Origin of the sequence: Acinetobacter sp. YH12070 (assembly GCF_013419625.1) — a bacterium.
Lineage (GTDB): Bacteria > Pseudomonadota > Gammaproteobacteria > Pseudomonadales > Moraxellaceae > Acinetobacter > Acinetobacter amyesii.
Window position 1 is genome coordinate 57,672 of record NZ_VOZT01000004.1, and the last position, 47,326, is coordinate 104,997.

Here is a 47,326-nt window from a genome sequence, read left to right on the forward strand (position 1 = left end):
GCATGTTTCCTTCAACGCTTTACGCGTGAATACCGTTGGGCGCATTTAGACATTGCTGGGACTGCATGGAACTCTGGTGCAAATAAAGGTGCAACAGGTCGTCCTGTACCATTATTAATGCAATTCTTAGCGAATCGTGCTCAAGCGAATGGCTAAAGTTAGCTTTTATTTATTTGAAAAAAGTCCTGAACGACAAGTCGAAAGCACTTGTCGTTTATGCCGTAAGATCCTGCGTCAGCCTGTACGTATTTGGCTACATTGTGCTGACCCAGACTTACAGCAACAACTTGATGAACGCCTGTGGAGTTTCGATCACACAGGTTTCATTCCCCATGGTATCGATCAACCCGAGGCAACGGTCTGTATTTCTGCCCAATTGCCTGAGCAAGCCGACTGGATTGTGTTTAATTTTAACGATCAAGCACTTGAACAGTTCGCAAGTTTTAGTCACATTATCGAAATTATTGAAAATAACGAACCCGCTAAAATTATCGGGCGTGAAAAATATAAACAATATCGACGTTTGGGCGTTCAACCGCAGACCCATAAACTTTAACGTGATATTGGTTTTACCCTATTTGCAAGGAGGTGCACCATGGCATTGAATGTCGGTCCAGACTTTAAACAGCGCTGGTTAAAAGTACCTGAAGCTATTCGTCAGACCTTTATTGATGACCTTGGTCGCGTTTGCGATGTCCTCAATCCCAGTACAGACATTCAACAATGGCTAGTCAATGACCAACAGCAACAGCAAATGTCTTTTGACAAAATTGAGTCTGCCTATGCAGATTTAAAAGCACAGTTGATAGAAGATGCTCGTATACGTAAACAACTGGCTTTAGAAAAAGCCTTAGAAGAAAAACGTGAAGCTGAACAAGCCTATGCAGAACAACTGAAACGTGACGAAGAGTTACGCTTTGCTGCACAAACGCAAGCGCTCACCATGATGCAGCATAACCTTAATCGTGAAGTACAACACTATGCCGCTCGCTATCATAAAAACCCTGAAACGGGTTTAGCGGGATTAAGTCAAAGCTTATCGGTGAGCGAAGGACAGATGTTGTCAGAACTCGAAAGTGTACGCGTGCGTTTGGAACTTGAAGCAGAAACGCAAATCGAAATGGCCGTCAGTGATTTCCGTGCAAAATTGAAAGCAGCCGCACAAGAAGAAATTGACTATATCTTAGAAAACTCCAATTTTTCGACAGAATCTACATCGTCCCAAGCATCTTAAGCTGTCGATCGAAATCTGGTCATTGTCATTAAACTGACATGTATTTGCAACATGATGTTCATATGGCTGAAGCATTGTCCCTCAGAACACAATGCTTCCGGCATCCTAAAAATATAATCATGCATCCAGATGGGAATTCAATATGGACATCATTCACCAGATTACCCAGAAAATATCCTCTCTATCTGCTGGAGAACAATGGGACATTCGTGCCAAAGATCTTTGGCTGAGTCATTCAGACTTTCACAGTATTTCGGTGTATCTCAGCCGTGAATCAGAAAAAGGTGGTTTTAGCATTCAGCAACCGCCCCACAGCTCGATTTTTCAAACCCTTGATGTAGTGACCGTTACAAAACACTAAGTGGTCATCGACTCCATAAAAAAAGCCCACAACTGTGGGCTTTTTTTATGTCTAAGTTTGGCTTAGACCAAATCTACAACTGCAGAAACGGTATGTCCTAGGAAATAACCAATACCAAGTAATAATCCAATCCAGATGAAACCACCCAGCACGTTATAGAACATAAATGTACCGAGGCTCATGCGCGCAGACCCAGCGGCAAAAGGCGCAAAAGAACGTACAAAAGGTACAAAGCGTGCGACTAAAATCGTTTTACCGCCATGCTTCATAAAATATTTATTGGTTTTGACCATATATTCGGGCTTAAAGTAACGTGTGTGCTTATTAAAGTACTTAATGCCTAACACGCTGCCCGTATAGTAATTGACGCAGTAGCCCAAGACCGATGCGACAAATAACATCAGCCCCATGGTGTGTAAATGCACCACTTCCGTCGTTGAGCATAATGCGCCAATGGCAAGCAACAGGCTGTCTCCCGGCAGGAAGAACATAAATACTGAACCCGTTTCTGAAAATATCACCAGAAATAAAATGGCATAAATCCACACACCATAATTTTCCAATAACATGGGTAACCACTGTTCCAGATTCAGTAAGAAATCAATCATTATCACCTGTCTGATTATTCATCATATATGTCATTCCGCGACGCATTATCACCAAAAATAAAAAAACAGTCTAATTTTTCAATCAGACTGTTTGGTTTTCTTCGGTATCAACTTATTTCAAGAAGCCATTTTCAGCGAGAAAATCTAAGCTAATTTTAGATTGCGCTGTGGTCTCAGCGGCTTTATCACCAAGCAATAAACGCTCAATATAACGTGCTAAAACATCCACTTCTAAGTTCACTTTAGCCCCAGCCTTCCACGTACCGATATTGGTTCGTTCAGCCGTGTGCGGAATTAAATTTAAGCTCAGCACATTGCCACGTAAATGGTTAATTGTCAGGCTAATACCATCCACGGTCACAGAGCCTTTTTCCGCTAAATAGCGTGCAATTTCTTTCGGTGCGGTCACTTCAAAATAAATAGAACGCGCATCTGAACGAACTTGAGTGATTTCACCCACGGCATCGACATGACCACTGACAATATGTCCACCAAAACGCGTAGTCGGCAACATGGCTTTTTCCACATTCACCGCCTGCCCTGCTTTCCAGTGCTCCAAGGTGGTCCGATTTAAACTTTCACGTGAAACATCGGCTGCATACCAATTACTGCCAAAGTCAATCACGGTTAAGCAAATGCCATTGGTGGCAATAGAATCCCCCAAATGCACATCCGACATGTCTAAATCTGTCTGGATACGTAAGCGGACATCGCCACCCACGTTTTGAATGCTTTCAACTTTACCTAGACTTTCAATAATGCCTGTAAACATGTTCAATCCCTGAAAAATATGGGGCGATGATTTTTACCACAAATCAAGTTGCGTACTCACACCAGAGGTATCGACACCACCTAATTCTGCAAAATGGTGCAATTGACTCAACAACTGACGGATTGGTGGACCTGATTTGGCATGCGTATCCGTGATGACAATAAACTCTAGTACGCGTGCACGTTCAGACTGACGCTGCTTACTCACGCGGTAACGTGGTACATCTTGCGTCAATAAGCTTACTCGGCCACGTTTTAAATTGGCTTGTAACAAATCTGTGGCGCTGATATTACCATCGGTTGAATAGCTCGTCAGGATGTAACGTGCATTGATGGTTTCTAATAATTTTTCATAAGCTTCTTTCGCATGCTTCGAAGAATTATACGGACTTGGACGTTCTTTACGCCATGCACGATCGATTCCGCTCTTAAAACCCTTGGTGTCTGGTGTTGGTAAATCCACCTGATCCCATAACGTTAACGCATTCAACACATGGTAGTTACTGCTGTAAGCGTGCTGGTTATACGGTGGATCGAGATAAGCCACATCCACTTCAAAGCCACTCATTTGATTAGCCAAATGCTGTGCGTCGACACACCACATTTCAGCGGCGGGTTTTTTCGGATCACCAATTTCACAAAAACGACTTGGAGTCAGCCATAACAAAGAACCGATACGATCTAATGCCGCTTGGGTTTTACCGCCCCAACCATGATGGAAGCTTTTAAATACACCGCTGGTATTACTGACAAAACTTGCTGAATACAATAACGGCGCTAATAAAGCACTCATTTCCACATCATCAATCGCGCCTTGAGCTTGCCAAGTTGCAATTTGCTGACGAATCGCATCGATACGCATACCGTTACGGCGTTTAAAGAATAAGCGGTCACGTGCCGGATCGTAGATTTCATCATTACGTGGACACAAGTTATGGGTCACCCAACCTTTAACTTCTGGCAAACGGTTCAGATAATCGATGGCTTTCTGATAGCCACCCAACTCTTTAAACGCTGGTGCTTCAACGCAAGAGAGAATCGCGCTGTTCAAGGCATGACTGTAGGGTTCCCAGTCATTGGCAATAACACGATAGCCGTTTTGACGTGCCAACCGTGACACCACACCCGAACCTGCAAAAAAGTCAGCAAATATCGGCGCACGACCATCTTCGCGTTTTAAGGTTCCCGTTTGCTCAAGTGCTTCTAAAATCAGATGTAATAGACGGCGTTTGTTTCCCAAATAAGGAACCAACTGATGGAAAAGATATTCGTCTGTGGTACGAGCCGCATGACGACGTTTGTGATAAACCGTAGACTCTGAATTCATAGCGTCTCTTGAGAAGGGATTAACCTTAAGCGAATGTCATCACCCAATTGAGTGACATCTTTCAGCTTAAATCGAAGCTGCTCTGCCATGCGGTCAAATTCCGCATTAAACATCGCACGTGCTGACTGACCCAACAAGGTCGGTGCAACATAACTGATCATTTCATCGATCAAATGTTCTTGTAAGAAAGCGGTCGAAAGTGTCGCACCGGCTTCCACAAGGACATCATAAATTTGGAACTGTTGAACGCATGCTGCTAACAGATCGGCCAAAGGCTGAATTTCAAATTGTACCACGCCCAAGTCAGCAAGTTCCTGACGATATGGCCCCATGACCATCACGGTTTCAGGTTGCTGCAATATTTTTGCGCTTAATGGCAAGCGGCCTTGGCGATCTAGCACGATACGTTTCGGCTGAACCACGCTTCGCATATCAACAGCATCATCGAGTTGACGTACGTTGAGTAAGCAATCATCTGCTAATACTGTTTCAATCCCAGTAATCACAGCACCTGATATCGCACGCCAATGCTGTACATCTTGTCGCGCCATTGCACCGGTAATCCATTTAGACTCACCCGAGGCCATGGCAGTACGCCCATCCAGGCTCGATGCGACTTTGAGCCGGACATAAGGCATGCCCGTCGCCATGGCTTTTAAAAAGCCCAAGTTCAATTGATGCGCTTCTGCTTCACAAATACCTGTGATCACTTCAATGCCAGCATCACGTAGGATTTGTACACCTTTACCCGCAACCAATGGATTCGGATCGGGACATGCTACAACGACTTGAGCAACACCTGCTTCTACCAAACCTTTGGCACAAGGTGGCGTACGTCCATAGTGTGCGCAAGGCTCTAAAGTCACATAAGCGGTTGCGCCACGTGCGGCCTCACCTGCATCACGCATTGCAAAGACTTCGGCATGCGGCTGACCCGCTTTGGGATGAAAGCCTTCACCAACCAATTGACCGTCTTTGACAATTACACAGCCCACATTGGGATTGGGACGAGTGCTGTATTGCCCCTGCTGTGCCAATGCAATTGCACGCCGCATCCACTGTTGATGCTGCTGCAAAGGCACTTGATCTAACTCAGACATGTAATCACTCATGATAAAAATGGAAGCAGATGTGCATTAGTGCTCACGCTGCTGCATTTGTTCAATTTGACGACGAAAAGCTTCTACATCTTGGAAGTCTTGATACACAGAAGCAAAACGTACATAAGCCACATGATCTAAAGCAAACAAAGACTGCATGACAATTTCACCAATGGTGCGTGATTTCACGTCACGTTCACCCAAACGGCGAATTTGCAATTGAATATCACTGAGTACCGTTTCAATTTGCTCTTGCGTTACTGGACGCTTTTGCAAGGCATGCATGAGCGAGCGGCGGAGCTTGGCTTCATCAAAAGGTTCACTCTTTGAATCAGACTTGATGACACGCGGCATCACCACTTCATAGCTTTCAAAAGTTGTAAAACGTTCACCGCAACTAATACATTCACGGCGGCGGCGTATCTGACAGCCTTCAGCAGCAAGACGTGAGTCAATCACTTTACTGTCTTCAGCGTTGCAAAATGGACAATGCATAGCGGTTAAATTGAACAAATCCGAATGGATTTAGAGTGTAGCAAAAATTTTGAAATTTGTAGAGCTTTACGCTAGATATGGAAAAAAAACAGCCCTTTCGGGCTGTTTTACACAATATATTGATTTACTGTGATCTTATTATTCTACACGTTCACCATGTTGACTTAAGTCTAGACCCATACGTTCGTCATCAGCTTCAACACGGATGCCAATCACTAGATCAATCACTTTCAAGATAATGAATGTCATCACTGCTGAGTAAGCAATAGTCGCTAGTACGCCTTCGACTTGAACCCATAATTGATGCATTAAGTCGCTCGGTGCTTTATCACCCATGATGAATTCGCTGGCAAAGAATGCTGTAAGGATCGCACCCACGATACCACCGACACCATGTAGACCAAACGCATCCAAAGAGTCATCCGCTTTCAACGCACGTTTCAGCGCAGTAATCCCCCAGAAGCAAACCACACCACCGATCAGACCCATCGCTAAAGCACCACCAACTGTTACGAAACCTGCCGCAGGTGTAATCACCACAAGACCTGCTACTGCACCAGAAGCACCACCCAAAACAGACGCTTTACCACGAACCACTTTTTCAGTAATTAACCATGCCACTGCTGCTGCCGCTGCTGCAACTTGTGTTACCACCAATGCATAACCAGCCGAACCATTTGCACCCAGTGCAGAACCACCGTTGAAACCAAACCAACCTACCCATACAAGGCTTGCACCGATGACGGTTAAAGTTAGGTTATGTGGCGCCATAGATTCACGGCCAAGCCCCATACGTTTACCAAGCATGTACGCTGCAACGAGACCCGCAACACCCGAGTTGATGTGAACTACTGTACCACCCGCAAAATCAAGCGCACCGTCGTTACCTAACCAACCACCGCCCCATACCCAGTGAGTAATTGGTGCATAAACCACGACACTCCAAATTGCGATGAACGCAACAAAAGCACCGAATTTCATACGTTCTGCAATCGAACCACTAATAATGGCAACGGTAATAATGGCAAATGTCATTTGGAAAATAACAAAAAGAATCTCTGGAATCGTACCCGTCAACGCTTCTGTAGTGATACCCGACAACATAAATTTGTCTAAGCTACCGATAAAGGCATTGCCTTCACCAAATGCTAAGGTATAACCCACAATCACCCACGTTAAACTCACGACACCCGCAGCAACAAAACTGTGTGCCATGGTGCTGAGTACATTTTTCTTACGGACCATACCGCCGTAAAACAATGCTAAACCGGGAATTGTCATAAGTAGAACAAGTGCAGTGGATACTAAAATCCATGCTGTATCACCTGTATCGAGCTTAGGTTCTTCTTCTGTAGGTGCTGGTTCTGCAGGTGCTGGCGCTGCTTCAACTGGAACTGCAGCTTCTGTTGTATTTAGCGTTGTTGTATTTGCAGTATCAACTACTGTGACTTCTTCTGTAGGTGCTGTTGCGCTTTCTTCAGCCCACGCAACAGAACCACCTAAAAGTGCACTGGACAAGCCGAGTGCAATTAGCATTTTTTTCATTCGTATCCCCCGACCTGATTTTCTGAGTTATTAGCTACTCAGCAAACTTCATGCCAATTTTTTAAACGGCATCTGCACCTGTTTCACCAGTACGGATACGGATGACTTGTTCCAGATTGCTTACAAAAATTTTACCGTCGCCAATTTTTCCTGTGCTTGCAACACGAGTAATTGATTCAATTACGGTATCGACCATTTCATCACTGATTGCGATTTCGATTTTTACTTTTGGTAAGAAATCAACCACGTATTCAGCACCACGATAAAGTTCAGTGTGACCTTTCTGGCGACCGAAGCCTTTAACTTCAGTGACAGTGATCCCTTGAACACCATTTTCAGAGAGTGCTTCACGCACGTCATCTAATTTAAAAGGTTTTACAATTGCAGTTACGAGCTTCATGTTTTGTTTTCCTTCGGCTTATTTCACCTGTAAGGTTTTATGTTCAATTTTCATGCCAATATGACTACAGTCGGGGGAAAATAGTCAGCCCAGCATGAGATTTCTTTATAACCTATTTTATACGGATAATCTTGCGTATGCTTATAAAAATAGACGTTTTTACTAGAAGAATTACGATTTTACTGATCGATTAAACGCATATTTAAATAAAAGCACTATGGTCATGAATGTGGCGATGTTAAACTGCTGCCACCAATTCACTGAGGATGGTCAAAACAATGATTGAAACCTTATTACAAGCGATATTAGAACAAATCGATCAGCCGAAAAAAGACGTCGAACATAATCTTCGCAGCTTACTCAATGAAGCTGTGAGCAAAATGGATCTCGTATCTAAAGAAGAAATCGAACGCCAACGTACTGCACTGAATAATGCCAATTTACGTTTAAATGAATTGTTGAAACACGTCGAAGAACTCGAACAAAAAATTCAGAACAAAAAATAAGCACCTTTTTAGTGCAACAAAAGACGCATAACGATTAAAAATAATGCACCATAACGGAACAATAATATGTCTTTTGCCAAAATCTATACTCGGGGTTTGCTCGGCTTAAATGCACCCCAAATTGAAGTTGAAGTTCATGTCAGCCAAGGCCTACCGTCATTGACCATTGTGGGCCTACCTGAGGCCGCCGTCCGTGAAAGTAAAGACCGTGTCCGCTCTGCGATTATTAATAGCGGCTTTCAGTTTCCGACCAAACGTCTGACCATTAATCTAGCACCCGCAGATTTACCCAAAGATGGTTCACGTTTAGATCTCGCCATTGCTTTAGGGATTCTGATCGCGTCGGGACAACTTCCTGAAAATGCAGCAGATGGTTTTGAATTTATTGGAGAATTGGCACTTGATGGTTATTTACGACCTGTCAGTGGCATCTTAAGTATAGCCATTGCCTGTCAGCATATCGGGCATCATCTGATTCTACCGGCACTCAATGCCGATGAAGCGGCGCAACTGCCGGAGTTCCAAGTCTTTCCTGCTCAGCATCTTAAGGATGTATGTGAACATTTGAGTCGTTCAGCCTTAATCAGCAGCCACCCCTCGACATCGTCAGCCAATCAACACAGTTACCCTTTTGATTTATCTGATGTGAAAGGTCAACTGAGACCACGTCGTGCTTTAGAAATTGCGGCGGCTGGCGGTCATTCCCTGCTATTTCGTGGCCCTCCAGGCACAGGTAAAACTCTACTCGCCTCGCGTTTAGCCAGCATTCTTCCGCCCTTAGATATGCAAGAAAATTTGCAAGTCGCGAGTATTTATTCCATTGCAGGTGCAAATCATCATTTTGGGCAGCGTCCATTTCGTGCGCCACACCATACGGCATCTGCGATTGCCCTCGTCGGTGGAGGATGTCACTTACAAAAATAAAAGCTAGTTTACAAAAATAGAAGCTAGTCAAATATATAAAAATAGACTATTAATAACTCATAATTTCTTTTTTATAATAACCTTTATTAGAGTATATTCTGATATGACCTCTATTGACTCATTTCCTGATGATGAAATCGAACGAGTTGTCTACCTATATAGTTGTTTAAAGTTAAATTCGAGTTCTGAATCTGACAATATATTAATTGAAGTTCTACTTGTTGAGCTTGATGCGGCAAACCCTAATCGTTTAAATGTATCTGAAAATTCTTACAACAAATATGATGTCACTTTTCGAGATTTGGATACAGTACAAATTGGCACAATATGGAAAGGCCAAACACGAATAGAGGGAAGAAAATTCTCTTTTAATAACTGTCTGAGAACAGTTAATTTTGAGTTTGATTTTTCCATTAACGAACCAAAGATCATTAGATTTGATGCTAAGATTCCTGATTCAGACGAATACTACTTATATAATGAAAAAATATTCATTCCTAAAAATGAATACAGTGCAAATGTGCCTTTTAGATATTACCCATTTTTAATGAGTAAATATTGTATTTTAAAATCAAATGATAATATCGAAGTACTTACAAGTTGTATTCATTCACTCCATGCTTTTTATATCCCTGCAAGAAAGGACATTAGAGGCCATATCATCAATGAAAATTACAGTATTTCACATATAGTTGATTTATTTTTAGAAAAATATGAAATTCAAAATGTTGAAAATGTTGAAAATGTTGAAAATGTTGAAAAAATATCTGTTGTACTGAAAAAAAATATGGTTAAAACCATAGGAAAAGAAGCGATCACATTTTTGGCAAATCTAGCACTAAACAAAAACACCCAAGAAAAAGTGCTAAATATACGAAATTCGTTAAATGACATAAAACTCGATAAAACTGGAAAGCCATATCCATCTAGATTTCCTAGTGTAATTCCTCCGCATTCAACAACAATGAGCTTAACTGCCGAAGGTATTTGGCTTGAAAATGGAAAACGATTTTTAATTACACACGTATCTAAAGTTTCTCCTATTGCTGATTTTCCTATAGTAGCTTATGCACCTGTAACAGAATCAGAGGAACAGATAGAAACCATTGATAAAGATAAAGTTCATAGACAAGGTCGAAACAAAAAAAAACGCAATAACACTCGTATCAACACCCAAGAAGACCCATCTCACAACAGAGGTGAAAATAAAAAACAGACTGATATTTCAGTAGATTTTACTGACTTCGATATTGAGATTATTGAAGAAGTAATTGAAACTGAATCAAATATACAATATATTGAAAGTAAAGAAAAAAATGAAAATAAAGATGAAGAATCATCAGGCAACCGTTATGGCAATAGAAAGAATAAACCTACAAAATCTGAAAATTCAGAAAAAAAACCGAATAAACTAGATGTAGATGATCTTGCTCTTATATTTAGTAGTTTAAAAAACATTGAAGCTAAAAAAGATTCTACTAAATTAACTAAAGTATCTTGCATTGATCAAAGTGGAAATCTTTCAGACACCTTTTCACTTTTACAGATAAAGCCCATCGTTAAATTCCCTATTCATAATACTTGGATTAACGATGACGTTGGAAGATTACTTTTGTTTTTAAAGTTAGAGTTAGCCGAATTTCATGATCATCTTTACCTTATTGATATTAAGAAAAATAACAAAAATAATGAAGCATTTTGTTTTTTTCTATTTATTACCAAAGAGATGCTTAATGAAAAAAATATAACCATGATTTGTGAAGCAATTGAGGGGAAAAAAGGAACAAAAAAATGGTTCGATATTTGCAAGACTAACTTCAATCAAAAAAGAGCCATGAAGCACATGCATACTGACCAAGCTGATTGGGTTGCAAGTTTTAATAAAATTTTCAAAATATTAATAAAAAAGAAAAAATTATAAATAGAGAATTAAATTTACTAAAATATGCTTCGTATTTATTGAAGAATTACGAAGCAGCTTGTTTTAAAACTTCTACTTCAAAATGATCCATTAGCTTCTTTATTACTTCTTTTTAAATAGATAACTCATATAAAGAATAGTATGAAATATATCTAAAACTTCCAACAGGTTTCTCAATCAACCAATATTAATAAAGTTATTATAAAACAATAATTTAGCTTAACAAAATCAAGTGTTTATTATTAATAATAGTTTCAGCCAAATTAAAATTACTTCCCATTTAACAGTTTTCTCCACACAATCTCCACATAACATTAGCAATTCATAAACACTGCTATTTCAAAATAGTAGCATCTAAAACTCTCTCTGAAAAACATGCAAACATGTCATCATTTAATAAGTTCAATACTTATTACAACTGTACTTTTGATCGGCTGTACACAATCCAAAGATGCTGAACAGTCCGCAGCAGAAATGCCGCCGGTGGTGGTCAGTACCATCACTGTATTACCGCAATCTATGAATGTAATTGAAAATCTTCCCGGCCGTGTTACAGCTTACCGGATTGCTGAAATTCGTCCGCAAGTAGGTGGAATTGTTGATAAAGTGCTTTTTAAACAAGGCTCTTATGTGCAAGCAGGTCAACCACTTTTTAAATTAAATTCTGAAATCTTTCAGGCAGATGTAAAAAGCAATCAAGCTACTTTAAACCGTGCACAAGCTGAGGTGACACGTTTGCAGGTGCTGTTAAAACGCTACACTGAATTGGTAAAAGTAAATGCGGTTAGTCAGCAGGAATACAACAATACGGAAGCAGATTATAAAAAAGCAAAAGCCGATGTGGCGCAAATGCAAGCTATGTTAAGTAGACAGCAGCTCAATCTTAAATATGCCACTGTCACAGCACCCATCTCAGGAACGATTGGTGAAATCTTAGTGACTGAAGGTGCATTGGTTGGTCAAGGCGATAGCAATGCGATGGCCGTAATACAACAGATTAATAAAGTCTACGTCGATGTAAAGCAATCAATTAGTGATTATGAAAAGCTACAGGAAGCTTTGCAGCAAGGTGACGTGTCAAACATCAAACATACGGTTGAAATCCTGAATAGTCAGGGTAAACCTTATAATGTCACAGGTGAAATCCTATTTTCAGATACTAAAGTTGATCCTGACACGGGTGATGTCACGATTCGTATTCTAGTCAATAATCAAAATCAAAAACTTTTGCCAGGCATGTATGTTCGAGTCAATATGAGCCGAGCTCAAGTTGAAAATGCGCTGTTAGTACCTGAACAAGCGATTCAACATGATATTAATGGTAAAGCCAATGTTACGATTGTTAATCAAAAAGGTTTAGCGCAAAGCAAGCCTATTCAGCTTGGTCAACGTTATCAAAATAGCTATGTAGTAACACAAGGATTACAAGCAGGCGAAAAAGTTATTGTTGAAGGCGCTGATCGTATACAGCCTGAGCAAAAACTAAAAATTAAGCAGTGGCAACCTACAAATACTCAGGAAAGTGGAGGCAAGAAATAATGTCTCAATTTTTCATTAAGCGTCCTGTTTTTGCATGGGTGATCGCTTTATTTATTATTTTGTTAGGTGTACTCAGTATTCCCAAGTTACCTATTGCAAGATTTCCGAGTGTTGCGCCACCACAGATCAGTATTACTGCAATCTATCCAGGTGCTACCCCAAAGACACTGAATGATAGTGTTGTGACATTGATTGAGCGGGAAATGTCAGGTGTCAAGAACTTACTGTATTACAGTTCAAGTTCGGATAGTTCTGGAACAGCAACAATCACCGCAACCTTTAAACCAGGCACAGATGTAGAACTGGCACAAGTTGATGTACAAAACAAAATTAAAGCCATTGAGTCGCGCCTACCCCAAACAGTTCGACAACAGGGGCTGATGGTTGATGCTGCATCATCTGGTTTTTTAATGATGGTGGGGTTGAGTTCACCAAATGGCAAATATAGTGAAATTGATGTCAGTGACTATATGACTCGCTATGTAATTGAAGAATTAAAACGGGTCGAAGGTGTTGGTAAAGTCCAAAACTTTGGTGCTGAGAAAGCCATGCGAATTTGGGTCGATCCAGACCGCTTGGTCTCTTATGGATTGAGTATTCAAGATGTGAATACAGCCATCCAAAACCAAAACTTGCCGATATCACCGGGTCGTATTGGTGATGTTCCTGCGTTGAAGGGGCAACAAATCACCATTCCTTTGACTGCTCAAGGTCAATTAGAAACTGTAGAGCAATTCAAGAACATTAGTTTACGTGCTCAACAAAATGGTGCCATTGTTCGATTATCGGATGTTGCTCGTGTCGAAATTGGTGCGCAAATGTATAACTTTGCGATTTTAGAAAATGGTAAAGCCTCTACAGCTGTGGCGATACAAATGAGTCCTGGTGCCAATGCTGTTAAGACTGCAGAGGGTGTAAAAGCAAAAATTGAACAATTAAGTCTAGCATTGCCTGATGGTATGAAATTCTCTATACCTTACGACACTGCACCTTTTGTAAAAGTTTCGATTGAAAAAGTAATCATGACATTGCTTGAAGCTATGGCTTTAGTTTTTATTGTCATGTTTATTTTCTTACATAATGTTCGATACACCTTAATTCCAGCGATCGTTGCACCGATTGCATTGCTTGGCACATTTTCAGTCATGCTACTTGCAGGTTTTTCGATTAATGTGCTGACCATGTTCGGCATGGTGCTTGCGATTGGGATTATTGTCGATGATGCGATTGTGGTCATTGAGAATGTTGAACGAATTATGGCGACAGAAAGTTTATCTCCAGTTGAAGCCACATCTAAAGCCATGAAGGAAATTACCAATCCGATTATTGGTATTACCTTAGTGTTAGCCGCTGTATTCTTGCCGATGGCATTGGCGTCAGGCTCGGTGGGGATTATCTATCGCCAATTCACCATTACCATGTCAGTTTCCATTTTATTCTCAGCTTTCCTTGCATTGACATTAACCCCTGCGTTATGTGCAACAATGTTAAAACCGATTGATCAAGACCATCAGAAAAAAGGTGTTTTTGCATGGTTTGATCGCAGTTTTGAGAAGCTGAACAATCGCTACGAACGTAGTTTATTTAAAGTAATTAAACATAAAACCCTCGCAATGTTATGTTTCTTAGGCATTGTCATTGTGCTGATTTTTAGTTTTAAACACGTTCCGACTGCGTTTATGCCAGAAGAAGATCAGGGGTGGTTTATGACTTCAATTCAGCTTCCTGCGGATGCAACTCAAGAACGTACCCGTAAAGTCGTTGCTGAGTTTCAAAATCATTTAGACCAAGAAACGGGTATTAAAGACAATATGGCAGTCTTAGGTTTTGGTTTTAGTGGTTCTGGTCAGAATACAGCGATGTATTTTACTAATCTATTGCCATTCGAAGAGCGTACTATTACGGCACAAGAAGTTGTGAATAATGCCAATATGGCGATGGCTGAAAGTTCAGAAGGCCAGACCATGTCTGTGTTACCACCAGCCATTGATGAACTGGGGAATTCATCTGGTTTTTCATTGCGATTATTAGATCATGGCAACATTGGTATGCCTGCTTTAAGAGAGGCGCAAGATCAGCTTTTAGCATTAGCATCACAAAGTAAAATCGTGGCGGAGGTCTATCCTGAAGGTTTGCCTGACGGCAGTTCTGTAGAGCTTAAAATTGATCGCGATAAATTGCAGGCTTTGGGTGTTAATTTCAGTGATGTGACCGATATTATTTCGACCTCGATGGGTTCGATGTATGTCAATGATTTCCCAAATCAAGATCGTATGCAACAAGTCATTGTGCAACTTGATGCCAAATCACGCATGAGTATTGAAGATATTCTTCAGATTAAAGTGAACAGTCAAAGCGGTAAATTGGTTTCAATGTCTGAAATAATTACACCCATTTGGCAACATTCACCACAACAATACAATCGTTACAACGGTCGTCCATCATTGAGTATTTCTGGCAGTCCAGCAGCAGGTGTATCTTCAGGACAAGCCATGACTGAGATGGAAAATTTGATTAAACAGCTTCCGAAAGGTGTGGGTTATGAGTGGACTGGGATTTCTCTAGAAGAAAAACAGTCGGAATCACAAACCTTGTTTTTATTACTGTTGTCGATGTTAGTCGTTTTCCTTGTCTTGGCAGCACTTTATGAAAGCTGGTCAATTCCATTCTCTGTGATGCTAGTTGTCCCTCTAGGGTTGATTGGCGCCTTTTTAGCAGTAATGTTACGTGGTATGCCAAATGATATTTTCTTTAAGGTCGGCATGATCACGATTATTGGTCTATCTGCAAAGAATGCCATTTTGATTGTTGAGTTTGCAAAAGCATTAAGAGAAGAAGGAATGGGTTTAGTGGAGGCAACCGTTGCAGCCGCTAAATTGCGCTTACGTCCAATCCTAATGACATCTTTGGCATTTACCTGTGGCGTTATTCCTTTAGTCATTGCCAGTGGCGCTAGTTCTGAAACTCAAAAAGCGATTGGTACAGGCGTCTTTGGCGGCATGATCAGCGCAACAATTCTAGCTGTTATTTTTGTACCGATTTTCTTTATTGTCGTCATGAGCATGGTTGAGAAATTCTCGAAACGTAAAGCGGCACATTAAGCATCAAAACTGAGAATAAAAGCTAAATATAAAAGCTGTGGGTTAACGAGTTTAGCCCACAACAAATCTTTCATTTACATCTTTATTTCAGAATTGATTTAATAAACCATCAATATAGGTTTGATCATGAAAGCTACGAATCTTGATCCGAAACGCTGGTGGATATTGCTCGCTGTCGTGCTTGCATTTCTGCCGATTGTGATTGATATGACTGTACTGCATGTTGCGGTTCCATCATTAACCCAATCATTGAGTGCCTCAAGCAACCAAGTCTTATGGATTATTGATATTTATCCATTACTTATGGCTGGACTTTTAGTTCCGATGGGAACTTTGGCTGATCGTGTCGGCAATCGTAAGATTCTGCTGATTGGCTTGGTTATATTTGGAATTGCCTCAGTCCTTGCGGCATTTTCCCAAACGGCTTCTATGCTGATTGCCGCACGTGCTTTATTAGCATTAGGCGGTGCCATGATTATGCCCTGTGTATTGGGTATTATTCGCAGAACCTTCGAAGACAGTCGCGAACGTGCCATTGCGCTGGGTATTTGGGGCACAATCGGATCAGCCGGTGCCGCCATTGGACCGCTCATTGGTGGTGGATTGTTAGAATATTTCTGGTGGGGTTCAGTTTTCCTCATTAATGTCCCAATCATGTTAGTTGTCGCCCCAATGTGCTATTTCTTATTATCCAAAAATGAAGCTGTAACCTCTGGACATTGGGCATTTGGTCAGGCGCTATTGCTAATTTTCGGTTTGGTTTCATTTGTATATGCGCTCAAAGCAGGCTTAGGCGGTAAACAGTCGTTGTTAATTGTCCTTCCTTTAGTCATTTTTTCTATTGGATTATTAACCATATTTGTACGCAAACAGCTGAATTCTCCTCAACCGATGCTAGATCTTTCACTATTTTCACGCCCTGCTATTTTAGCAGGCATTATTATGGCAATGGTTGCTGCAGGCGCTTTGGCAGGTGTGGAATTAACCTTAGCGATGGAGCTGCAATATGTCATTCGTTTAACACCACTACAAGCTGGTCTTTTTATGGTTCCGATTATGGTTGCTGCTGCTATTGGTGGGCCTATTGCTGGATTTTTATCTAATAAATTCGGACTGCGTCTAGTTGCAACATTTTCATTAATATTGGCAGCAATTGCGTTGATCAGTTTGAGTTATTCAGATTTTCATCATCCGGGAATTATTGTTCCCTTTATTTTAGCTTCAATTGGACTCACTCTAAGTATCGGTTTAACAGCTTCATCCATTGCGATCATGGGCTCAGTACCTGCAGAAAAGGGCGGTGCGGCAGGTTCACTTGAAAGTACAGGTTATGAACTGGGTACAGGACTAGGTATTACTTTATTTGGTGTTTTCATGGCCTATATATTTGGCAGTCATCTTCAAGTGCCGTCAGATTTAACTGCTGTTTTAGCAGAAAAAGCCAGACTATCGATTGGTGATACCTATTTAGTGGCGAGCCAGTTACCCGTTGAACAAGGTACAGCATTGATTAACGCAGGTAAAATTGCCTTCAGTTCAGCTCATGTTAATTTATTATTAACAGCAGGGATTATCATCGGCATACTCTCCATTGTGGTATTTTTTATGCTAGCGAAATATCGAGATGAGAATTCATTGTAATGAAATTTATTTGAGGATCATCAAACAGAATGGTTAAGTTCAGACATCAATTTATCTTAAATTTATGGTTTAAATGAAGCCGTATTGATCTGAACTTAACACATTATAAATGAGTTGATGTCTTACGATTTATACGATTTAGTTGAATAGTAAAACAGCTGCCACCTAAGTTTTTGGATTTAGAATAATAAATATGACCTTGGTGTGCTTCAATAATTGCATCAATCACTGCCAAGCCTAATCCAGTACCGCCATCTAGACGTGATCTAGAGTCTTCCAGACGATAGAATGGCTTGAACAGATGTGCAAGATGCGATTCATCAATACCAGGACCTTCATCTTCAAACATTAATAGCCAATGTTCTGCTGTGGCCATCGTTGTAATATTGATTTGTCCAGCATTCGAATATCTTAGAAAATTAGAAAATAATGCAATAAAGACTTGTTCCATCCTTCTTATATCAACGCAAACCAATTTATCCGTCAAATTTAAAATAATAGTTAAACCTTTAACCTGAAACCGTTCATTAAACATCTGCAGACATTTTTCAATACTATCTTTTAAATTGGTCTTTTCTAGTTCTAAACGTAATTGTTTATTTTCAATAAGTGTCAGTGTCCGTAAATCTTCCACAAGGTAAGATAAGCCTTCGACTTGGTTCAATAAGCTTAGGTGTAAAGCTTGATCGGCAATAAATATACCATCGACAATACCTTGCAAGCGACCTTGTAATATTGTCACAGGTGTTCGTAATTCATGTGCAATTGCAGCATTCCAAACAGTTGAATTCTTAACTGATACTTCAAGTTGGTTTGCCATTTCATTGAAGTTCTCAATAAGGGACTTGATTTCATGTGGAATATCATGATGTGGCTGTTTAATTCTGAGTGCTAAATTACCTTGTTGAATTTGTTGAATAACATCTGCTAAATCACTAATTGGCTGTGTATAGCGTTTTCCATATTTAAAGGCGAGGATAGTAGAAAGAAAAAAGCCTGTTAATAGCACTAAAAACAGCCAGATAAAGTCAACATAGGTAACTGAAAATTCATTTGAATTAATAACTTGCGTATTTAGAAAACCTATTTTTATCGCCCAGCTATAAACAAAATAGCCAATCATGAAAGATAACAGCGTAATGCCTAAATTGAGTAGGCTCATCATGATAATAAACTGGAAGTTAATTCCAACTGAATTTTTAAAAAAGTTAAATTTCATGATTTTGATCTAAGCGATACCCCACGCCACGGACATTGATTAATAAACCATTTACATAATTTTCTTCAAGTTTTTTGCGTAATTTGCTGATATGGCTATCTACAGTGCGATCTAAAGCATCACTTTCAGGCATACAGTTTTGGATCAATTCATTGCGTGTAAAGACTTTATTTGGTGTTTTTGCCATCAAAACCAGTATCTTATACTCAGTTAACGTAAGGTTGAGCAGCTGATTTCTTTGACCATTTGAAATGTAAACTTGATGATGATCTGGATTAATTTCAATATTTTTATAACGAATAATATTAGTTATTTCCGTATTTTGGCTTGTACTTCGTCTAAGTACGGCTTGTATTCGCGCAATCACTTCATTTGGGTTAAATGGTTTAATAATAAAATCATCAGCACCCATTTTTAGCCCCATGATCTTATTCACTTGATCATCTAAGGCAGTCAGCATAATGACAGGTAAATGACTTGTTTGACGGATGATTTGTAGAATTTCCCAGCCATTTAGTTTGGGTAATTTAATATCAAGGAGAATCAGGTCTATAGAGTTGGCTTTTAAGCACTCTAAAGCTTGTTGTCCATCCAATGCACGGATGACCTTCATGTTTTCATTTTTTATGTATTTTTCAAGAATGTCACCAATATCATAATCATCTTCTACAACGAGAATTACGCTATTTTCAAAGCTATGTTGTAAGTTCTGATACATACAAGTTATTCGGATAAAATCTTGGTAAGTAAATAGTTTAACAGTTTGAATTGTAAATTTCAGAATAACTGAATTCTACTTCTGCTTACCCAATACATTGAGAAAAATGTACCTGAGCTTCAATTACTCACTAGGTTTCTCATCTTTTTTCTTCTGAATCAAATCCCATATAGAGAAATCAGGCTTAGCTTTATCAGAATGTTCCGCAGGGTTAACTTTAAATGCTTCAAGATTGATTTCTAAAAGTTTTAATTTAAGCTCCTCTGAACCAGTAACTCCTAACTTTTCAAGCTCTTGAATTTCTGTTTTGTACCGTTCATAAGATTTAGCCAATGCTTCTTTATGAGAATATTCTTGCTCTAATTTAGAAAAACGATTTAAATTTATATTCGCAATTGTTGCAATCCAAATCAAAGGTGCGTTGATCAATAATTTGAATAAGAATGTATCCCACTTCATATTCAAAAAATCTGATTTATCAAACAAATAAAAATTAAATCCAAAAATTGCTAATACAACTAATACAAATACAATAATACTGATGAATTGTCCTTTTTTGGCTTCTTGTCCTTTTACAACAAAACCACCTGCAAGCCCTGCTTCACTTGATAATCCAATAACTGATTTTGCTCGCTCCTCAACATTTTTTAAATTTTCTAACCTTTTATCCAAATCTTCACTTAATGCAGTAATGTTTTTTTCTTCATTACCATAAATTTTGTCATAAAAATTTTGGACTCTCGATAACTGAAAATTTATCTGCTCATTTTTACTTTTATTATCAGGATCATCAGAAATAAATAAATCGTCATAGTATGCAACTAACTCATTAATTTTTCTTTCGTATTCTTTAACTTTCGTTTCACCATTATCATTTAGTTCATCAAACAATTTGTCATATTGATCTAAAATTTTATCAATTACATAATTTACTCGATCAACTTTAGAAGTATCCTCACCATTTCGATCAAATAATTGACTATAAGCTGTGTGAATTTTTTCGGACTCAACTTCCAAAATATCTAGATTATCTTCATTGGTTACTTCTAATATACGAGAATAAATAGAACTACCATTTTCATCATTAGCTAAAACAGATTGAATTTTTTCAATAGCAATTAGAGACTCATCTAATTTGGCTTTTAGTTGAGATAACTCATTCGTTTTATTAATTAAACTTTGTTGGTGAGCTTTAATCTTATCTAATTCACCTTGTAAAAGTGAACTAACAGTATGCCGATTATCTGTTAAATCTCTTAAGTCAGACCTCAAAGAATACATGGATGATAAATGATCATTTAAAGCCCTAAGTTGTGCTAATCCTTCACGTAGTTTTTTTTCATCACTTTCTTTCAGACCAAGCAAATCCTTTAAGCCCATTTTTTTCTCTTAATTAATGAATTATCAAAATATTAAACTAAATTATATATCGAAGTATTGAAACTTTAGACTTACTTTTTAAAAGATGGATCAATGTTCTTAGGCAACCAATAATTTTGGTTATTGTACAAAACATTATAGCCATCTTTTATTTCAACGATCATTTCCAACTTGATCTTCAATGAATCCTGATAACTCATCTCATGGAATAGTTGTAAGCCATTTTTCACCCATACCATGACATTGAAATCAGTATTTGGGCTGAGCATCGAGATCAATTCTTTTTCCAATTTCCGCTTACTTGCTTCTTTTATGAAGTTAGAATGCTTTAAGGAAATATAATCAATATCCGTATCATATTGATCGTTTAAGAAATTAATAAACCCTGTTAATGCAGCAGCCTGACCTGAATACTCATTTAAATAAGCTTTTACTTTTGCCAAATCTGGCAGTAATTGCTTATCCTGAATAGATAACATCAATGCAACAGCAGGCTTCATTGCAAGCCTTACAGATCGAGCAGATGTTTTTCCTTGATGCATTTTTTCATCGAGCTTTTGCTTATAAGCAAATACAACATCAAAAGCCAATGAGGGCTGCGGTAACTGATCAATCAACTTATTGGCTTGATCTATCTCAGAACATTCATTTTTATTTATAGTTGAGATTTTTACCCCATGCATTTGATCGAGCCACTGTGTTACTAATTCAAACTTTCTAAGTCCACTCGTCCGTAAAGTCAACAATAATTGGTCTGCATCAGGAATATTACTCTCCCATAACATTTCTGTTTTAATAAAAAAATGAGTATGTTTATTCAAATACAAAGCTGCTTGATGTGCTCCAACTAAATCGACCAACCAAAGCACGTAGTTTTCATATTGTTTTTTTAAAAAAGATGACTCGAACAAATAAATATTTTGATGGAACTTTGACCATAGATTTTTAATCCAGTAGCAATCATCACATAGATCACCGCATCCTGCTGAGATCATCGTTTTACATTCAATACAAGGTTTATTCGGTTGAGTTATACATTTTTTACAAACTTTATTTCCTTTTTCATCTAACTCTAACAAGCGATATTTATGACATGAAGGACATGTTTCATAATCCCTTGTTGAACATTTCGGACAAACTCTGAGGTCATCATTAAAGCGTGATATTTTCGTTAATTTTTGCGATTGAACATTGCATCGCTCACATCGTTCAACCTCTCTAAAATAAACAGAACAACTATTACAAACGACCCCATACTCTGTAAGCGTTCCTATCGGTCTGTTAACTTGATTGCATCTTATACAAGGTTGTTTTTTAATACATTCATTACAGATCGCTTGATCATCATTTTTAGGTAATCGAGCAGATAACCCACATTTTGGGCAAAGACATTTTTTAAAAATTCGAGCATAACAAGTTGAGCAATATTTTTTCCCTTTATATCTTTTTTTTAGTTGGGTAACTGATTTTTCACACCCATTACATAACTGCTCAATATTAATCTCCGCCAAGCTTATGACTCCGTTTCTTTCTTGATTTTCTTAACAAATTAAGCCACTTACGTTGCACGGTTTTTTTTGCTTTTGGTTTTCCATTATGAGAACTCACACGTTGTAAAGCATATACTCTTATAGGCTTGATCATTGCTGATTTCATTTGTTGAAGTTGAATCGGTAGTTTTTTACGCTTATCCCAAAAATTTGCACTACTAATCCCGTACTCATAAGAGCGGTCAATAATCAACTCACATGGGATTTTCATAATTTCATTCAAGATGGAAAGCAAAATTATACGTTCGTTTGTATTTAAATATTCGAAAGCAATTGGTGTGAAAGGAGTTATGGTATTTAAATTTATACCAAAGCTCTTAAACATTTCAATAAGTTGAATATTATCTGTATCTACAAGTAATCTGATTTCACTTATCCATGCACGAGCAATCGCAAACCATTCGGTAGCTGAAATATTTTGATTATTATATAAACCTGAGCCTTGTTTTAAAACGTTATCTGCATTTTTTTGAAAATCTAAAATTTGAATATTGCTAGGTTGTGGCTGATATAAAGTCAAATTAAAATGGCATGAGAAACATACTGCTAATGATCCATGCTCTAAATCTATTTTAAATGGCTGAATGACTACACCGCAATTCGGACAATGATCAATTAAATTTATTTGATGTTTTTCACAACAACAATGCCACCCCATTCGCCACATTAACCGTAAATAAGCTGATCTACCATCACTTTCAAAACATTGAGTACACACCTGCCGACCTGAAAAATTTGATCTACTACGCTGACCTAAACTTAAAACCCATCCACTATTTGAACTCTTAACTAGATAGGGAGCCACATTAGTTAGCATTGTTTTCAAAATTTTTTGTTTATCATCAAAAGAATGTACAAATAATAATTCAAGCCGATCTTCCGTCATACCTCGATCAAGATCAATCGTTAATGCTCTCCATCTACCCCACAATGCTTCTATAAGTGTTAAAGGGGAACATCCCATGTCTAAGGCTGAACGAATGAGCCATGATGATAATACTTCACCTTGTTCAATGGGGGTATGTATAAACCAATTTTGAGCATAATTAGGCATATTACACCCTCAATAATACTAAATAGAATTAAGCTGAATAGTGCGAATATTACGAGCACCCTCTGTTGGTTTAAGCCACTTGAATTTTTTAACAATTTCGAGGGTAATTTCTTCTTTACCAGTCAATATTGCTTCTTTTGCACATTCCACCAATAAACGATTTAAATCACCAAAATTACCACCTGAAATTTCATAGAGTAAGGTCGCAATTTCTTGTGATGCCAAGTTTGATAATTTTTTTAGGGGAAGTAAGCGAACATAACTTAAAAGAAGTCTTAAAAAATCCGCATCCAATTTCCATAAAGGCAAATCTATAATTTCAAAGCGACTGGCATACTGAGTATCCGTATGAAGAATAAGAGATGCATCACGAGTACCAACACCAATGATATTCATACTAAGTTCATTGCTTAGCGTTTTAAGTGTATTCATCACTTCTTGCCGTTGCCTAGCACTCCCACTTAAACAATTATGCAACTCATCAATAATTAACATTTTGGTTTCATATTTACGCAGTAGATGGGTTGCTTGATACCTTAATTTGCTTTCAGGATCAGTGACACGAAAAGGGACAAAAAAATGATCTAAGATATTAATATATAAATCTTTTACATTTGCCCTAGCAGGGGCTTGAATAGGAATGACTGGTTTAGTCAATGACATAAGCTGCATGTCCATATCATCAACTCTCTTAGTATAGTATTCTTTTGCAAACTCATGAATAATCTTAGTTTTTCCCATATTTGAATCACCAACAATTAAAAGACATTCTGGTCTTAATTTTCTAGGTCGTTTCAAAATATCAGTCAGTGTATTCAAAACTGCAATTGCTTTCTGATAACCAATCCACCGATCCTCATAAAGAATATTAATTCTTTCAGCATCACTAAGAATCATAGTGTCAAGGACATGCTCAGCAAGGTAATCATATTGTTTCATGGTCTTACCTCAAATCGTCAAAAGCAGTTAAATTTTGATCCCATAAACTATTTTGTGACTTTGGAGCATCTACATTTGTATGGATAACTGAATTATTTTTATTTTCATGGTGTAGTGCAGCAACTATCTTACCATTCTCTTTTTTTCTTTGATTCATTCGGCGTTGCTTTTTAGTTAAAGTCACGGCTTGATCTACTTTTTCACGGAGATAAATAATTGCTCTGTAAATAGCATCTTGATCAACTGTATCTAATCGCTCACTCTTAAGATATGCTTGGACTTGTCTATATTCATGCAATCCGATTGATGGAATTTCACGTTTGGCTGTAGGTACTTTAAAATATGTATTTGTATTCGGTTCATAAAACCAAATCATTGAAATATCACGAGGATCTCTTTTAAAAATAAACTTTCTTTTACGCTTTTTCTCATCGTCAGTTGGATCAATCGCATTGATCCAAGGTCTTAAACAATCAGCAAAATAAAAAAGTTTATCTTTTTTTACGCCCGTTCTTTGAATGGTTGATTCAAATTCAGGGGCGAAATCCAAAAATAGTGTTGCTTCATCCGCAACCCTTTCTTTTAAACCAGTACCAACTTTAAATTTTGTTCCCCAAATACCCTCTTCCCACATTTGTTGTGGCGGAATTTCAAGTATTGAATGCTTGCTTTTATGATAAACATTTACAATCCAATAGACGATGTAATGTTCTAATTCACGAAGTGTTAAACAAGCATTCTTAGCGGAATCATAAGTTCCTTTTTCAAAAATATTAGATTTAGTCGTTCCATCTAAAACATGCATTTCAAGATTTACGATTCCAAGTAAACGCTCAATATGCCCACCATATTTTGCACCACCAATAGGTCGATACTCCCAATTAATATCGTACTTTAGACATGCTTTATGCAGATGGTTTGTTCTAAAATCAGAACCATTATCAGAATGGACTGAATCCATAATACCTTCGATATCCCACTCACCATCCACATCTAACTCAAGCAGTTTTCTTTTCTTTGAAATAATGGCTGATGAAATACACATTGCTACCGATGTTGCACTTGGAGCTTCTAAAGAAAGGTAATAACCAACAATCATTCTACTAAAAACATCAATTGCTAATGTCAAATATGCCTTGCCTATTGTTTCACGGTATTGTTCATCAACGATTTCTATATCTAAAGGAGTGTGATCAATCTGCACATACGCCAAAGGATAGTCTGCATTCGGAAAAGTCCCTGCTGATGCTTCATACTTATCTTTAGCAGCCTTTTTTCCGTATCTTGCCTTAGTCACTTCATAGCCATTAAGGGCTTCAATTCTATAGCGAATCGTATTGTCATGAGGTGGTTCAATTTTTCTTTTGAAGCACTCAAGCTTCACTTCCAAAATTGTTTTGGCAACACTTGGCTTTAAACTTGTTAAATACTTAGTATGGATCGCTTGTTGAATAATATGATTTAATTCAGGCGACAACCTTGTTTTTTCTGTTGTCCAACCACGTTTTTTTGGGACTAAAGCTAAGATAGACTTGTTTTCTCGGTAAGCTTTAAGCCATTTCCAAATAGTATTTACATGAAGATTATGTTCACTTGCAGTCTTCTTAACCGCCTCAACTGTGGAATAGTCAATGAGTTCCCTAATAATTTCATAATGATCTAAAGCGATTTGCCATGACTCAGCAGAAATATCCTCACCTTGGTTAAGCTTAGAATTATCTTCACTTAAAACAGATAATTCCCTTATGTTCACTTGTAAACTTCGAGCAGATTCCAAATTTGCAATCACGACATCTTTTGCATTTAAAATATTGATAATTTTATATTTATTACCTTTATAACCAACAATTGCATTTGGTTTAATAACTAGGCGTTTTCTATCAATCTTTACTGAATCATCCTGTATCATTTAAATAACTCCTTGTGCTTTAGAGCCATCATTTACCCAAATAACAGTTTCAGTAGTAAAAGGGTTATATAGATCGCAAGCAAGTATATTTTTTGAAATTAAAACCCATATTTGGCGAATAGCCTTTAATACATTTTTTTCATCTTTAAAAATATAAGCAGGCAATTGATTAACTGTTGAAAAGCCTAGTTTTAATAAAGTTTCAATTAATACTCTCTGATCTACCTCATCAACATGAGAACGTCTGAATCTTTTTAAAAAATTGATATTTTCCCAATATTGATCATACAAACGAGACTCATCAATAATTTTGAATTTCCATGCCTTTTCAGAAGCTAAAGCATAAGCTGCCCTAAATTTTGGTCTAAGGGTATTCCAATCTTCCTTTAATTTTTTTCTAGGCTTAATTTCAATCAATAATGGTGCAGGAAAGAAATCAATATCATTATAAATTGCACTTGAAAATTGCACCAAATAATCAGGGGTATATACCGATTCATTTCCTAATTCAGTTATATAAGGAATAGAAATAGGCTGTTCAACCACATCAATAACATTACTGTTATATTCTTGCTTAAAAAGAAAATCACGCTCCAAAGTGGATTCAAACCAAATCGTTTTTTCTCCCCTAAAAGAGTAATTCCCCGAAATACTTCCGTAAACGGTTTGGGCTTTTCTAACGGGACTATATTCATCACTTATTCTTTTCATATCAGACCTCAAGAGTAATCTACTAGCCCCTATTATTGTAGTTTTGTAATCTACTAGCCCTTATTATTGTAAAAACTAGCTTTTATTTCTGTACAAAACGACATGCAACTAGCTGAATTTATATAATGCCACTAGCTTCTATTATTGTAAATGACAGAGGATCAAATCCTAAACCGGGTGAAATCACCTTGGCACATTTAGGGGTTTTATTTTTAGATGAACTTCCTGAATTTGATCGAAAGGTATTGGAGGTATTACGGCAACCACTCGAATCCAAAGAAATTGTGATTTCACGGGCTTCTCGTCAAATCACCTTCCCTGCGAATTTTCAATTGATCGCAGCAATGAATCCTTGCCCATGTGGCTATGCCTTTAACCAAGACAGCCGTTGTCAATGTAGTGCTGAAAGTATTAAACGCTATCAAAACCGTATTTCAGGTCCATTATTAGATCGTATTGATTTACATATAGATGTCCCGCCACTGGCAGCGCATGAATTACAAAGTTCGCAAGAGGTTGAAAGTTCAAGTACAGTTAGGCATCGTGTCATTCAAGCTTATGAGTTACAAATAGAGCGTCAGCAAAAATCCAATATGGCGCTCACGCCGACGCAATTGGAGCAACAAGCGGTTTTGGATGCTACTGCGCAGAATATTTTACAGTTAGCACAGCAACGAATGAATTTATCTGCGCGTGCTTATCATCGCGTATTACGTGTTGCCAGAACCATTGCCGACTTAGCTCAAAGTGAACACATTCAAGCTCAGCACGTTTCTGAAGCACTGTCCTATCGAAGCCAGCTCAATACTTAAAAAAATGGCGACCCTAGGTCGCCATTTTTAATGCTTTTTAACATTAGAATTCGTATTTCAAACCAAATACGACTTTATTCTTTTGTTTTTCATCCGCACGGTCATAACCACCAACTGTGTAATTCATGCTTGCGGTAACACCTGTATCTGCTAAAGGCTTGCTTAGACCAATATCAAAGTGACGGAAACCAAAGCTTTCTGTTGTTCCTAAATTATCTTCAAAATCACCTGAATCTTGATATGCATATAAACCAAGCGCGGTATCTAGACTGAAGTCTTTAGGAAGTGCATAGCTATATGATGCTTTGATATAAGTATCACCTGCATTACCCCATGAAACATCTTCAAGCAAAGTTTGCGCTGTTAAGCCAAAATCTTTATAGCTTAGCCCAAGCATTGTTTCTAAACCGTTTGCATCACTTGTATCAATATCATAGTAATAGTAGTAAGTTAGGCCTGCTGTGTAACCAAGATCATCATTAATTGAACCGTTATAGCCCGCATAAAAATCATTTTCAAAACCATTCGGTAGGTCATCACCATAGTTTAATGTTGAACCCCACCAACCTGCATAGAAGCCTGATGCATGGCTATAATCCAAACCACCTTGGATTGTCGCATCTTTATTTTCAGGCACATTGGTAATACCACGTAAATTATAGCTAGACAGTACGCCGATATTTCCAGATACAGAATGCTCTGAAGCAGGTGCTTCAGCAAATGTAAACGTCGATGCTGCTCCAAGTACAGCGATTGATAAAGCTTTAAGTGCAAATTTCATGGTTTGTTCCCCCACATCGTGCGACGACGTATTTTTTGGTTATTTCGTTGAACTCAATGAGGTATTAGCAAGCGCTGTGCCATGTTTAAAAATATACACATATTTTTTTTATAAAGGTCACGATTTTGGCTTTCATAAAACATATAAGATACTGTTTTTATTTGTTATTTTTTAATTACTCTATTTAACTATTTTTCTCTAATTTTTTTTTAGAATGCAGATTGTCAACTATTCAGATTATTTAAATCCTTAGGTTGATAGTTGTAACAGGATTTTAAAAATGCGCTTTTTTGAGTATATTTTTTCAACACCGATCTCAAAAATGCATAAAAAAAGTGCACAATCACCATTGTGCACTTTCAAAAATATGACCGAATACGATCAACTCGTTAATGTTAGAAAGAATAGGTCAATCCAACCACAACGTTATCGTCTAATTCCTCGCCTTCACGATCTTTACCGCCCCATACATAGTCAGCAGCAATTTCAAATCCAGTATCTGCAATCGGTTTACTTAAGCCCAAACGTGCTTCAGTGAACACCACATCTTCTGTGGTTGTTAATAGGCTGTCATCGTGACTGTCATTAAAAACAGAAACACCGAGCGATGAATTTAATGAAACATCATACGGTAATGCATAGCTATAAGTAGCGTTCAGATATACATCGCCTGCGTTGCCATAATTAACATCAGACAACAATACAGCCATGCCTACTGTTAAATCTTTATAACTTATGTCCTGAATAAATTCGACGCCTGTCGTGCGACGCTTTTCAGATCGGTCGTCGTTATACACTGAACCGCCACCTTGATAGACATAGGCCATCACTTGTGACTTATAACTCCAATCTTCATTCAGTTCACGTCCATATCCGACATAGAAATCATGTTCAAAACCATGTGACTGACTGTCGTCCGTAGGGTCATAGTTGAGTGTAGAACCCCAATAGCCCGCGAACAGCCCACTGTTGTGTGCATATTCAAGTCCAGCTTGTAATGCCGCTTGATCATTTTCTTCACTCGCACGGTACACATATTTGTTTACCACGCCCAAACTTCCAGACCAATTCCCTTGTGCAGTTGTGGCTTGTTCAGTTTGTTCTGCAAAAGCAGGGACTGTAACTAGGGTCACTAAAATACTTAAAATTGCTTTTTTATAAAATTGAATCATGTTTAGTCCCCACATCGGATCGATCGTGGATTGGGTTGAGTAAAATTTAGCGCCGATTTTAATCGATTTTACCGCCCTGTATAGCCCCTTTTTTCTTATTTTGATCAATTAAATCATTTAAAAACAAAGGTAAGATTATATAAAACAGTAAAAACCAAGCTTTTGATTCATAAAATATCTTTTATCTTGTTCTAGTCTTTAACAATGATTTAATGCATTCATTTATATGTATTTATCACGAATATTATCATCTTTTATTGAACTGTTTTTTTAAGGAAAAATTTCTGACGACTTCGCTAAAAGTCATTCTCTATTTACTAAAAATACGCCAACAGTGCTTACTTAGCCTGAACATTGATGCCATGCACCTCAGCAGTTTTTATACTTTTTGATCAAAATACGAATTTAGATTCAGCACAAATTGTCGCGAAGAGTAATGATAAATCAGCAAGTTAAATGAAAGTTTTTACCGTTTTTTATATTTTTTTATGATAAGCAATGAAGAAACTTCTCTTTAGCTTAATATATATTCAATTTAAATAAACTATTTGTTAAACAACAATAACATACGAAACATTTGCTTATTACAGATTGACCGATGATCTGAATGTTTTCTAACTTTAGTGTAATAAGCGCATTAAAAATAGTGATTTTTTTAAGAAAAAATATACAATCGCACTACATATTAACCAAATTTGCATGAGGCTCTCTCCCAATGCTTAAAGCTCAACAACTAACACTTGCAGTATTAGTAAACGCTGCTCTTATTTCTACTGCTTTTGCTAGCGAACAAAGCGAATCTAAAGGCTTTGTGGAAGATGCCGAAGGCTCTGTATTATTCCGTACAGGTTACATTAAACGCGATAAACAAGATGTAAATCGCGGTGACGATACAAGTTCTTTTGCACAATCAGCAATCGTGAAATTAGAGTCAGGCTTCACTCAAGGTGTTGTTGGCTTTGGTGCCAATGTTGTAGGCGATGGTTCATTTAAAATCGGTGAAAACAAACATGCTGGTAATGGCATGATTCCACAACATAACGACGGCTCAGCGTATGATCACTGGGCACGTGGTGGCGCAAGTGTTAAAGCTCGAGTATCAAATACTACTGTTGAATACGGCACCCAAGTTCTTGATATTCCAGTGCTTGCGTCAAACACAGCACGTATGGTACCTGAATACTTCACAGGCGTTTTAGCGACAAGCCATGAAGTTGAAAATCTAGAAGTTATTGCTGGTAAATTCACTAAAAACCAATATTCAGACCAAATTAATTCTGACGGTAACGATCTAGATCGTGCTGTGGTTTGGGGTGCAAAATATAAGTTTAACGACCAACTTAATGCATCTTACTATGGCTTAGATAGCAAAAATGCGTTGGATCGTCATTACATTAATGCTAATTACACTATTCCGTTAGCTGAAAAACGCTCTTTAAATTTAGACTTTAGTGGTTATCACACAGAATGGGACAAAGCAGCTTCAACCTATTCTTCATCACTTGGTGATACAAATGTAGATGGCCGAAGCAACAATCTATGGTCATTGGCAGGTACATTAAATCAAGGCGCTCACTCAGTCATGCTGGCTTACCAACAAAACACTGGTAACACAGGTTATGACTATGGTAGCAATGCTGACGGTGCGCAATCTATTTATGTAGCCAACTCGTACCTTTCTGACTTTATTGGTAACCATGAGAAATCGGCACAAATTCAATACAACTTAAACTTTGCTGATTACGGCGTGCCAGGTTTAAATTGGACGACTGCTTATGTATACGGCTGGGATATCAAAACTATTAAAAATGGTGTAGAGACATCAGACGATGCTAAAGAAAGCGAATTCTTTAACCAAGTGAAATATACTGTTCAATCAGGTTTTGCTAAAGATGCTAGCCTTCGTTTACGTTATTCACACTACCGTGCAGACCAAGCATACAATGACGTATATATGGCTGACACCAATGAATTACGTGTATTCTTAGACATCCCTGTGAAATTATTTTAATTTCGCAGCTAGTCTAAGATAGCGAAAAAAAACCTGCACACTGTGCAGGTTTTTTTATGAGCATCGTTTTCATATAAAAGCGATGCTCAGCTTAAAACAATATTATTTGTTCGCAGCTTGGTAAGCTTCAATTGAGCTCAGTACTTCTTGTTTCGCAACATCAGCACCTTCCCAACCACTTAACTTAACCCATTTACCAGGCTCTAAGTCTTTGTAGTGTTGGAAGAAATGCTCAATTTGATTGATCAACAATGCAGGAAGATCGGTATATTCTTGAACATCTTTATAAAGCGGAGTCAATTTGTCGTGTGGAACAGCAACAAGTTTTGCGTCAACACCACCGTCATCTTCCATGTTCAATTTACCAACAGGACGGCAACGAATTACAGAACCTGGCTCTACTGGATGTGGAGTTACCACAAGTACGTCTAATGGGTCACCATCCAAAGATAATGTATTTGGAACATAACCATAGTTCGCTGGGTAGAACATTGCAGTACCCATGAAACGGTCTACAAATAACGCATCAGAATCTTTATCGATTTCGTATTTGATTGGTGCTGCATTTGCAGGAATTTCAATAATGACATAGATGTCGTTTGGTGCATCTTTACCCGCTGGGATATTGCTGTAGCTCATAGCATCACTCTTTAAACAAAGTTAAATCTTTTAATCCGGCACAATTATAACGGTTTTATCGCTTTTTTTGTGATTTTAGCGATCATGCTGATAATTTAATCATCAAGCAGAACATTTAGCTTAATTTAATGACCAATAACATCAGGCAAATCGGGCATAACATCGACAAGGTCCAAATGATTGAACGTAAAGTTGCCCAATTGGCTAAATAACATAGCCCATAAATAACGCGTAAAACGAGATAGGCTATCCCAAAGGTCATGATGTATTGTTGATGAATCACCATGTATTCGGCCATTAGAATAGCCGCAATAAATAAAGGTAAACTTTCAAAACTATTTTGCTGCACTGCATGTGCGCGGCTCGCCAACCCTGTAGAGCGTGCTAAAACTTCACGTGGATTTTGATTATCACTCGACTTAAAACCTGCAGCTCGCTTCGCAATAAATGTAAATACATATGGCAGTAAACAAGCGGCCAAAATGAGATAGATGATCCCACTGATGCTGTGCATGTGTTTTTTCTCAGGAAGATTTTATGGCTGCTATAATACCATGGCATTTCGTGAATAATTTTTGTTAAATATAGTGTTTTTATAATCGGCAGATGAAAGGATCCTCTATGAGCACTTCTGATCAAGATCAATTATTTGAAGTTCTTGAAGAGCAAAAACGCCATCAGCTTCGCGTCGATCGTGCCTTAAAAATCGTCATCCCTGTGACTGCATTTTTACTTGCTGTGATCTGCGCCAACTTAAATGTCTGGTCGACTGTTTTCAGCTTTGTCATCATGTGGGTTGCATTCTATGCAGTTTCCATCAAGCAACTTCCCCTTTGGCATTGGGTCATTGTCATTGCACTGTATTGTTTAGTCGACAATATTTTAACCTATGGCAGCTATAACCAATCCGGCTTTAGTCGTCAGTTCGGTGCGATGTTTATTTTCTTAGGTGTTTTTGGTGTAGGACGTCGCTACTTTGATCGCTGGTCGATGAATAAAGGTAAGCTTTAATGAGCTAAATTTAAAGCGATAAAAAAAGCGCCCGAAGGCGCTTTTTTTATGCATCGTATTATGCTGTTTTACGCAAATCTTTACGTAGAATTTTACCGACGTTCGATTTTGGCAATTCATCCATAAATTCAACATAACGTGGGCGTTTATAGCCAGTTAAGTTTTCTTTTGCGAATGCCAAAACTTCTTCAGTCGTTAAAGATGGATCTTTTTTCACAACGAATAATTTAGGTACTTCACCTGATTTTTCATCAGGAACACCAATCGCAGCAACTTCTAGCACTTTTGGATGTTTTGCAACAACTTCTTCAATTTCAGAAGGATAAACGTTGAAGCCAGACACCAAAATCATGTCTTTTTTACGGTCTACAATCTTCACATAACCGCGTGGATCCATGACACCAATGTCACCTGTACGGAAGAAACCGTCCGCCGTCATTACTTTGGCAGTTTCATCTGGACGGTTCCAATAGCCTTTCATGACTTGAGGACCACGAATCGAAATTTCACCTTGCTCACCTTGAGCAACTTCATTGCCATCATCATCTAAAATAGCAACTTCTGTCAGTGGCAATGGAATACCAATCGTACCGCTGAATTCCATTGATGCTGGAGGGTTTGCGGTTGCAACAGGTGAAGTTTCTGATAAACCATAACCTTCGATGATATTGGTACCGGTAACTTTCTTCCACGCTTCTGCAGTCGAAGGAAGCACTGCCATACCACCACCCATCGCCATTTTTAGCTTGCTGTGGTCAAGTTGCTTGAACTCTTCATTGTTCACCAAAGCATTGAACAATGTGTTCACTGCTGGGAAGAATGAAGGTTGGTATTTACGTAATTCTTTCATTACCGCAGGTAGATCACGCGGGTTAGGAATCAATACGTTCGCCTGACCTTTGTACATACCGTAAAGTGCACACACCATAAATGCAAAGATGTGATACAGCGGTAATGCACAGAAGATACGATCATCTGGCTGACCATCTTGCTGACCAAATTTACTTTGGAAAATACCATCACACTGCAACATGTTTGACACAAGGTTACGATGTGTCAATTCTGCGCCCTTAGATACGCCAGTTGTACCACCGGTATACTGAAGTACCGCAGTATCACTTAAAGTTAAGTTTGGACGTTTGTAATTGTTTGCACTCACTTTAGACATTGCTGCATTAAAGCGAATATGACCTGGAATGTTCCAAGCTGGAATTTGTTTACGTACTGAACGTAATACAAAGTTAACCAATGTACCTTTCAGTGTACCGAGCATGTCACCCACAGATGCCACGATCACATGTTTTACTGGGGTTTTACCAATAATCGCTTGGTAAACAGATGCAAAGTTTTCAATGATAACCAATGCCTCTGAACCAGAGTCATTTAATTGATGTTCAAGCTCACGAGAGGTATACAATGGATTCACGTTGACCAATACCAGTCCAGCACGGAATACACCTAATGCAACAACAGGATATTGAAGAACGTTAGGCATCATAACTGCAACGCGTGAACCTTTAGCCAAACCTAAGCTTTGCAAATAGGTTGCAAATTTACGGCTTGCTTCATCAAGTTCTTTAAAAGTTAAGACTTTATCCATGAAGATAAAGGCATCTCTTGAGCCAAACTTCTGAAAATTACGCTCAAAAATATCGACCAATGAGGTATTTTCTGCGGGTAATTCTACAGTTTCTGGAATCCCTGTCTTTTGGTATTCAGCGAACCAAATCTTTTCCATAACGCCCAATTCTCCTGTCGTAATCCTTAATAATCCAACTGTTTTTTTTCAATATTAAGCGGTCATTATTTAACTTGTTTGTGCTTAATATTGCATCCATTTCACGAATAACAGCATATATAACGTATTTCGTTCCATGGATGCTAGTATTATCTTTGAATGAACAGTTTATTTGCTTTTTGATATCCACGTGGTAACAACACGCCTTTCGATGCACGTTTACCCACATATTTTTGCAGATCGTCGCCTTTAAGCTTTAATTGTTGATTTCCTGCAAGCACTTGAATTATTTCATCTAAATTCAAAGTTGTCATGGATACAATTTGATCTTTTGCCTCAAGTTGTATCAATTTATTACCTTTACCCTTATTCAATACTGGTAATTCATCAAGTTCAACCAACAGCAAACGCCCCGCAGAACTGAGGAGTGCAAGATGTGTTGCATTCTCAATCGCCGTTAAATTCATAACTGCCGCCCCTTCGGACAAGCTAAGGAAGGCTTTACCTGCTTTTGCATTGGTATCGAGGTTTTTGGCTTGGGTTTTAAAGCCATAGCCTTTACTACTCATCGCCAAGACTTCTGTTTCATCTTCAGCAATAAACACTTGTTTAAAGCCGACCCCACTTGCAGGTGCAAGTTTAGAACTCAGAGGCTCACCTAAACCACGCGCAGATGGCAAGGTATTGATGCCCAAAGCATAGCTTCGACCGGCATCATCTAATACATACACACGTTGATTCGATTTACCTTGCGCATGGCTGAGATATTGGTCACCTGCACGGAAATTTAAGTTCTCAGCATCGACGTCATGACCTTTCGCCGAGCGAATCCAACCCGCTTCAGACAACACCACAGTCACAGGATCTGCAGGAAGCATATCTTGTTCATTAATCGCATGGGCTTCAGCACGTTTCACAATTGGAGAACGGCGGTCATCACCAAATTTCTTCGCATCTTCTTTAAGTTCATTAATGATCAATGCTTTTAATGATTCAGGATTCGCCAATTGTTCACGAATAATGGCAGCTTGGGCTTCCAATTCTTCTTGTTCACGGCGCATTTCCATTTCTTCAAGTTTTGCCAAATGACGTAACTTGAGTTCTAAAATGGCTTCGGCTTGAATTTCATCGATATTAAAATGCGTCATCAACACCGGTTTAGGCTGATCTTCTTCACGAATAATACGAATCACTTCATCAATATTCAGATAAGCAATGATCAAGCCTGCAAGTATATGTAATCGTTTTTCAATTTTATTCAGATGATAAGTCAAACGACGTGTTACGGTATTTTTACGGATTTCGATCCATTCCAACAAAATACGGCGGATCGATTTCACTTGCGGACGACCGTCAGCGCCAATCATGTTCATATTGACACGATAGCTCGACTCTAAGTCAGTGGTTGCAAATAAATGACTCATCACCGATTCAGCATCAATACGATTCGAGCGCAGGACAATCACTAAACGTGTTGGGTTTTTATGATCTGACTCATCACGTAAGTCCGTGACCAATGGCAACTTCTTCGCCTGCATTTGATCTGCAATCTGCGTGATCACTTTTGAGCCTGAAACCTGATACGGCAGCTCCGTAATCACGATTTCATTTTTCTCAATGCTGTACACCGCACGAGTTCGATAACTACCGCGACCCGTGGTTTGTATTTTGAGTAATTCTTCTGGAGAGGTAATAATTTCCGCACGTGTAGGCAAATCAGGTGCAGGAATATATTCTGCGACTTTCTCATCAGTTAAGTTTGGATTGCGAATTAAGGCGATGGTGCCCTTCACCACTTCACGTAAGTTATGCGGTGGAATATCCGTTGCCATACCCACTGCAATACCCGTTGTGCCGTTGAGTAAAATATTTGGAACACGTGCCGGTAAATTCACTGGCTCTTTCATCGAGCCATCAAAGTTATCCTGCCAATCACAGGTCCCTTGTCCTAACTCTGACAGTAATAAATCACTATACGCAGACAATTTCGCTTCGGTATAACGCATCGCTGCGAAGGATTTCGGATCATCTGGTGAACCCCAGTTTCCCTGACCTTCAATAAATGGATAGCGATAACTAAACGGCTGCGCCATGAGTACCATGGCTTCATAACAAGCAGAGTCACCGTGAGGATGGTATTTACCCAGTACATCACCAACCGTACGTGCAGATTTTTTTGGCTTACCCGTTGGCTTTAGCCCGAGTTCGCTCATCGCATAGACGATACGACGCTGAACGGGTTTTAAACCATCACTGATATGTGGCAATGCACGATCCATAATCACGTACATGGCGTAGTTGAGATATGCTTGTTCGGTAAATTCTGCTACGGAACGGTTTTCTGTCGCATGATGCGCAAGGCTTGTCATAACAACCTGTAATCCTAAATTGTTCGTTCTTTATTGGGTTCTTATGCTATGTCGCAGGTGTCCCCTATACAAGGGGATGATCTAACACTCTGCGACAAATTGTGTCTTATGGCGTAAAAATATCCATTTTATTCACCATGATCAACTAAAAATTCAACAGTCTTTATAGACCGATGGATTCTAAAGTTTTGCCCTTAGTTTCTTCACCTAAAACCAAAATCACCACGGCAACTGCAATTAAGACTGCTGTAAACATCATAAAGACATAGCTAAAACCATGATCCATATCCATCATATGTGTCACGGCAAAAGGTGCTGCAATGCCCCCAATCCGACCAATGGCACCCGCCCAGCCCGAACCAAAGGCACGAATATTGGCCGGATATTGTTCTGGTGTATAGGTATAAAGTACGCCCCAAGCACCGAGATTAAAGAAAGACATTAAACAGCCCCAAATCACAATCTCTGTCACACTGCCAGACTGACCGAAGAAATATGCCGAAATGGCACACATCCCAATGAAGCCCGCCAAAGTAGCTTTACGACCCAATTTTTCGACCAACCATGCCGCTGCAATATAACCCGGCAATTGTGCCAAAATCATGACCAAGACATATTCAAAGGATTGAACAATGGTGTAGCCTTCTTTGACCAATAAACTTGGTAACCACGTAAAAATACCGTAGTAAGAAAAAACGATACCGAACCAAATGAGCCAAAGCATTAAAGTACGACGTGCAAAAATGCCTGACCAAAGCTGTGAAAAACTGATGTTGTGCTTTTCTGCAACCGGTTTGACCTCAAAAATTTCAACAACTTGCACACCACATTTGGCTTCAATCTTTTTCACCAATGCGTGTGCTTCATCAAAACGTCCACGGTTAATCAAATAAGGCACCGATTCGGGCACCATTTTCCAAATCACGATCGCATATAACGCAGGAATACCGCCAATCAAGAACGCTGCATGCCAGCCAAAATCAGGAATAATAAAGCGTGAGACCAACGCTGCAACCAACCAGCCCAGTCCCCAAAAACTTTCTAGTAAGACAATAAAACGACCACGCACATGCGCCGGAATATATTCACTGACCAAAGTCACCGCGACTGGGAGTTGCCCCCCTAAACCTAAGCCGACAATAAAACGAAACACCAACAACCAAGTTAGATTAGGTGCAAACGCACATGCAGCGGTGGCTAAGCTATAAATCACCAATGTCCATGCAAAGACTGTTTTTCGGCCGAAGCGATCTGCCAGTCCTCCAGAAAACACCGCGCCAATCGCCATCCCAACAAAACCAATCGAGACCACCCAACTTTTATCATTTGGCGTCATGGCCCAATCTTCAGCCATTTTCGCTAAGATAAAAGAAATGAGCCCCGTATCCATGGCATCAAACATCCAGCCAAGGCCAATAACCCAAAGTAAAGTGTAGTGAAACTTACCGATGGGTAAGCGTTGTATACGTGAGACTAAGTCCATAACAAGATCTCTGAACTGGTGGAAGGATGAACACTGCTTTCCCAACAGGATGTATGATTTTGCGTTTTTTAGTATAGATCCATGCAAAAGACCGACCATTGATCCGTCTTTTCAGCATTTTAATGTGATGTTATAGCAACGCGGCTATGACAAATCTTTTGAAGATACCGACTGATCATCATCATCTTTATAAATAAATTTAGGCATTTCTAAGCCAAAGTAAATGGCGATCAGACGTAAGGTGAAACCGAAAATGAGCGTCGCAATGACGGTCAATTCTAGCGATAAGCCAATCTCAATGCAGAGCCAATAACAAATCACGGACACAAAAGAAATACTGGCATAAAGTTCACGACGGAACACCAGTGGGACATCGTTACACAGGATGTCTCGTAAAATACCGCCAGAGACGCCCGTTAGTACCCCTGCTACCGCAGAAACCACAAAACCATGTCCCATTTCTAAAGCGATTTGACAGCCAATGATGGTAAAACCAATAAGACCTAGGGCATCGAGAACCAAGAAGATATTACGCAGATGACGCATCCACTTTGCAATCAGGATGGTGACAAATGCAGCAAAGCAGGTCAGCATGAGATATTCGGGATGCTTAACCCACGTCAGTGGATAGTGCCCAAGAAGCACATCACGAACCGAACCGCCCCCCAGTGCCGTGACACAGGCAATCAATGTTACCCCAAACCAGTCCATACTCCGCCGACCCGCAGACAATGCACCTGTCATTGCTTCTGCCGTGATTGCGATAATATAAATAACGGTAAGTAACATCGCCCTTCTTCCACTGAGGGTTGAGATGCGCGCTATTCTAAGCTAAATCTGCTCAAATGTTATAAAAATTGCGCACAACATTGTTTAAATTTTCGTCCAGAACCACAAATACACGGCTGCTTCATGGTGATTTGCATCTCTGTGGTCGGATCAAGGAAATACCAGCGTTGCTCGAACTTCACAAAGTGTGAAATTTCATGATGTACCTGCGCTTGCTGCCCATCGTGATAATGGGCTTTAAATTCAACTTGAGCATGGTTTTTATCGAGCTTTTCTTGAGCCTGTACCACCTCAAGCTTTAACCACTGATTGGCCTGACTCCACGCTGCAATGGCACTGACATCTAAGGCTTGCTGCTGTCCAATTGCAGTTGTTTGTACAATATAATCAATCTCATGTTGTGCAAATGCACTATAACGTGATCGCATCAATTGCTCTGCAGTTTGTGCATTTTCACGCCCCGCATGTAAGGGCTGACAACAGCTACCATATTCACCTTTGCCACACGGACACTGGACTTGTGACATATTTGTTTCCATAAAAAAATAGCCTGACAATGCAGGCTATTTTAACGGATCTTTCCACACAATTTTCATCAGTAGATCCGTATCGATTCAAATAAAAGAATGATACACGGTAAGGTCATCCGCAAGTGTTTGAGACAGGACCACTTCTAATCAAAAATGTTTTTGCAATGCTTTGAATAATTTGACGGTAGTGAACGAGTTTTGCGGATGACAATGGTTTTGGGTACTTTTGCCGAAACAAAAGTACCTCCAGCCGAAGGCTAATCCCTTTATTTAAACCCTAGATGTAAGACTCCGTCGAATAGACTTAAAAATCATTTTAAAAATGCGTAATTACTTTTACGTGCGTAACATCAGTGATCTATATAGATTACCCCCCCGATACGCAACTTAATCTTCAGTTGGCATGGGAATGACATGCACTTTTTCAATCTTATGACCATCCATCGTAACCACTTCAAAAATGTGTTCATCCGCTTTGAATTTTTCACCATTGGCTGGTAAACGGCCCAAATGAAATAAGATATATCCGGACAATGTCGAATACTGTTCAGCATCATCCACCAAGTCACGACCCAACAATAAAGACACATGACGAATGTCAGTTGAGCCATCGAGTAACAATGAACCATCATCGAGACTTTCTGCTGCTGTCTCCGGTTCATCTTCATCGGGAAACTCACCAGCAATCGCTTCTAAGACATCAATTGGTGTTGCAATCCCTTCAATTGAACCGTATTCGTTCAACACCAAGGCCATTTGCAACGGCGCTTGACGCAGTTGTTCCATCACCATCAAGACTTGTGCATTTTCATGCACCACTACAGGCTCACGGAGATGTTTTTCGAAATCGAGTACGCCCGTTTCAATATAGTCATTCATGACTTTATGAGTCAGTACCGCACCCGCGATATTGTCTAACTCGCCGTGTGCCACAATCAAACGTGAATGCGTGGTACTGAGTAATTGAGCACGAATCGCCTCAGGCGCTTCATCCAAGTCAATCCATTCTAGTTCAGGACGAGGTGTCATCACTGACTTCACTGGACGTTCAGATAAACCCAGTACCCCTTGTACCATGACACTGTGGTAAACCCCGTTGTCTTCATCAAAGACTTCATCAGCAAAAGCACGTGTTGCAAGCACATCTTCATTTTCATTTTGATTGTCTGCAACATTTTTCCCACCGAGCATACGCATCACCGCTGAGGCTGTGCGATAACGTAAGTCTGTGGTTGTCACCATTTTTTCCTGATTATGACGCATGGTTTGGTTCAAGAACTCAATCATGACAGAGAAACCAATGGCCGCGTATAAGTAACCTTTTGGAATATGGAAACCAAAGCCTTCGACCAAGAGCGAGAAACCGATCATCATCAAGAAACACAGGCACAGAATCACCACCGTTGGATGACGGTTCACGAAGTTCATCAGAGGCTTAGATGCCCACAGCATGATGCCGACAGCAATAATGACCGCAATCATCATGACTGACAGGTGTTTCACCATCCCGACAGCGGTAATCACGCTGTCGAGCGAGAACACAGCATCGAGCACCACAATCTGCACAATCACCATCCAAAACGTCGCATGCACAGGATTTTCTTCCTTGAGCATCGGCTTGTTTTCAAGACGTTCACGCAGTTCCATGGTGCCTTTAAATAGCAAGAACACCCCACCAAACAGTAAGATTAGGTCTCGACCGGAGAATGGATGGTCGAAAATATGGAACAGTGGATTGGTTAGAGTCACCACCCATGCAATTGAGGCCAGTAAGACCAATCGCATACACAGTGCAAGCAATAAGCCGACAATCCGTGCGGTATTACGCTGTTCTGGCGGTAATTTTTCCGCAAGAATCGCAATAAAAACCAGGTTATCGATACCTAAAACAATCTCAAGCACCACCAGTGTCAATAAACCCACCCATGCAGAAGGATCGGACATCCATTCAAAGATCATGGTTGTATCTCCTGAATGTTATTCACACGTGGATCATGCTGATTTGAAGATGATATGCATTGGACATGCGCAAACGCTTTTAATGGCGTTCTTTCTAATATTTTGATGTGTGCTGAGTGACAACAACCACTACCCATGACGGTTCTTTAGCTTGAAATGAAGTTTTAAGTATAGCAAGTTAAGGTAAAAATTCACCCTTTTTTACCAAAGTACAATCTCAGTATGGAAGAATTTAAACCCAGTGATGACATTAAATTGTCATATTTAGCTGCCAATGTAGTGTCATAAAAAATAACATGCTAAGGTAAAATTAAAACGTAATGAATAGCGGATTAAAAATGACAGAAAAACGTGGTAATCCTTCTCCTGCTACAACACAACCTTTAATCGCACTGTATTGCGGCTCCCGCTCTGGTAACAATCCAATTTATCAAGAAAAAGCCATCGCGTTGGCGCAAGGCTTGGCTGAACATGGTTTTGGTCTGGTCTATGGTGGCGCCAGTATTGGCCTGATGGGTCAAGTCGCTGACGCTGTGGTCGAACATGGCGGCGAAGCCGTTGGCGTGATTCCTGAGTTTATGTTGGATTATGAAATTGCACATAATCATTTGACTGAACTACACGTCGTGCGCAGTATGCATGAGCGTAAAGCCATGATGGCAGAACGTGCAAGTGCCTTTGTTGCCCTGCCCGGTGGTCTCGGTACATTCGAAGAAATTTTAGAAATCGCCACTTGGGGACAGTTGAATCAACACCAAAAGCCGATGATGCTTTATAACGTCAATGGCTTCTATGATGCACTGATTGCACAATTAGACCATGCGGTCGCTGAAGGTTTCTTGCCGCCGCAGCATCGTGCCAAACTGATCGTATGTAATTCTTCGAAGCAGATCTTTAGTGCACTGAAAAATTTAGATTGCCCGAAAAATTTCGTGGTCTAACTGTATTTTAGATGTCAAAAAGGGGAATAATGCATTCCCCTTTTTTATTGCTCGATGTCCTACTTCAAATCGAGATCGTGCCGACTTATCCCGACACCACACGATAGAACCATGGCAAGGTTGTCGCTAAGAAAATACTCATCAACAAACCAAGCATCAATTTCATCGCATCTTTGCTGACATTTCGTGAAGTTCGATATTTATTCACTTCATGTAAATGCATGGACATGGCAAATTCACGTCCTGCGAGTAAGCCCAAGAACACCCAAGTGGTACTCATTGGAATATTACTCCACTCTTTGAACACCAATAAAATCAAGGCATACATAAAGTCGATAATGGTTGCCGAGCGGATATCAGCCACACCCGTTTTGGTGTCGATAATGCCCTGAATCGCCCCACCACGTTGGTACAAAATGATCCCAAGCAGTACGATAAACACCACAATTGCAAAAATCAGGAACTCCAGCGGCACCTGACGAGGGACGTAGACAAAAATATTGGCCAAATCCTGAATCAGCCACTGACTCCATAAAAATGCCGTCGAAACCCACTGTAGTCCCACCCAAATATTCGAGGGTGTTTCATCACGTGTTTTACTGAAATAAACCGAGATGCCTTTAATCACAAAACGATAAACAATAATCGCGACAACAAAAGCTACCGCATAACCCATCATGGACTTGGTTAACATCGAGCCAAGACTACTCGGAGAGAAAATCGTTAACACTAAGAATGTGGTGCTGACCGGGATTCCGTAGCGAGTCAAAATGATCAGTAAGATCGGTGGCACAATATAGAGCCACGTGACCCCTTCTGCGGGAAATGGAATCGTTTCTAAACGACCATAAGATGCATCCCCCACGCCAGAACTGTACCAACCATAAACCAATACAATGGCTAGAATACTGCTGACATAGATCCACAACAGCCACCAAGGGCGATGCGCATTGGATGAAATAAAGGTTCCCAATGTCTGTGGCACATCATTACCGACAATAGAATAGGCCGCGAGACAGAAGCCTATGACCATCAGAATTTCGATTGTCATAAAAACAAAACACCTTTGCCATAAAGAAAAAGCCCTCCAATAAATGAAGGACTTGAGCGCATTATGACAGTTTATCTGGCGTTCATACAATTTCGTGCCGTGCTTTTCTCGACACTAAAATAAAAACCTCAAATAAAACAATTGCTTTAAACTTTAATTATTTCAATTTAATCTGATAAACCGCCGTGCTACCGCTCACTTCATTTCCAACCACCAACAAAGGTTGAGCATTAGGTGAATCTTTGGCCGCAATAAAAATCAGACCTTCGGGCCCTAAATCGCCTTGTTTAATCACATCAGTGCCGAAACTTGTAGTTTCATGTTTTCATTCGTCTTTTATTTAAATATGACCAAGTTATAAACATTAGTTTGCATAGAGATTAAACTTTCATTGCATTTTTCTTGCAATTTTTTGGCTCAATTATGCAAAGCTTTTACTACATCTGAATGGCAATATTCATTTAAACTGTTTAAAAATCTCAGCTTTATTGACTTATGAATAGCACGCCAACGCATCAGGCTTTACAACCCGAATTTAGACTTCTAGTGCTATTGGTCTCTATTGGCTTTTTTATGCAAGGGCTAGATACGACCATCGTCAATACCGCAATCCCTGCTATGGCGAGAAGTCTAGGTGAAGACCCACTTCAAATGCATAGTGTGGTCGTGGCCTATGTCTTGTCCGTTGCGGCGTGTATTCCCTTAAGTGGTTGGTTGGCCGATCGTTTTGGCGTACGAAATACGTATTTCACAGCCATTATTATTTTTACGTTAGCATCGCTAGGCTGCGGCATGGCCAATAGCCTGAATGAGCTGCTGGTTTATCGAGTAATTCAGGGCATAGGTGGCGCATTACTGCTACCTGTTGGGCGTTTGGCGATGCTCAAAGTGATTCCTCGGACACAGTTTTTATCGGCCATGAGTCTGATGAGCCTTGCCGGTTTGATTGGCCCCTTAATTGGCCCTACCCTTGGCGGTTGGATGGTGGAAGTCGCAACATGGCATTGGATCTTTTTAATTAACATTCCAATGGGACTGCTAGGGGTACTCATTACCTTTAAAGCCATGCCCAATGTGACCGAACCGAGCGTACAACGCTTCGACTTTATGGGTTTTGTCTTATTGGTCGTCGCCATGGTGGGGTTATCGTTAGGCATTGAAAACTTTGCCAGCCCGCATCTGCCGCTATGGTGGAGCCTGCTTTTAGTCGCAGCAGGCATCATCGCCAGTTTGATCTATGCCTTTCATGCACATACCCACGCCAATGCGCTGTTTCGCAGTAAATTATTTCAAAATCGGATCTATGCCATCGGCATTATCGGCAACTTCTTTGCCCGCCTTGGCGGCAATGCCATGCCATTTTTGATTCCCTTAATGCTACAAGTGGCTTTTGGCTTTGAGCCATTTATCACAGGTTTATTGATGATACCGACGGTACTCGGTTCATTGGCATCAAAACCGATTATTCGTCAAATTATTCAACGCTTTGGCTATCGTAAAGTGTTATTGGTAAATACTTTCTTGGTCGGTGCCTGTATTTGCAGTTTTGCACTCTCTACGGCTGAAACCCCCACTTGGTTACGTGCCTTACACTTTTTTATTTTTGGTATTTTAAACTCGCTGCAATTCGTTTCGATGAATACCTTAACCCTCAAAGATTTACCCCAACAAGATGCCAGCAGTGGCAACAGTTTCTTGTCGATGATTATGATGGTGTCGATGAGTATCGGTGTGGCTTTGGCTGGGACTTTAGTCAACGTGTTTACGGCCTATTATGGTGCTGCACAAATCGAAACAGCATTCCATAGCACCTTGATTTTACTCGGCTGTATTAACCTGATTACCGCAGCGATTTTTTGGCAGATTCCTAAACATGTGGATGTCTAAATCCGTGTCATCGGGCAAATCTATGACAGATCAGCCCTTAAAGGGTTATGATAAAAGAGATACTTGGATACATTTTCATGCCTAAAAAAGCCAAATCACGTACCACAAAAAGTTCACTCAAAAAATACAGCCCGATTATTGCACTCAGCGCTATCAGCGGCGTCTTGGTGGTGGCTGGATTAGGTTATTTAGCCGTGATGCCGCATCGCCCTGCATCTGCAGAAGAATATCCCGTCAAAGGCTTTGATGTTTCTCATCATCAAAAAGATATTCAATGGTCAAAAATTTCACCTAAAAAATACCAATTCGTTTATCTCAAAGCCACAGAAGGTGGCGATTTTAAAGATCGAAAATTTCAAGACAACTGGTTACAAGCACGGGAAAACGGCTTTTTAGTTGGGGCCTATCATTTTTACCGTCTGTGCCGTGATGGCAAGATTCAGGCGGAAAATTTTATTGCTTCCGTGCCGAAAAAAGCCGATGCCCTTCCCCCAGTGATTGATTTGGAATATGACACCAACTGCATTAACACCTACAGCAAAGAGCAGTTACTCAAAGAAATCACTTATATGCATGATCGCTTGCACCACCATTATGGCAAACAACCGATTTTTTATACCTCGAAGTCTTTTTATAATATTGTCTTAGCTGGCGAGTTTAAACAGACGCCGCTGTGGGTCCGTGAGTATAAAGGCCCACCCGATCTAAAAAACAATCCGAAATGGCTGATTTGGCAACATACCAATCAAGGACAAATTCAAGGTATCTCGACCACTGTCGATTTAAATGTATTTTCAGGTGATGCCAAGGCATGGACTGATTTTTTAGACAAAAATGGCGTTTCCCCGATCAAACCCCGTTGATTTATTCACCGACTCAGGACAACATCGAACAAAATAATCCATGAAAACTGAGTCGCAGGATGCGTATTTTAAAAACTTTTCTTATTATATAGGACTTACGCACTATTATTTAAAGATTCTCTGTGGTAGCAGATGATTTTTATCGAGAATAAAGTCATCAATGAAGCTTTTGATAATTGGTCTAAATAATTTCTTCTGCCAACGATATACATTTTCAAAGATCCGCTCAAACTGGTTCTTTTGTATCTCAACGTAGGCCATCAAGGCTGAAAAAATATGATTCAAAATCAGTTTAGATCGTCTTACCTGAAACTTTTCAATATGACAAACCTGTTTA

Annotated in this window: 41 protein-coding genes and 3 pseudogenes (1 of these 44 running past the window's edge); 16 read left to right on the forward strand and 28 right to left on the reverse strand. The window is 39.4% G+C overall.

The genetic code is table 11. The annotated features are described in order from the left end of the window. The 4 genes from FTU17_RS02220 to FTU17_RS02235 form a co-directional block, all read left to right on the forward strand. Window positions 1-156, forward strand: the 3' portion of a protein-coding gene (locus FTU17_RS02220; RefSeq protein ID WP_180134599.1) for a leucyl aminopeptidase. Its footprint begins 1,293 nt before the window's first position; 156 of the gene's 1,449 nt are visible here — the last part of the coding sequence; the start codon falls outside the window, past its left edge; it ends in the stop codon at window positions 154-156. Next, on the forward strand, window positions 149-556 hold the full coding sequence (locus tag FTU17_RS02225; protein ID WP_078192594.1) for a DNA polymerase III subunit chi: 408 nt from the start codon (window positions 149-151) through the stop codon (window positions 554-556). The genes FTU17_RS02220 and FTU17_RS02225 overlap by 8 nt, the downstream gene beginning before the upstream one ends. A 39-nt stretch (window positions 557-595) precedes the next feature. Beyond that, window positions 596-1,234: a hypothetical protein gene (locus FTU17_RS02230; protein WP_180134600.1), complete on the forward strand. Its 639-nt coding sequence runs from the start codon at window positions 596-598 to the stop codon at window positions 1,232-1,234. Window positions 1,235-1,376: 142 nt separating this feature from the next. Then, complete coding sequence (locus FTU17_RS02235) at window positions 1,377-1,595, forward strand: hypothetical protein (protein ID WP_078192596.1); 219 nt, start codon at window positions 1,377-1,379, stop codon at window positions 1,593-1,595. A gap of 62 nt (window positions 1,596-1,657) precedes the next feature. Here the strand turns inward: FTU17_RS02235 and FTU17_RS02240 are convergent, their stop codons facing one another. From FTU17_RS02240 to glnK, 7 genes are all read right to left on the reverse strand, one after another. Further along, window positions 1,658-2,203 carry a VTT domain-containing protein gene (locus tag FTU17_RS02240; protein ID WP_180134601.1) on the reverse strand — a complete coding sequence of 182 codons (546 nt, stop codon included), beginning with the start codon at window positions 2,201-2,203 and terminating at the stop codon, window positions 1,658-1,660. Window positions 2,204-2,315: 112 nt separating this feature from the next. Continuing rightward, on the reverse strand, window positions 2,316-2,975 hold the full coding sequence (locus tag FTU17_RS02245) for a riboflavin synthase (RefSeq protein ID WP_078192598.1): 660 nt from the start codon (window positions 2,973-2,975) through the stop codon (window positions 2,316-2,318). A gap of 33 nt (window positions 2,976-3,008) precedes the next feature. Beyond that, window positions 3,009-4,301: a DNA adenine methylase gene (locus FTU17_RS02250; protein WP_078189462.1), complete on the reverse strand. Its 1,293-nt coding sequence runs from the start codon at window positions 4,299-4,301 to the stop codon at window positions 3,009-3,011. Continuing rightward, complete coding sequence (gene ribD, locus FTU17_RS02255) at window positions 4,298-5,401, reverse strand: bifunctional diaminohydroxyphosphoribosylaminopyrimidine deaminase/5-amino-6-(5-phosphoribosylamino)uracil reductase RibD (RefSeq protein WP_180110449.1); 1,104 nt, start codon at window positions 5,399-5,401, stop codon at window positions 4,298-4,300. Before ribD ends, FTU17_RS02250 begins: the two co-directional genes overlap by 4 nt. 36 nt (window positions 5,402-5,437) lie before the next feature. Next, a complete protein-coding gene (gene nrdR, locus FTU17_RS02260; protein ID WP_067763170.1) occupies window positions 5,438-5,896 on the reverse strand; it encodes a transcriptional regulator NrdR in 459 nt (152 codons plus the stop codon). Between the two features lie 138 nt (window positions 5,897-6,034). Further along, window positions 6,035-7,441 (reverse strand): ammonium transporter, encoded by a 1,407-nt coding sequence (locus tag FTU17_RS02265; RefSeq protein ID WP_180004703.1) that lies wholly within the window; start codon window positions 7,439-7,441, stop codon window positions 6,035-6,037. A gap of 61 nt (window positions 7,442-7,502) precedes the next feature. Continuing rightward, window positions 7,503-7,841: a P-II family nitrogen regulator gene (glnK, locus tag FTU17_RS02270; RefSeq protein WP_067763174.1), complete on the reverse strand. Its 339-nt coding sequence runs from the start codon at window positions 7,839-7,841 to the stop codon at window positions 7,503-7,505. A gap of 278 nt (window positions 7,842-8,119) precedes the next feature. On the opposite strand from glnK, the gene FTU17_RS02275 reads away from it, so the two are divergent. The 6 genes and pseudogenes from FTU17_RS02275 to FTU17_RS02300 all read left to right on the forward strand — a co-directional run bounded on the left by FTU17_RS02275 (window position 8,120) and on the right by FTU17_RS02300 (window position 17,473). Beyond that, on the forward strand, window positions 8,120-8,347 hold the full coding sequence (locus tag FTU17_RS02275) for an accessory factor UbiK family protein (protein ID WP_078189551.1): 228 nt from the start codon (window positions 8,120-8,122) through the stop codon (window positions 8,345-8,347). Between the two features lie 66 nt (window positions 8,348-8,413). Continuing rightward, window positions 8,414-9,253: pseudogene (locus tag FTU17_RS02280) on the forward strand (YifB family Mg chelatase-like AAA ATPase); the annotation flags it as partial. A 121-nt stretch (window positions 9,254-9,374) separates the two neighbouring features. Further along, window positions 9,375-11,192 (forward strand): hypothetical protein, encoded by a 1,818-nt coding sequence (locus FTU17_RS02285; RefSeq protein WP_130168929.1) that lies wholly within the window; start codon window positions 9,375-9,377, stop codon window positions 11,190-11,192. A 375-nt stretch (window positions 11,193-11,567) separates the two neighbouring features. Beyond that, window positions 11,568-12,731, forward strand: a complete 1,164-nt coding sequence (locus FTU17_RS02290) for an efflux RND transporter periplasmic adaptor subunit (RefSeq protein WP_077109212.1) — start codon at window positions 11,568-11,570, stop codon at window positions 12,729-12,731. Beyond that, the gene (locus FTU17_RS02295) at window positions 12,728-15,832 is read left to right on the forward strand and encodes a multidrug efflux RND transporter permease subunit (protein ID WP_323052668.1); all 3,105 of its coding nucleotides are present in this window, start codon (window positions 12,728-12,730) and stop codon (window positions 15,830-15,832) included. Before FTU17_RS02290 ends, FTU17_RS02295 begins: the two co-directional genes overlap by 4 nt. A 126-nt stretch (window positions 15,833-15,958) precedes the next feature. Then, a complete protein-coding gene (locus FTU17_RS02300; RefSeq protein ID WP_020752726.1) occupies window positions 15,959-17,473 on the forward strand; it encodes an MFS transporter in 1,515 nt (504 codons plus the stop codon). A gap of 103 nt (window positions 17,474-17,576) precedes the next feature. On the opposite strand, the gene adeS is transcribed toward FTU17_RS02300, so the two are convergent. From adeS to FTU17_RS02340, 8 genes are all read right to left on the reverse strand, one after another. Further along, window positions 17,577-18,692 carry a two-component sensor histidine kinase AdeS gene (gene adeS / locus FTU17_RS02305; RefSeq protein WP_107008550.1) on the reverse strand — a complete coding sequence of 372 codons (1,116 nt, stop codon included), beginning with the start codon at window positions 18,690-18,692 and terminating at the stop codon, window positions 17,577-17,579. Further along, complete coding sequence (adeR, locus tag FTU17_RS02310) at window positions 18,682-19,410, reverse strand: efflux system response regulator transcription factor AdeR (protein WP_020752724.1); 729 nt, start codon at window positions 19,408-19,410, stop codon at window positions 18,682-18,684. The genes adeS and adeR overlap by 11 nt, the downstream gene beginning before the upstream one ends. 123 nt (window positions 19,411-19,533) lie before the next feature. Further along, window positions 19,534-20,790 carry a hypothetical protein gene (locus tag FTU17_RS02315; protein WP_020752723.1) on the reverse strand — a complete coding sequence of 419 codons (1,257 nt, stop codon included), beginning with the start codon at window positions 20,788-20,790 and terminating at the stop codon, window positions 19,534-19,536. A 71-nt stretch (window positions 20,791-20,861) separates the two neighbouring features. Next, complete coding sequence (locus FTU17_RS02320) at window positions 20,862-22,301, reverse strand: hypothetical protein (protein ID WP_020752722.1); 1,440 nt, start codon at window positions 22,299-22,301, stop codon at window positions 20,862-20,864. Further along, window positions 22,288-23,394 carry a TniQ family protein gene (locus FTU17_RS02325; RefSeq protein WP_020752721.1) on the reverse strand — a complete coding sequence of 369 codons (1,107 nt, stop codon included), beginning with the start codon at window positions 23,392-23,394 and terminating at the stop codon, window positions 22,288-22,290. Before FTU17_RS02325 ends, FTU17_RS02320 begins: the two co-directional genes overlap by 14 nt. A gap of 18 nt (window positions 23,395-23,412) precedes the next feature. Beyond that, on the reverse strand, window positions 23,413-24,333 hold the full coding sequence (locus FTU17_RS02330) for a TniB family NTP-binding protein (protein WP_020752720.1): 921 nt from the start codon (window positions 24,331-24,333) through the stop codon (window positions 23,413-23,415). Window positions 24,334-24,337: 4 nt separating this feature from the next. Then, the gene (locus tag FTU17_RS02335) at window positions 24,338-26,242 is read right to left on the reverse strand and encodes a Mu transposase C-terminal domain-containing protein (protein ID WP_107008552.1); all 1,905 of its coding nucleotides are present in this window, start codon (window positions 26,240-26,242) and stop codon (window positions 24,338-24,340) included. Further along, window positions 26,243-26,953, reverse strand: coding sequence for a TnsA endonuclease N-terminal domain-containing protein (locus FTU17_RS02340; RefSeq protein WP_038346575.1), 711 nt, complete (start codon window positions 26,951-26,953; stop codon window positions 26,243-26,245). A gap of 158 nt (window positions 26,954-27,111) precedes the next feature. On the opposite strand from FTU17_RS02340, the pseudogene FTU17_RS02345 reads away from it, so the two are divergent. Beyond that, window positions 27,112-27,765 (forward strand): annotated as a pseudogene (locus FTU17_RS02345) (ATP-binding protein); the annotation flags it as partial. 43 nt (window positions 27,766-27,808) lie between these two features. Here the strand turns inward: FTU17_RS02345 and FTU17_RS02350 are convergent. Both FTU17_RS02350 and FTU17_RS02355 read right to left on the reverse strand, forming a co-directional pair. Next, window positions 27,809-28,546, reverse strand: a complete 738-nt coding sequence (locus tag FTU17_RS02350) for a TorF family putative porin (protein ID WP_180008086.1) — start codon at window positions 28,544-28,546, stop codon at window positions 27,809-27,811. A 395-nt stretch (window positions 28,547-28,941) separates the two neighbouring features. Then, complete coding sequence (locus FTU17_RS02355) at window positions 28,942-29,718, reverse strand: TorF family putative porin (RefSeq protein WP_180134603.1); 777 nt, start codon at window positions 29,716-29,718, stop codon at window positions 28,942-28,944. Between the two features lie 715 nt (window positions 29,719-30,433). Between FTU17_RS02355 and FTU17_RS02360 the strand changes: the two genes are divergently transcribed. Further along, window positions 30,434-31,729 carry an OprD family outer membrane porin gene (locus tag FTU17_RS02360; RefSeq protein WP_168378238.1) on the forward strand — a complete coding sequence of 432 codons (1,296 nt, stop codon included), beginning with the start codon at window positions 30,434-30,436 and terminating at the stop codon, window positions 31,727-31,729. A gap of 102 nt (window positions 31,730-31,831) precedes the next feature. Here the strand turns inward: FTU17_RS02360 and ppa are convergent, their stop codons facing one another. Next, on the reverse strand, window positions 31,832-32,368 hold the full coding sequence (gene ppa / locus FTU17_RS02365; RefSeq protein WP_168378239.1) for an inorganic diphosphatase: 537 nt from the start codon (window positions 32,366-32,368) through the stop codon (window positions 31,832-31,834). Window positions 32,369-32,483: 115 nt separating this feature from the next. After that, entirely contained in the window at window positions 32,484-32,882 is a 399-nt protein-coding gene (locus FTU17_RS02370) for an MAPEG family protein (protein WP_078189470.1), read from the reverse strand. A gap of 107 nt (window positions 32,883-32,989) precedes the next feature. Here FTU17_RS02370 and FTU17_RS02375 point away from each other — a divergent pair, with 107 nt between their 5' ends. After that, window positions 32,990-33,379 carry a hypothetical protein gene (locus FTU17_RS02375; RefSeq protein ID WP_168378240.1) on the forward strand — a complete coding sequence of 130 codons (390 nt, stop codon included), beginning with the start codon at window positions 32,990-32,992 and terminating at the stop codon, window positions 33,377-33,379. A gap of 58 nt (window positions 33,380-33,437) precedes the next feature. On the opposite strand, the gene FTU17_RS02380 is transcribed toward FTU17_RS02375, so the two are convergent. The 6 genes from FTU17_RS02380 to FTU17_RS02405 form a co-directional block, all read right to left on the reverse strand. Beyond that, complete coding sequence (locus tag FTU17_RS02380; protein ID WP_180024224.1) at window positions 33,438-35,117, reverse strand: long-chain-fatty-acid--CoA ligase; 1,680 nt, start codon at window positions 35,115-35,117, stop codon at window positions 33,438-33,440. 149 nt (window positions 35,118-35,266) lie between these two features. Beyond that, on the reverse strand, window positions 35,267-37,486 hold the full coding sequence (parC, locus tag FTU17_RS02385) for a DNA topoisomerase IV subunit A (protein WP_180134604.1): 2,220 nt from the start codon (window positions 37,484-37,486) through the stop codon (window positions 35,267-35,269). A 163-nt stretch (window positions 37,487-37,649) separates the two neighbouring features. Beyond that, window positions 37,650-38,969, reverse strand: a complete 1,320-nt coding sequence (locus FTU17_RS02390) for an MFS transporter (RefSeq protein ID WP_168378243.1) — start codon at window positions 38,967-38,969, stop codon at window positions 37,650-37,652. Window positions 38,970-39,113: 144 nt separating this feature from the next. After that, window positions 39,114-39,758: a trimeric intracellular cation channel family protein gene (locus FTU17_RS02395; RefSeq protein WP_078189475.1), complete on the reverse strand. Its 645-nt coding sequence runs from the start codon at window positions 39,756-39,758 to the stop codon at window positions 39,114-39,116. A 59-nt stretch (window positions 39,759-39,817) separates the two neighbouring features. Continuing rightward, window positions 39,818-40,285, reverse strand: a complete 468-nt coding sequence (locus tag FTU17_RS02400; protein ID WP_180127004.1) for a YchJ family protein — start codon at window positions 40,283-40,285, stop codon at window positions 39,818-39,820. Between the two features lie 390 nt (window positions 40,286-40,675). After that, window positions 40,676-42,247, reverse strand: a complete 1,572-nt coding sequence (locus tag FTU17_RS02405) for a TerC family protein (protein ID WP_180109415.1) — start codon at window positions 42,245-42,247, stop codon at window positions 40,676-40,678. Window positions 42,248-42,567: 320 nt separating this feature from the next. Between FTU17_RS02405 and FTU17_RS02410 the strand changes: the two genes are divergently transcribed. Next, window positions 42,568-43,188 (forward strand): TIGR00730 family Rossman fold protein, encoded by a 621-nt coding sequence (locus FTU17_RS02410; RefSeq protein WP_078189478.1) that lies wholly within the window; start codon window positions 42,568-42,570, stop codon window positions 43,186-43,188. Window positions 43,189-43,273: 85 nt separating this feature from the next. Here FTU17_RS02410 and FTU17_RS02415 read toward each other — a convergent pair whose 3' ends face one another. Then, window positions 43,274-44,239, reverse strand: a complete 966-nt coding sequence (locus FTU17_RS02415) for a hypothetical protein (RefSeq protein WP_078189479.1) — start codon at window positions 44,237-44,239, stop codon at window positions 43,274-43,276. Window positions 44,240-44,396: 157 nt separating this feature from the next. Further along, the gene (locus FTU17_RS02420) at window positions 44,397-44,534 is read right to left on the reverse strand and encodes a hypothetical protein (RefSeq protein WP_180065974.1); all 138 of its coding nucleotides are present in this window, start codon (window positions 44,532-44,534) and stop codon (window positions 44,397-44,399) included. Window positions 44,535-44,734: 200 nt separating this feature from the next. Between FTU17_RS02420 and mdtD the strand changes: the two genes are divergently transcribed. Continuing rightward, complete coding sequence (mdtD, locus tag FTU17_RS02425) at window positions 44,735-46,126, forward strand: multidrug transporter subunit MdtD (RefSeq protein WP_180074230.1); 1,392 nt, start codon at window positions 44,735-44,737, stop codon at window positions 46,124-46,126. A 77-nt stretch (window positions 46,127-46,203) separates the two neighbouring features. Next, window positions 46,204-46,989, forward strand: a complete 786-nt coding sequence (locus tag FTU17_RS02430; protein ID WP_180134605.1) for a GH25 family lysozyme — start codon at window positions 46,204-46,206, stop codon at window positions 46,987-46,989. A gap of 105 nt (window positions 46,990-47,094) precedes the next feature. Here FTU17_RS02430 and FTU17_RS02435 read toward each other — a convergent pair. After that, a pseudogene (locus FTU17_RS02435) lies at window positions 47,095-47,326 on the reverse strand (IS701 family transposase); the annotation flags it as partial.

Excerpts from the sequence above, each read along its gene's own strand:
- FTU17_RS02410 (WP_078189478.1), top strand. The coding sequence starts at position 42,568 with ATGAATAGCGGATTAAAAATGACAGAAAAACGTGGTAATCCTTCTCCT.
- FTU17_RS02350 (WP_180008086.1), bottom strand. The coding sequence starts at position 28,546 with ATGAAATTTGCACTTAAAGCTTTATCAATCGCTGTACTTGGAGCAGCA.
- FTU17_RS02250 (WP_078189462.1), bottom strand. The coding sequence starts at position 4,301 with ATGAATTCAGAGTCTACGGTTTATCACAAACGTCGTCATGCGGCTCGT.
- FTU17_RS02235 (WP_078192596.1), top strand. The coding sequence starts at position 1,377 with ATGGACATCATTCACCAGATTACCCAGAAAATATCCTCTCTATCTGCT.
- FTU17_RS02415 (WP_078189479.1), bottom strand. The coding sequence starts at position 44,239 with ATGACAATCGAAATTCTGATGGTCATAGGCTTCTGTCTCGCGGCCTAT.
- FTU17_RS02265 (WP_180004703.1), bottom strand. The coding sequence starts at position 7,441 with ATGAAAAAAATGCTAATTGCACTCGGCTTGTCCAGTGCACTTTTAGGT.
- ribD (WP_180110449.1), bottom strand. The coding sequence starts at position 5,401 with ATGTCTGAGTTAGATCAAGTGCCTTTGCAGCAGCATCAACAGTGGATG.
- FTU17_RS02360 (WP_168378238.1), top strand. The coding sequence starts at position 30,434 with ATGCTTAAAGCTCAACAACTAACACTTGCAGTATTAGTAAACGCTGCT.
- FTU17_RS02300 (WP_020752726.1), top strand. The coding sequence starts at position 15,959 with ATGAAAGCTACGAATCTTGATCCGAAACGCTGGTGGATATTGCTCGCT.
- mdtD (WP_180074230.1), top strand. The coding sequence starts at position 44,735 with ATGAATAGCACGCCAACGCATCAGGCTTTACAACCCGAATTTAGACTT.
- FTU17_RS02290 (WP_077109212.1), top strand. The coding sequence starts at position 11,568 with ATGCAAACATGTCATCATTTAATAAGTTCAATACTTATTACAACTGTA.
- ppa (WP_168378239.1), bottom strand. The coding sequence starts at position 32,368 with ATGAGCTACAGCAATATCCCAGCGGGTAAAGATGCACCAAACGACATC.
- adeR (WP_020752724.1), bottom strand. The coding sequence starts at position 19,410 with ATGTATCAGAACTTACAACATAGCTTTGAAAATAGCGTAATTCTCGTT.
- FTU17_RS02400 (WP_180127004.1), bottom strand. The coding sequence starts at position 40,285 with ATGTCACAAGTCCAGTGTCCGTGTGGCAAAGGTGAATATGGTAGCTGT.
- parC (WP_180134604.1), bottom strand. The coding sequence starts at position 37,486 with ATGACAAGCCTTGCGCATCATGCGACAGAAAACCGTTCCGTAGCAGAA.
- FTU17_RS02430 (WP_180134605.1), top strand. The coding sequence starts at position 46,204 with ATGCCTAAAAAAGCCAAATCACGTACCACAAAAAGTTCACTCAAAAAA.
- FTU17_RS02375 (WP_168378240.1), top strand. The coding sequence starts at position 32,990 with ATGAGCACTTCTGATCAAGATCAATTATTTGAAGTTCTTGAAGAGCAA.
- FTU17_RS02340 (WP_038346575.1), bottom strand. The coding sequence starts at position 26,953 with ATGAAAAGAATAAGTGATGAATATAGTCCCGTTAGAAAAGCCCAAACC.
- FTU17_RS02330 (WP_020752720.1), bottom strand. The coding sequence starts at position 24,333 with ATGAAACAATATGATTACCTTGCTGAGCATGTCCTTGACACTATGATT.
- FTU17_RS02405 (WP_180109415.1), bottom strand. The coding sequence starts at position 42,247 with ATGATCTTTGAATGGATGTCCGATCCTTCTGCATGGGTGGGTTTATTG.
- nrdR (WP_067763170.1), bottom strand. The coding sequence starts at position 5,896 with ATGCATTGTCCATTTTGCAACGCTGAAGACAGTAAAGTGATTGACTCA.
- FTU17_RS02315 (WP_020752723.1), bottom strand. The coding sequence starts at position 20,790 with ATGGGCTTAAAGGATTTGCTTGGTCTGAAAGAAAGTGATGAAAAAAAA.
- FTU17_RS02225 (WP_078192594.1), top strand. The coding sequence starts at position 149 with ATGGCTAAAGTTAGCTTTTATTTATTTGAAAAAAGTCCTGAACGACAA.
- FTU17_RS02395 (WP_078189475.1), bottom strand. The coding sequence starts at position 39,758 with ATGTTACTTACCGTTATTTATATTATCGCAATCACGGCAGAAGCAATG.
- FTU17_RS02230 (WP_180134600.1), top strand. The coding sequence starts at position 596 with ATGGCATTGAATGTCGGTCCAGACTTTAAACAGCGCTGGTTAAAAGTA.
- FTU17_RS02370 (WP_078189470.1), bottom strand. The coding sequence starts at position 32,882 with ATGCACAGCATCAGTGGGATCATCTATCTCATTTTGGCCGCTTGTTTA.
- FTU17_RS02355 (WP_180134603.1), bottom strand. The coding sequence starts at position 29,718 with ATGATTCAATTTTATAAAAAAGCAATTTTAAGTATTTTAGTGACCCTA.
- adeS (WP_107008550.1), bottom strand. The coding sequence starts at position 18,692 with ATGAAATTTAACTTTTTTAAAAATTCAGTTGGAATTAACTTCCAGTTT.
- FTU17_RS02240 (WP_180134601.1), bottom strand. The coding sequence starts at position 2,203 with ATGATTGATTTCTTACTGAATCTGGAACAGTGGTTACCCATGTTATTG.
- FTU17_RS02380 (WP_180024224.1), bottom strand. The coding sequence starts at position 35,117 with ATGGAAAAGATTTGGTTCGCTGAATACCAAAAGACAGGGATTCCAGAA.
- FTU17_RS02275 (WP_078189551.1), top strand. The coding sequence starts at position 8,120 with ATGATTGAAACCTTATTACAAGCGATATTAGAACAAATCGATCAGCCG.
- glnK (WP_067763174.1), bottom strand. The coding sequence starts at position 7,841 with ATGAAGCTCGTAACTGCAATTGTAAAACCTTTTAAATTAGATGACGTG.
- FTU17_RS02285 (WP_130168929.1), top strand. The coding sequence starts at position 9,375 with ATGACCTCTATTGACTCATTTCCTGATGATGAAATCGAACGAGTTGTC.
- FTU17_RS02390 (WP_168378243.1), bottom strand. The coding sequence starts at position 38,969 with ATGGACTTAGTCTCACGTATACAACGCTTACCCATCGGTAAGTTTCAC.
- FTU17_RS02325 (WP_020752721.1), bottom strand. The coding sequence starts at position 23,394 with ATGCCTAATTATGCTCAAAATTGGTTTATACATACCCCCATTGAACAA.
- FTU17_RS02245 (WP_078192598.1), bottom strand. The coding sequence starts at position 2,975 with ATGTTTACAGGCATTATTGAAAGTCTAGGTAAAGTTGAAAGCATTCAA.
- FTU17_RS02335 (WP_107008552.1), bottom strand. The coding sequence starts at position 26,242 with ATGATACAGGATGATTCAGTAAAGATTGATAGAAAACGCCTAGTTATT.